This window comes from Enterobacter sp. TCD1-1, assembly GCF_020567405.1.
In the GTDB taxonomy this organism is placed as follows: domain Bacteria; phylum Pseudomonadota; class Gammaproteobacteria; order Enterobacterales; family Enterobacteriaceae; genus Enterobacter; species Enterobacter quasiroggenkampii.
Genome location: NZ_JAJCXF010000001.1, coordinates 2062890 through 2119465, shown reverse-complemented (window position 1 = coordinate 2119465; position 56576 = coordinate 2062890). Strand labels below are relative to the sequence as shown.

Annotated in this window: 57 protein-coding genes and 1 pseudogene (1 of these 58 only partly in view); 27 read left to right on the top strand and 31 right to left on the bottom strand. The window is 55.7% G+C overall.

Features of this window, described 5'->3' with window-relative positions; translation table 11 throughout:
* Positions 1–117: 117 nt before the first annotated feature.
* Positions 118–1329 (top strand): MFS transporter, encoded by a 1212-nt coding sequence (locus LJA86_RS10260; protein WP_229226095.1) that lies wholly within the window; start codon positions 118–120, stop codon positions 1327–1329.
* Here LJA86_RS10260 and mtfA read toward each other — a convergent pair.
* Positions 1326–2123, bottom strand: a complete 798-nt coding sequence (gene mtfA / locus LJA86_RS10255; RefSeq protein ID WP_223539213.1) for a DgsA anti-repressor MtfA — start codon at positions 2121–2123, stop codon at positions 1326–1328. The genes LJA86_RS10260 and mtfA overlap by 4 nt on opposite strands.
* Before the next feature lie 216 nt (positions 2124–2339).
* On the opposite strand from mtfA, the gene LJA86_RS10250 reads away from it, so the two are divergent.
* From LJA86_RS10250 to LJA86_RS10240, 3 genes are all read left to right on the top strand, one after another.
* A complete protein-coding gene (locus LJA86_RS10250) occupies positions 2340–2486 on the top strand; it encodes a DUF2256 domain-containing protein (protein ID WP_071530926.1) in 147 nt (48 codons plus the stop codon).
* Complete coding sequence (locus tag LJA86_RS10245) at positions 2483–4012, top strand: cryptochrome/photolyase family protein (RefSeq protein ID WP_229226094.1); 1530 nt, start codon at positions 2483–2485, stop codon at positions 4010–4012. The genes LJA86_RS10250 and LJA86_RS10245 overlap by 4 nt, the downstream gene beginning before the upstream one ends.
* A 94-nt stretch (positions 4013–4106) precedes the next feature.
* Positions 4107–5006 (top strand): LysR family transcriptional regulator, encoded by a 900-nt coding sequence (locus LJA86_RS10240; protein WP_045908141.1) that lies wholly within the window; start codon positions 4107–4109, stop codon positions 5004–5006.
* Here LJA86_RS10240 and LJA86_RS10235 read toward each other — a convergent pair.
* From LJA86_RS10235 to LJA86_RS10225, 3 genes are all read right to left on the bottom strand, one after another.
* Positions 4981–5769 (bottom strand): substrate-binding domain-containing protein, encoded by a 789-nt coding sequence (locus LJA86_RS10235; protein WP_229226093.1) that lies wholly within the window; start codon positions 5767–5769, stop codon positions 4981–4983. The two genes, LJA86_RS10240 and LJA86_RS10235, sit on opposite strands and share 26 nt — an antisense overlap.
* On the bottom strand, positions 5766–7079 hold the full coding sequence (locus LJA86_RS10230) for an MFS transporter (RefSeq protein WP_048223899.1): 1314 nt from the start codon (positions 7077–7079) through the stop codon (positions 5766–5768). Before LJA86_RS10230 ends, LJA86_RS10235 begins: the two co-directional genes overlap by 4 nt.
* Before the next feature lie 280 nt (positions 7080–7359).
* Complete coding sequence (locus tag LJA86_RS10225) at positions 7360–8658, bottom strand: serine hydrolase domain-containing protein (protein ID WP_229226092.1); 1299 nt, start codon at positions 8656–8658, stop codon at positions 7360–7362.
* A gap of 106 nt (positions 8659–8764) precedes the next feature.
* Here LJA86_RS10225 and LJA86_RS10220 point away from each other — a divergent pair, with 106 nt between their 5' ends.
* Positions 8765–9658, top strand: a complete 894-nt coding sequence (locus LJA86_RS10220; RefSeq protein ID WP_045908145.1) for a LysR family transcriptional regulator — start codon at positions 8765–8767, stop codon at positions 9656–9658.
* Here the strand turns inward: LJA86_RS10220 and fumA are convergent.
* Positions 9647–11296 (bottom strand): class I fumarate hydratase FumA, encoded by a 1650-nt coding sequence (gene fumA / locus LJA86_RS10215; RefSeq protein WP_229226091.1) that lies wholly within the window; start codon positions 11294–11296, stop codon positions 9647–9649. The genes LJA86_RS10220 and fumA overlap by 12 nt on opposite strands.
* Before the next feature lie 52 nt (positions 11297–11348).
* Positions 11349–12857 carry an anion permease gene (locus LJA86_RS10210; protein ID WP_008500292.1) on the bottom strand — a complete coding sequence of 503 codons (1509 nt, stop codon included), beginning with the start codon at positions 12855–12857 and terminating at the stop codon, positions 11349–11351.
* 608 nt (positions 12858–13465) lie between these two features.
* On the opposite strand from LJA86_RS10210, the gene LJA86_RS10205 reads away from it, so the two are divergent.
* Together LJA86_RS10205 and LJA86_RS10200 are read left to right on the top strand one after the other, a co-directional pair.
* A complete protein-coding gene (locus tag LJA86_RS10205; protein ID WP_069718953.1) occupies positions 13466–16246 on the top strand; it encodes a flavocytochrome c in 2781 nt (926 codons plus the stop codon).
* Between the two features lie 94 nt (positions 16247–16340).
* Complete coding sequence (locus LJA86_RS10200; RefSeq protein ID WP_229226090.1) at positions 16341–17303, top strand: FAD:protein FMN transferase; 963 nt, start codon at positions 16341–16343, stop codon at positions 17301–17303.
* Here the strand turns inward: LJA86_RS10200 and dcuR are convergent.
* Together dcuR and LJA86_RS10190 are read right to left on the bottom strand one after the other, a co-directional pair.
* A complete protein-coding gene (dcuR, locus tag LJA86_RS10195) occupies positions 17284–18003 on the bottom strand; it encodes a two-component system response regulator DcuR (protein WP_069718955.1) in 720 nt (239 codons plus the stop codon). The genes LJA86_RS10200 and dcuR overlap by 20 nt on opposite strands.
* On the bottom strand, positions 18000–19616 hold the full coding sequence (locus LJA86_RS10190) for a sensor histidine kinase (protein ID WP_048029384.1): 1617 nt from the start codon (positions 19614–19616) through the stop codon (positions 18000–18002). The genes dcuR and LJA86_RS10190 overlap by 4 nt, the downstream gene beginning before the upstream one ends.
* Positions 19617–19781: 165 nt before the next feature.
* On the opposite strand from LJA86_RS10190, the gene LJA86_RS10185 reads away from it, so the two are divergent.
* Entirely contained in the window at positions 19782–20645 is an 864-nt protein-coding gene (locus LJA86_RS10185) for an N-acetylmuramic acid 6-phosphate etherase (protein WP_229226089.1), read from the top strand.
* A gap of 57 nt (positions 20646–20702) precedes the next feature.
* Here LJA86_RS10185 and ompC read toward each other — a convergent pair whose 3' ends face one another.
* Complete coding sequence (gene ompC, locus LJA86_RS10180; RefSeq protein WP_167211366.1) at positions 20703–21866, bottom strand: porin OmpC; 1164 nt, start codon at positions 21864–21866, stop codon at positions 20703–20705.
* Between the two features lie 284 nt (positions 21867–22150).
* On the opposite strand from ompC, the gene LJA86_RS10175 reads away from it, so the two are divergent.
* From LJA86_RS10175 to LJA86_RS10165, 3 genes are all read left to right on the top strand, one after another.
* A complete protein-coding gene (locus LJA86_RS10175) occupies positions 22151–22852 on the top strand; it encodes a phosphohydrolase (protein ID WP_048029387.1) in 702 nt (233 codons plus the stop codon).
* Between the two features lie 61 nt (positions 22853–22913).
* Positions 22914–24329 (top strand): DNA cytosine methyltransferase, encoded by a 1416-nt coding sequence (locus tag LJA86_RS10170; protein WP_045908154.1) that lies wholly within the window; start codon positions 22914–22916, stop codon positions 24327–24329.
* Positions 24310–24801, top strand: coding sequence for a very short patch repair endonuclease (locus LJA86_RS10165; protein WP_048029388.1), 492 nt, complete (start codon positions 24310–24312; stop codon positions 24799–24801). The genes LJA86_RS10170 and LJA86_RS10165 overlap by 20 nt, the downstream gene beginning before the upstream one ends.
* Here the strand turns inward: LJA86_RS10165 and yedA are convergent.
* Positions 24773–25687 (bottom strand): drug/metabolite exporter YedA, encoded by a 915-nt coding sequence (yedA, locus tag LJA86_RS10160; RefSeq protein WP_229226088.1) that lies wholly within the window; start codon positions 25685–25687, stop codon positions 24773–24775. The two genes, LJA86_RS10165 and yedA, sit on opposite strands and share 29 nt — an antisense overlap.
* Positions 25688–25865: 178 nt before the next feature.
* Here yedA and LJA86_RS10155 point away from each other — a divergent pair, with 178 nt between their 5' ends.
* From LJA86_RS10155 to dgcQ, 3 genes are all read left to right on the top strand, one after another.
* Positions 25866–26777: a DUF808 domain-containing protein gene (locus LJA86_RS10155; protein ID WP_008500306.1), complete on the top strand. Its 912-nt coding sequence runs from the start codon at positions 25866–25868 to the stop codon at positions 26775–26777.
* A gap of 78 nt (positions 26778–26855) precedes the next feature.
* A complete protein-coding gene (locus LJA86_RS10150; protein WP_023618677.1) occupies positions 26856–27038 on the top strand; it encodes a YodC family protein in 183 nt (60 codons plus the stop codon).
* A gap of 73 nt (positions 27039–27111) precedes the next feature.
* Entirely contained in the window at positions 27112–28812 is a 1701-nt protein-coding gene (gene dgcQ / locus LJA86_RS10145) for a cellulose biosynthesis regulator diguanylate cyclase DgcQ (protein ID WP_167211355.1), read from the top strand.
* Here dgcQ and LJA86_RS10140 read toward each other — a convergent pair.
* Both LJA86_RS10140 and yodD read right to left on the bottom strand, forming a co-directional pair.
* Positions 28797–29597: a mannosyl-3-phosphoglycerate phosphatase-related protein gene (locus tag LJA86_RS10140; RefSeq protein ID WP_229226087.1), complete on the bottom strand. Its 801-nt coding sequence runs from the start codon at positions 29595–29597 to the stop codon at positions 28797–28799. The two genes, dgcQ and LJA86_RS10140, sit on opposite strands and share 16 nt — an antisense overlap.
* A 301-nt stretch (positions 29598–29898) precedes the next feature.
* The gene (gene yodD, locus LJA86_RS10135) at positions 29899–30126 is read right to left on the bottom strand and encodes a YodD family peroxide/acid resistance protein (RefSeq protein WP_013097742.1); all 228 of its coding nucleotides are present in this window, start codon (positions 30124–30126) and stop codon (positions 29899–29901) included.
* A 129-nt stretch (positions 30127–30255) separates the two neighbouring features.
* On the opposite strand from yodD, the gene dsrB reads away from it, so the two are divergent.
* Positions 30256–30444 carry a protein DsrB gene (dsrB, locus tag LJA86_RS10130; protein WP_008500312.1) on the top strand — a complete coding sequence of 63 codons (189 nt, stop codon included), beginning with the start codon at positions 30256–30258 and terminating at the stop codon, positions 30442–30444.
* A gap of 102 nt (positions 30445–30546) precedes the next feature.
* On the opposite strand, the gene rcsA is transcribed toward dsrB, so the two are convergent.
* The 14 genes and pseudogenes from rcsA to fliF all read right to left on the bottom strand — a co-directional run bounded on the left by rcsA (position 30547) and on the right by fliF (position 42078).
* Complete coding sequence (gene rcsA, locus LJA86_RS10125; RefSeq protein ID WP_008500313.1) at positions 30547–31170, bottom strand: transcriptional regulator RcsA; 624 nt, start codon at positions 31168–31170, stop codon at positions 30547–30549.
* Between the two features lie 287 nt (positions 31171–31457).
* A pseudogene (fliR, locus tag LJA86_RS10120) lies at positions 31458–32250 on the bottom strand (flagellar biosynthetic protein FliR); the annotation flags it as partial.
* Between the two features lie 7 nt (positions 32251–32257).
* A complete protein-coding gene (gene fliQ, locus LJA86_RS10115) occupies positions 32258–32527 on the bottom strand; it encodes a flagellar biosynthesis protein FliQ (protein WP_008500315.1) in 270 nt (89 codons plus the stop codon).
* Positions 32528–32536: 9 nt separating this feature from the next.
* Positions 32537–33274, bottom strand: coding sequence for a flagellar type III secretion system pore protein FliP (gene fliP, locus LJA86_RS10110; protein ID WP_008500316.1), 738 nt, complete (start codon positions 33272–33274; stop codon positions 32537–32539).
* Positions 33274–33648 (bottom strand): flagellar biosynthetic protein FliO, encoded by a 375-nt coding sequence (fliO, locus tag LJA86_RS10105; RefSeq protein ID WP_028016024.1) that lies wholly within the window; start codon positions 33646–33648, stop codon positions 33274–33276. The genes fliP and fliO overlap by 1 nt, the downstream gene beginning before the upstream one ends.
* 2 nt (positions 33649–33650) lie before the next feature.
* Positions 33651–34064, bottom strand: coding sequence for a flagellar motor switch protein FliN (gene fliN, locus LJA86_RS10100; protein ID WP_008500318.1), 414 nt, complete (start codon positions 34062–34064; stop codon positions 33651–33653).
* A complete protein-coding gene (gene fliM, locus LJA86_RS10095; protein WP_008500320.1) occupies positions 34061–35065 on the bottom strand; it encodes a flagellar motor switch protein FliM in 1005 nt (334 codons plus the stop codon). The genes fliN and fliM overlap by 4 nt, the downstream gene beginning before the upstream one ends.
* A 4-nt stretch (positions 35066–35069) precedes the next feature.
* Positions 35070–35540, bottom strand: a complete 471-nt coding sequence (gene fliL / locus LJA86_RS10090) for a flagellar basal body-associated protein FliL (RefSeq protein WP_021241388.1) — start codon at positions 35538–35540, stop codon at positions 35070–35072.
* A 106-nt stretch (positions 35541–35646) separates the two neighbouring features.
* On the bottom strand, positions 35647–36876 hold the full coding sequence (fliK, locus tag LJA86_RS10085) for a flagellar hook length control protein FliK (RefSeq protein ID WP_229226086.1): 1230 nt from the start codon (positions 36874–36876) through the stop codon (positions 35647–35649).
* Positions 36873–37316, bottom strand: coding sequence for a flagellar export protein FliJ (gene fliJ / locus LJA86_RS10080; RefSeq protein ID WP_021241386.1), 444 nt, complete (start codon positions 37314–37316; stop codon positions 36873–36875). The genes fliK and fliJ overlap by 4 nt, the downstream gene beginning before the upstream one ends.
* 21 nt (positions 37317–37337) lie before the next feature.
* Positions 37338–38708, bottom strand: coding sequence for a flagellar protein export ATPase FliI (fliI, locus tag LJA86_RS10075; protein ID WP_045908161.1), 1371 nt, complete (start codon positions 38706–38708; stop codon positions 37338–37340).
* Entirely contained in the window at positions 38708–39415 is a 708-nt protein-coding gene (fliH, locus tag LJA86_RS10070) for a flagellar assembly protein FliH (RefSeq protein ID WP_045908162.1), read from the bottom strand. Before fliH ends, fliI begins: the two co-directional genes overlap by 1 nt.
* Entirely contained in the window at positions 39408–40406 is a 999-nt protein-coding gene (fliG, locus tag LJA86_RS10065) for a flagellar motor switch protein FliG (RefSeq protein WP_008500327.1), read from the bottom strand. The genes fliH and fliG overlap by 8 nt, the downstream gene beginning before the upstream one ends.
* A complete protein-coding gene (gene fliF, locus LJA86_RS10060; RefSeq protein WP_048029395.1) occupies positions 40399–42078 on the bottom strand; it encodes a flagellar basal-body MS-ring/collar protein FliF in 1680 nt (559 codons plus the stop codon). The genes fliG and fliF overlap by 8 nt, the downstream gene beginning before the upstream one ends.
* Before the next feature lie 228 nt (positions 42079–42306).
* Between fliF and fliE the strand changes: the two genes are divergently transcribed.
* Both fliE and yedD read left to right on the top strand, forming a co-directional pair.
* The gene (gene fliE / locus LJA86_RS10055) at positions 42307–42621 is read left to right on the top strand and encodes a flagellar hook-basal body complex protein FliE (protein ID WP_008500329.1); all 315 of its coding nucleotides are present in this window, start codon (positions 42307–42309) and stop codon (positions 42619–42621) included.
* 74 nt (positions 42622–42695) lie between these two features.
* A complete protein-coding gene (yedD, locus tag LJA86_RS10050; protein ID WP_032652553.1) occupies positions 42696–43109 on the top strand; it encodes a lipoprotein YedD in 414 nt (137 codons plus the stop codon).
* 94 nt (positions 43110–43203) lie between these two features.
* Here the strand turns inward: yedD and amyA are convergent, their stop codons facing one another.
* From amyA to fliD, 4 genes are read right to left on the bottom strand one after another with little or no spacing between them, the layout of a single operon-like run.
* On the bottom strand, positions 43204–44691 hold the full coding sequence (amyA, locus tag LJA86_RS10045; protein WP_229226261.1) for an alpha-amylase: 1488 nt from the start codon (positions 44689–44691) through the stop codon (positions 43204–43206).
* 51 nt (positions 44692–44742) lie between these two features.
* Positions 44743–45117, bottom strand: a complete 375-nt coding sequence (gene fliT, locus LJA86_RS10040; RefSeq protein WP_045908165.1) for a flagella biosynthesis regulatory protein FliT — start codon at positions 45115–45117, stop codon at positions 44743–44745.
* Positions 45118–45122: 5 nt separating this feature from the next.
* Positions 45123–45527 (bottom strand): flagellar export chaperone FliS, encoded by a 405-nt coding sequence (gene fliS / locus LJA86_RS10035; protein WP_023312296.1) that lies wholly within the window; start codon positions 45525–45527, stop codon positions 45123–45125.
* A 21-nt stretch (positions 45528–45548) separates the two neighbouring features.
* A complete protein-coding gene (fliD, locus tag LJA86_RS10030) occupies positions 45549–46973 on the bottom strand; it encodes a flagellar filament capping protein FliD (protein WP_045908166.1) in 1425 nt (474 codons plus the stop codon).
* A 401-nt stretch (positions 46974–47374) separates the two neighbouring features.
* Between fliD and LJA86_RS10025 the strand changes: the two genes are divergently transcribed.
* From LJA86_RS10025 to sdiA, 9 genes are all read left to right on the top strand, one after another.
* Positions 47375–48199, top strand: a complete 825-nt coding sequence (locus tag LJA86_RS10025) for a flagellin (RefSeq protein ID WP_045908167.1) — start codon at positions 47375–47377, stop codon at positions 48197–48199.
* Positions 48200–48261: 62 nt separating this feature from the next.
* A complete protein-coding gene (gene fliB, locus LJA86_RS10020; RefSeq protein WP_229226085.1) occupies positions 48262–49467 on the top strand; it encodes a flagellin lysine-N-methylase in 1206 nt (401 codons plus the stop codon).
* 129 nt (positions 49468–49596) lie between these two features.
* The gene (locus tag LJA86_RS10015) at positions 49597–50316 is read left to right on the top strand and encodes an RNA polymerase sigma factor FliA (RefSeq protein ID WP_008500338.1); all 720 of its coding nucleotides are present in this window, start codon (positions 49597–49599) and stop codon (positions 50314–50316) included.
* A gap of 54 nt (positions 50317–50370) precedes the next feature.
* Positions 50371–50922: a flagella biosynthesis regulatory protein FliZ gene (gene fliZ / locus LJA86_RS10010; protein WP_008500339.1), complete on the top strand. Its 552-nt coding sequence runs from the start codon at positions 50371–50373 to the stop codon at positions 50920–50922.
* A gap of 86 nt (positions 50923–51008) precedes the next feature.
* Positions 51009–51809 carry a cystine ABC transporter substrate-binding protein gene (gene tcyJ, locus LJA86_RS10005; protein WP_045908169.1) on the top strand — a complete coding sequence of 267 codons (801 nt, stop codon included), beginning with the start codon at positions 51009–51011 and terminating at the stop codon, positions 51807–51809.
* A 106-nt stretch (positions 51810–51915) separates the two neighbouring features.
* Positions 51916–52902, top strand: a complete 987-nt coding sequence (gene dcyD, locus LJA86_RS10000; RefSeq protein WP_229226084.1) for a D-cysteine desulfhydrase — start codon at positions 51916–51918, stop codon at positions 52900–52902.
* Positions 52903–52923: 21 nt separating this feature from the next.
* Entirely contained in the window at positions 52924–53592 is a 669-nt protein-coding gene (gene tcyL / locus LJA86_RS09995; protein ID WP_014884380.1) for a cystine ABC transporter permease, read from the top strand.
* Complete coding sequence (gene tcyN, locus LJA86_RS09990) at positions 53589–54341, top strand: L-cystine ABC transporter ATP-binding protein TcyN (RefSeq protein WP_008500343.1); 753 nt, start codon at positions 53589–53591, stop codon at positions 54339–54341. Before tcyL ends, tcyN begins: the two co-directional genes overlap by 4 nt.
* Positions 54342–54562: 221 nt before the next feature.
* A complete protein-coding gene (sdiA, locus tag LJA86_RS09985) occupies positions 54563–55285 on the top strand; it encodes a transcriptional regulator SdiA (RefSeq protein ID WP_045908171.1) in 723 nt (240 codons plus the stop codon).
* A gap of 66 nt (positions 55286–55351) precedes the next feature.
* Here sdiA and LJA86_RS09980 read toward each other — a convergent pair whose 3' ends face one another.
* A complete protein-coding gene (locus LJA86_RS09980; RefSeq protein ID WP_008500345.1) occupies positions 55352–55576 on the bottom strand; it encodes a DUF2594 family protein in 225 nt (74 codons plus the stop codon).
* Positions 55577–56042: 466 nt separating this feature from the next.
* Here LJA86_RS09980 and uvrY point away from each other — a divergent pair, with 466 nt between their 5' ends.
* Positions 56043–56576, top strand: the 5' portion of a protein-coding gene (uvrY, locus tag LJA86_RS09975) for a UvrY/SirA/GacA family response regulator transcription factor (protein WP_008500346.1). The gene runs 123 nt beyond the window's last position; the window shows 534 of its 657 coding nt (coding positions 1–534); the start codon lies at positions 56043–56045; the stop codon falls past the right edge of the window.

Genomic DNA, 56576 nt, shown 5'->3' with positions numbered 1-56576 from the left:
TGATAATAATTCTCGTTATGATATTCATTCTGTTTACAGTCGCAACCATTTTTGCAATATTTGTTTTCATAAACTTCATAATTTCCACACATTTATTGACACTATGTTCACATTCTCATGCGCGCTGACTCTGAAACCTTGACGGAAAACGTCACCTCAAAAGCTAACTGGCCCCTGGCGCTATCTGCGGGTTTACTGGGCATCGGGCAAAACGGTTTGCTGGTGATGCTCCCGCAGCTGGTCACCCTGACCGGGCTGTCACTCTCGGTCTGGGCCGGGCTGTTGATGTTTGGATCCATGCTCTTTTTACCGGCATCACCCTGGTGGGGGCGTCAGAGCGAGCGGAAGGGGTGTAAGTCCGTCATGCTGGCCTCACTAAGCGGCTATCTGGCCAGTTTTGTTGTGATGGCGCTGGTGGTCTGGGCGATGGCGGCCGGAAGGCTGGATACGGTCTGGGGGCTGGCGGGGCTTATATTCTCGCGCCTGCTCTACGGACTGACGGTCTCGGGGCTGGTGCCTGCGGCCCAGACGTGGGCGATTCAGCGTGCGGGACTGGAGAAAAGAATGGCGGCGCTGGCGACGATCAGCTCCGGCCTCAGCTGCGGGCGTTTGCTCGGCCCACCGCTGGCGGCGCTGATGCTCAGCGTTAATCCGGTGGCGCCGCTCTGGCTGATGGCGGTTGCACCGCTTCTCGCTCTGCTGCTGGTGCTTCGCGAAGTCGCTGACCCGCCGCTGCCGCCGGTAGCCCTCCAGGCAACCCGCCTGCAGGCCTCCATGCTGCCGTTCCTGCTGCTGGCGCTGCTGCTGGCGGCGCTGGTGAGCCTGATGCAGATTGGCCTGTCACCGCATCTTAGCCCATTGCTGGGCGGTAACGCCCGGGAGATCAGCCATCATGTCGCGCTCCTGCTGAGCCTGGCCGCGCTGGCCACGCTCGCGGCACAGTTTCTGGTGGTCCGCCCGCAGCATTTCAGCCCGGTGACATTGCTCTGCATCGCGGCGGTGCTGATGGTGGCAGGGCTTGGGCTGATGTCTGTTGCCGGTTTGATGTTGTTCTACGTGGGGATTGTTATCACGTCACTCGGGGCGGCGATGGCCACGCCGGGCTACCAGCTTCTGCTGAACGATCGGCTGACCACGGGGAAAGGCGCGGGCGTCATCGCCACTAGCCACACGTTAGGCTACGGCGTCAGCGCACTGCTGGTGCCGGTCGTGACGCGCTTTTACGGGGAGCAGGCTTTAATGGTGGCCGCATGGGGAATGGCAGTGCTGTTTTTAGCCCTGAGCATAGGGGTATGGTCAACTGAGCGTACCCCTGCTGAAAAAGCTTAATGGACCTGGCGGGAGGAATGCCCGCCAGACCCCTCATTCTGCCGCAGGCGCTGGAGCGGATCCTGCTGATAAAACTGGCAGAAACGTTGCCACAGAGCCGGGAAACGGGGCGCGAAGAGCTCTGGCGCGCTGAAGAAATACTCGGAGAGCACCGCAAAGCACTCAGCGGGGTCGGTTGCCGCATAGGCGTCAATGCTGGCCGCGCTCTCGCCCACAAGGTCTATTTCATCCTGGATGTTATCCATCGCCGCGTGCAGGTCGTGCTCCCAGCCCGCGACCTCGCGAAGCGGGATCAGCGGAACGCCGCTGGCGCGATCGCCGTTGCGGGTATCCAGTTTGTGCGCCACCTCATGGATAATCAGATTAAAACCGGAGGCGTCGAACGAGTCCTGAATATCGAGCCAGTTGAGGATTATCGGCCCTTGCTGCCAGCTTTGTCCGGACTGCACCACGCGCTGGTTATGCACCAGCCCGATGTCGTCCTGCCATTCGTCATCCACCACGAACGGCGCGGGATAGATAAGCACTTCGTGGAAACCGTCCAGCCACTCAATGCCGAGTGCAAGCACCGGCAGACAGAACAGCAGGGCGATGCGGGCGTTTTTCAGGGGATCGAGTTCAAACCCCTGCAGTGGCACCAGGCGTTTTTGCTGCAAAAAACGATCCGCCAGTTGAACCAGTTTCGATTGTTCATCCGGGGTTAGATTAGCCAGAACAGGGATCGTAAGCGCGTCATCCCATGGCAGCGCCACATCCCGGCCAGCCTCATTCGTTTTCCAGGGCCACTTTATCATCGCTTTGCTCGCAAACTCGTCACTTGAACAAAAATGGGAAAGTCAGGTTCGGTTAAGATGCCAGAAAATCGCTCACTGCGACAAATCCAGCCTGAATAAACTATCATTTCGTACGTAGCGGTGGGTAGCGGTTTGCGGGCATCACCTTCATTTTGTGAAGTCTGTCGTGGCCTTTATCCGCAGGTGGGGTGAATTAATCAGTGCGGTATTGAAAAGATGAGCGATTTCAAAGGTAACAAGCAGGACCTGCCCAGTCGGCTGTGTGTGCACTGCCAGCGGCCCATGACGTGGCGCAAGAAATGGGCGAAATGCTGGAATGAGGTTAAATACTGTTCTGAGCGTTGCCGCAGGAGCCACCGTTGACCGAGCTGCGTCTGATCCTGGGCGATCAGCTTAATCCGCATCACAGCTGGTTTGATACCTGCAGTCCGAACGTCATTTACGTGATGCTGGAACTCCGGGCAGAAACCGCCTATGTGCTTCATCACGCCCAGAAAGTTATCGCTATCTTCGCCGCCATGCGGGCGTTTGCCTCTGCGTTAAAGGAGAAGGGGCATCGGGTGAGGTATGTCCGACTCTCCGATGGCTCAAACCGCGGCGCGCTGGAAGACAATCTCAACGCGCTTGTCGCGCATTACGGCGCGGACAGGGTGATATGGCAGGAGCCCGACGAATGGCGTCTTGATACGCAGCTGCAGGCGTGGGCGAAGACGGTCTCCGTTGAAACGGCCTGCGTCAGCAGCGAGCATTTTTTCACCACTCGGGAACAGGTCAGCGCGTTCTTTGCGCCACGCAAAAGCTGGCGAATGGAGTACTTTTATCGGGAAATGCGTCGTCAGCACGGCGTCCTGTTAACCTCTGAAGGCGAGCCGGAAGGGGGGAAATGGAATTTCGATGCTGAAAACCGCAAGCGCTGGTCCGGCGAGCCTCCCGCGCCGGTGGACGCGCGTCCCTGCCACGATCGTTCCGCCTTATGGGCGGAGATCCAACGCTGTGGCGTAAAGACCTTCGGCGAACCGCAGGCCGACAATTTTCGCTGGCCGCTCAACCGTGCGGAAGCCAAAGCCAGGCTGGATGATTTTATCGCGCACGTGCTCCCGCAGTTTGGAAACTGGCAGGACGCGATGCACGCGGAGGAACCTTTTCTTTTCCACTCGTTAATTTCATTCGCGCTGAACGCTAAAATGCTTAATCCGCGGGAAGTGGTCGCGGCCGCCCAGCAGGCGTGGCGTTCGGGCCACGCGCCGCTGCCTGCCGTAGAAGGGTTTATCCGACAAATTCTCGGCTGGCGGGAGTATGTGCGCGGGATCTACTGGTCGCAGATGCCGGGCTATCGGGAGCTGAATGCCTTAGACCAGCACGCCCCGCTGCCGGACTGGTTCTGGACGGGCAAGACGCAGATGCGCTGCCTGGCGCATGCCGTTGGGCAGTCGCTCACCGAGGCTTACGCCCACCATATCCAGCGCCTGATGGTCATTGGAAACTTTAGCCTGCTCAGCGGCCTGTCGCCGCAGGCGGTCCATGAATGGTATCTGGGCGTCTATATTGATGCCTTTGAGTGGGTGGAGCTGCCCAACACCCTCGGCATGAGCCAGTTTGGCGATGGCGGGTTACTGGCCAGTAAACCCTACGTCTCGAGCGCGTCATATATTCATAAGATGAGTAATTACTGTCAGGGGTGCCGGTATCAACACAACCAGCGTACCGGCGAGCAGGCGTGCCCCTTCAATGCCCTTTACTGGGACTTCTTTGTGCGCAATAAGGCGCGTCTCGGTAACAATCCCCGCCTGGGCATTGTCTTTAAACAGCTAACGGACATGACGGAAGAGGATCGGCAGGCCATTGCGGGCCGCGCGGGGTACGTCCGCCTGCATCTCAACGACCTCTGATCGGTATTTCAACGCCTGGGCGGTTGCGGCAGGTCAATAAGACGCTATTATTTTTGACTTTGTTGCGTATTCCCTGACAGGACATCCAGACGCTATGCCCGTGAATTTTGACCTTAACGATCTTTATGCTTTCAGAGCGTTAGTGGAATACGGTAACTTCCGTGTCGCCGCTGAATCTATCTGTTTATCCCAGTCGGCGCTGAGCCGCAGGATTGAAAAGCTGGAAGCCGCGCTGGGAAACAGGCTGTTCGATCGCACCACCCGCCGCGTGGCGCTGACGCTCTACGGACAAAACTTTGCCGAGCGCTCCGCACAGTTGCTCGACAGCGTTGAGTCAATGCTCGCGGATGTCGATAAGGCCAGCGAAGAGCGGACGGGGCTGATCACGGTTGCCACGGTACCTTCCGCGGCCTGTTACTTTATGCCTGACGTGATCCGGCGTTTTCAGTCTCGCTATCCGCGTGTTCGCATTAAGCTCATCGACAGCAGCGCGGGCAATGTGATTGACGCCGTGGCCCGCAGCCAGGCGGATTTTGGTATCTGCTTTGCAGGAAACCTGCCGTCTGAAATCGAATTTTTCCCGCTGGTGGAGGATGTCTACGTTGCGGCGTGCAGAAAGGATCATCCCCTGGCGCAGAAGAGTCACCTGACGTGGAAGACGTTTTACCAGCAGGATTATATCTCCCTCGATAAAACGTCAGGCAACCGCAATCTGCTCGACCGGATGCTGGGGGATATCGTTCCCGAGCGGCCCAGCGTCTGCGAAACACGTCACGTTACCACGATGCTCGGTATGGTTGAGGCGGGGATCGGCATCGCTGCCGTTCCCGCCATGTCAATGCCGACCTCAGAGCACACGCTGTTGACGCATCTGCCGCTGATGGCGCCGGAAGTGAAACGCACCGTGGGGCTTATCCGGCGCCGGGGGCGCATCCAGTCTTATATTGCGGCTGAACTGGAAAAGCAGATCACCGAGCAGTATCGCCGGACGTAACGGGGATCATCCCCGTCTCCGTAATGACGGCCCTTGAGGGCGGTGAGGCGAGATAGGTCAACAGCGCTTTCCCCTCCCCGGGATGTTCTGCATGGCGGGTAACCGCGCCTGCGAAGCGCGTGATGTATTGCACATTGTCAGGGATTTTCCCGACAAAGGTGACGCCCTGAACCGGCAACAGCTCGCTAACCTGCTGGAAACCGAGGGTGTATTTTCCATTTGCCACTTCTGAGGCGACCGGAATACGCTCGACTTTTGTCGCTTTACCGGCCACCTCTTTTTCTATTCCCAGCTTTTTGAATAACGCCTGGCTGACGTACCTGCCGCTGGCGCTGTCAGAGTAGGCGATGGAGCTGGCCTGCAGCAGCGTTTCACGCAGTTTCGCGTCGCTGCTGATATCCGGTACTTTCGCTCCTTTTTTTACCACCATGCCAACGGGAGAATCCGCGAGTTCCGTTCGCGAACCCGGCTGGGTCTGGCTGGCCTTTTCGAGCTTCTCCAGCGCATCGCCCACCATAATCACCACGTCGGCCTTCTCGCCGCGTGCCAGTCGGTTTGGGATCGCCTGCGGCGTATTGCCCATTGAGGGGCCGGGGATAATCACAATTTTATCCCCGGTCCGGTGTTCATATTCCGGGGCCAGCTTTTCCAGGGCGGCTTTAAAACCGCCTGAGATCATCACCTTCACGTCCTGGGCAAAGGCATTGACGCTCAGGAACGTCAGCACCAGCGCGCTGGTGGTATAGCGATAAGTGCGTTTCATACTGCCCCCTCTGACTTGACGGTGTTTTGCAGCGATACCGCGCGGCGGCGGTAGAGGTAGAGCGTCGCCAGCAGGGCACATACCGCGGCGAAGCTCATCCAGTAGCCCGGCGAGGCTTTGTCGCCGGTGTATTCAATAAGCGCGGTGGACATGACCGGGGTAAAGCCGCCAAAGACCGCCGTTGCCAGGCTGTAAGCCAGCGAGAAGCCCGCCACGCGCACTTCAGCCGGCATAATTTCCGTCAGAGCCGGGATCATTGCGCCGTTATAGAGGCCGTAGAGGAAGGAGAGCCACAGCAGCACGCTCAGCATCATCGAGAAGCTGGGCGCGCTCGCCAGCAGCGTCAGGGCCGGGTAGCTGGTCGCCAGCGCCAGCAGGGTCATGGCAATCAGCACCGGCTTGCGCCCGAAGCGATCCGACAGGGCACCGCCCACCGGCAGCCAGATGAAGTTAGAGATCGCCACCAGCAGCGTGACCAGCAGGCTGTCCGACGCGCTCAGCATTAGCACCTTTTTGCCAAAGGTGGGCGCATAAACGGTGATCAGATAAAAGGCCGTGGTGGTCATCGCCACCATCAGCATGCCCGCGACCACCACCTGCCAGTTGCCAAGCAGCGTTTTAAAGACCTGACGCATCTCCAGATGATGGCGACGCGCGCTGAACTCTTCCGTCTCTTCCAGCTTGCGGCGCAGGAAGAAGATAAACGGCACGATTAAACAGCCGAACAGGAACGGGATGCGCCAGCCCCATTCGCGGATGGCGCTCTCTTCCAGCATCGCGTTCAGCGCAAAGCCCATTGCGGCGGCGACCATAATGGCGACCTGCTGGCTACCGGACTGCCAGCTGGTGTAAAAACCCTTGCGGCCCGGCGTGGCGATTTCAGCCAGATAGACCGACACGCCCCCAAGCTCCGCGCCGGCGGAAAAACCCTGCAGCAGACGGCCCGTCAGCACCAGCAGCGGTGCCCACAGACCGATGCTTTGATAAGACGGAATAAGCACGATCAGGAAGGTCCCCGCCGCCATGATGGACAGCGTGACAATCAGCCCCTTTCTGCGCCCCACCTTGTCGATATACGCGCCAAGCACAATTGCCCCGATTGGACGCATCAAAAAGCCCGCGCCGAAGACGGCGAAGGTCATCATCAGCGACGCAAATTCACTGCTCGCCGGGAAGAACGTGTGGGCGATGTAGGTGGCATAGAAGCCGAACAGAAAGAAATCGAATTGCTCAAGAAAGTTGCCGGACGTGACGCGAAGTATCGCGCCCGCTTTCGACCGTACGGTTGCAGGTGAGGTTGAGGAAAACATGGTTATCTCCAGTTTATTGTTGACGTTTTACGCGTCTGTTTCTGAAAACTGGATCAGGATGAGGAATTAGATAAGCGCAAATGCCGCATCGACTGATGCATTTCTTGCATGAATATAATTCGGCAGATAAATACAATTAATGGCAACAATAACTTAACAAACCGTTGGCTTTTTATTCACCAGTAATCTGTAAGTCTCTGATATTGCGATTTTGTGATGTGGCGCAGAGGCGCATTTCAGAATGCGCCGGGTAACCGCTTCATTACCCGGCGGATGCATTTTAGCGCAGCGCCCTGGCAATCGCGCTAAACATCAGAGAAGCTTCCAGCGGCTGGGCGCTGAAGGACGGCTCCGCCTGCGGCCAGGTAGACCACTGGACGATGACCAGATTTTCCTTCGGGTTCACCACGATCATCTGCCCGAAAATGCCCAGCGCCCACAGCGAACCTTTTAGCGAATCCTGTGCCGTTGGCTCTACGCCCGTGGCGTTCGCGGGCACTTCATTGTTCCACCACTGAAAGCCGTACAGCCCCTCGGGATGGGCGTCTGATACCGAGCCTTTGGCCTTCGTCCAGTCTGACGACTGCCGGATCCAGTTTTCCGGCAGGATGGTCTTACCGTTCGGCAGCCTACCGTTGTTCAGGATAAATTGCCCGAAGCGTCCCCAGTCCTCCAGCGTGGCGTTAAAGCCGTGCGCGCCGACGTCGTGCTGGCCTTTGCTGTAGGCATGCCACACGCCGTCGCTCGCCATGCCGTAAGGCTGCCAGATGCTTTTCTCCAGATAGGCTGCGAGCGTCATGCCGGTGGCCCGCTCCAGCACGTCACCCAGCAGCCAGGCGCCACCCGAAGAGTAAGACCAGTTCTCTCCGGCCGGGTGTGCCCTGCGCAGCCCCTTCACCAGCTTGCGCACGCAGTCATAGGTACCCGGCTTCGCCTCGCACTCGGTGAGCTGCGCAAAGTCGGAGTGGGGGTTGGTGTAATCCTCGTTCCAGGCCACGCCGGAGGTATGGGTGATCAGCTGTCTGAGCGTCACGCCATCCCACGCGGTACCTTTCAGGTCGGGTTCATACCGCGTGATCCGATCGTCAAGCGAGTGGATCTTTCCCTCTTTGAAGGCCACGCCCACCAGCGCCGATACCACCGATTTCCCAACCGAGCGTGAGGTCCAGAGCGTCGAGTCGGTATTGCCCTCTCCAAGATACTTCCAGGCGATTTTGCCGTCCTTCAGTACCAGCATGCCGCTGACGTTCTGGCGCTGGAGGTACTCCTGAAGGCCGTAGCGCCTGCCGTTGACCTGATAGTGTGCGTCCGTGAGCGGCTTGTCCGACATTTGCAGCGGCACGGCGTTACCGTGGCGGAAACGATCCCCGGCGTAGTTGCGGTAGTCATTGCGAAAGCCCACCACGCGATCGGCCTGGCTCCAGGTGAGCATCTTATGGGGGTCAGGCAGTGTGGTGTCGAAGGGGGCTGGGCAGGCGCTGAGGTCGGTGCCTTTACAGGCCGCCACTGCCGCAGGGGAGATCAGGGTGCTGAAGACAAGGCCCGCCAGCAGGGCATGGTTTACTTTTCTGTTTTTCATATCCGTCTCTTACAGGTTAGGAACGGCTTCAGTTTAAAAACCCCGGGGCTATAATAAAAAACGCGTAGCGGGGGAAAATCCCCCCAAAAAACAGAAGGAGCGTAGCGTGGCGGGACTGATTTACTCTTTTGCACAGCTCGAGGCATTTACCGCCGTGGCCGAGAACGGGAGCCTGAGTAAAGCCGCGGTGGCGCTGAAGAAGGACCGAACGACGCTTCGCGATCTGGTTGATTTTCTTGAGGATGGGTTAGGCTACGCGCTGTTTATTCGCGACGGCCGCACCCTGCGGCTCACGCCCGAAGGGGAACAGCTTCAGCGCCAGGCGCACCTGCTGATGCGGCAGGTAAAAGCCTTTGAGGCGTTTGCCAGAGAGGTGCCGCACGGTGCCACGCAGGACCTGACGCTGGTCTACGATCCTTTTACGCCCAGAGCCTTTCTGCACGGGGTGATTGCTGAAATGGCAGTGCGAAAAATCCGCCTGAGCCTTATTTGCGCCTCGCGGGATGAATCGGAACGGCTGCTGGCGAACAACGACGCGGATCTCGCCATATGCCAGGCACGCAACCGCAGCGTGGGCAATGATATGGAGTGGCGCGCCCTGGGTGCCATCGATATGGATTTTTATGCCGCCAGCGGGCTGTTTGCTGACCGTTCTTCGCCTCTGTCGCTGCTCGATCTCTCCCTGGTGCCCCAGGTCATCATGCACCCCGCCTCGGACGAGCCGGTGGCACGCCGCCTGCAGATTTCCGGGCATACCCTCTTTACCAATGAACCGGAGATGCTGCGCGGTTTGCTGGAGCGCGGCTGCGGCTGGGGATTCTTACCGACGCATTTTCACGCCGGGCAGTGGCAAAACGTAAAAAGGCTGCACACCGAAGTGGGCAGCCAGGGGATTGGTCAGACGATGGTCACCATCTGGAAGCCGGGAAGCGACAAGCGCAGCACGATCGCTGAAACGCTGTCGCTCTTGCCGGACGTATGGAAGCACTCAGCGCTGTGAACAGCCTTTACACTGCTGGTTCTGGATCTGCTGGAAGAAATCGTTGCCTTTGTCATCCACCAGGATAAACGCCGGGAAGTTCTCGACTTCAATTTTCCAGATGGCTTCCATGCCCAGCTCAGGATACGCGACGCACTCCAGGCTCTTAATGCTGTTTTGCGCCAGCACCGCCGCCGGGCCGCCGATGCTGCCCAGGTAGAAGCCGCCGTGCTTATGGCAGGCGTCCGTCACCTGCTGGCTGCGGTTGCCTTTTGCCAGCATGATCATGCTCGCGCCGTGGGACTGCTGTAAGTCCACATACGAATCCATGCGCCCTGCGGTGGTTGGACCGAGTGAGCCAGACGCGTAGCCTTCCGGCGTTTTGGCTGGGCCCGCGTAGTAAATCGGATGATCTTTGACGTACTGCGGCAGTTCTTCACCGTTGTCGATCAGCTCTTTCAGCTTCGCGTGGGCGATGTCGCGCGCCACGATGATGGTTCCGTTCAGCGACAGGCGGGTAGAGACCGGGTGCGCGGAAAGCTGCGCCAGGATCTCATTCATCGGCTTGTTCAGGTTGATGCTGACCACGTCGCCTTCGCCCTGCTGGCGCAGCGATTCAGGAATGTACTGGCCCGGGTTGTGCTCCAGCTTCTCAATCCAGATCCCGTCGCGGTTGATTTTCGCTTTGATATTGCGGTCCGCGGAGCAGGAAACTCCCATGCCAATAGGGCAGGACGCGCCGTGGCGCGGCAGGCGGATCACGCGGATGTCGTGGGCGAAGTATTTACCGCCAAACTGCGCGCCGAGGCCGAGGTTCTGTGCTTCCTGGAGCAGTTCCTGTTCCAGTTGAACATCGCGGAACGCCTGGCCGTGTTCGTTGCCTTCCGTTGGCAGCGCGTCGTAGTAGCGCGTGGAAGCCAGCTTCACGGTTTTCAGCGTGGCTTCCGCCGAGGTTCCGCCGATAACAAACGCGATATGGTACGGCGGGCACGCCGCGGTGCCGAGGGTGCGCATCTTCTCAACCAGGTAATTTTTCAGCTTAGCCGGGGTGATCAGCGCTTTGGTTTCCTGGTAGAGATAGGTTTTGTTGGCAGAGCCGCCGCCTTTCGCCATGCACAGGAATTTGTATTCATCGCCGTCAACGCTGTAGAGATCGATCTGCGCGGGCAGGTTGGTACCGGTATTCACCTCTTTATACATATCCAGCGCCGCATTCTGGGAGTAGCGCAGGTTGTCTTCAATGTAGGTGTTATACACGCCCTGGCTCAGGGCCGCTTCGTCACCGCCGCCGGTCCAGACGCGCTGGCCTTTTTTACCCATGATGATCGCGGTACCTGTATCCTGGCAGGTCGGCAGCACGCCTTTGGCCGCGATTTCGGAGTTGCGCAGGAACTGCAGGGCAACGTACTTATCGTTCTGGCTGGCTTCCGGGTCGTTGAGGATGGCGGCAACCTGCTGCTGGTGGGAAGAACGCAGCATAAATGCGGCGTCGTGGAAGGCCTGCTGCGCCAGCAGGGTCAGCGCTTCCGGCTCCACTTTCAGGATTTCCTGGCCTTCGAACTCGGCAACGGAGACGTGCTCTTTGGTCAGCAGGTAGTATTCGGTGTCGTCATGCGAAAGAGGGAAGGGGTTCTGGTAGATAAACGGTTTGTTTGACATAGCTTGCTCCACAAAAATAAAACCGCCGGAGGAAGGCCCCGGCGGTCAGAAATCAGAACATCATGGACATCCACGGATAGCCAATCAGCAGCAGGGCCGCCAGGAAGATGGCACCGAAGATGGTGCCGAGGCGCCAGTAGTCTTTGGTTGGCAGGTAGCCGCTACCGTAGTAGATCGGGCTTGGGCCAGTACCGTACGGGGTGATGATCCCCATCACGCCCAGCGAGGTCACCATCAGCAGAACGAACACTTCCATATTCATGCCCGGAATGGTGGAGGCGATGGTCAGCATCGCTGGCAGCAGCGCCGTGGTGTGCGCGGTGGTGCTGGCAAACAGGTAGTGCAGCAGGTAGAACGCCAGCAGCAGGACGATGGTCGCCACGCCCGGAGAGATACCGCTCATTAACAGACCACCTTCTTTACCCAGCCAGCTGATGAAGCCGGTAGAGGAGAGGCCGTCCGCCAGCGCAACCAGGGTGGCGAACCAGACGAAGGTGTTCCACGCCGCTTTGTTACCGGTGATATCGTTCCACTCCAGCACGCCGGTCCACAGCATCAGGCCGACGATGAGCAGGGCAGCCATAGCGGGTTCAATCCACGCGGCGGCGAAGATCCACATCAGCAGCGCACAGCACACGAACACCAGCAGCAGGATTTCGTTGCGGGACAGTTTGCCCAGTTTTTCCAGCTCACGGGTCGCCCACAGCGGCACTTCGTTGTTCACCTTCACTTCTGGTGGGTAGAACCAGTAGGCCAGCAGCGGCATGGCCAGAATCAACAGGATACCCAGCGGCAGGAAGGCGAGGAACCAGGTGCCCCAGGAGATATCGATCCCAACCGTACTTTTCACCAGCGCCAGCGCCAGCAGGTTCGGCGCGAGGGCGGAGAGGAACATTGAACTGGTGATACAGGCCGCGGTGATCGCCACCCACATCAGGTACGAACCAATTTTACGCGCGCTTGGGTCGTTCGGTTTAGAACCGTACAGCGGCGGCAGGTTAGCGATGATCGGGTAGATGGTCCCGCCGCTGCGCGCGGTGTTGGACGGGGTGAACGGTGCCAGCAGCAGGTCAGCAAACGTAATCGCGTAACCGAGCGTCAGGCTGCGACGGCCGAGGTATTTCACCAGAATCAGCGCCAGACGGCGGCCGAAGCGGGTTTTGTCATAGCCTGCGGCGAACATGAAAGCACCGAAAATCAGCCAGACGGTCGAGTTACCAAACCCGCTCACCGCCCACTTAAAGGAGGCGCCTGCCAGCTTGAATTTCGGGTCAGCCAGCTGTTCAGGGCTGAACAGCACCCACTGGCTGCACAGGGCAATGGCGACCACGCCGGTCAGACCGATCACCGCGCCCGGCAGTGGTTCGAAGATCAAACCCACGATTACGCCAACGAAAATGGCGAAGTAGTGCCATGCGTAAGGAGGCAGACCTTCCGGTACCGGAACAAACAGCAGCAGTACGGCGACAATGACGGGCAGTGCCATCATCAGCAGACGTTTTGCGTTTCCATTTGATGCCTGGTTCGCCACAGGGGGCGTTACAGCAGTTTTTGTATTCATAGTTTCACGTCTTAAGTTGTCAAAGATTCGGTCGTACTGAAAAAACAAAATCACTTTCTTAAGTTTCTTTGTTTTTTTTAGTTATTAAAGGTGCGGCTTTGTATTTTCAGTAATAGCAATTTAACGCTTTTATGGTGGCGCTAAATTAAAAAATGATGATGTTTTTATATTGCGCTTTTGGATGCCATAACTATTGATCGCGATCAAAAAAACAGAATTGCAGCGTTATTTTTATGCTTTTATTAATAACCACTCAGGCGTATGTGGGTATTACCTGTTTTATTGGTTTGTTTTATCATTTTCGTAACATCTATTTTTTCTTTGTTTTATATCTTGTTGTTTTTAATGGTTTTGCATGCGTGATGGAAATTGGTTTTACCAATTTTTATTTAACGAATTTTAAATTATTGTGAATGACTGAATTACATTCGCTAACACCAATGTGTTATTTGTGTTATTGCAGGGATTAAATAGTTTTTTAACTAACGTAATAACTTTAGAAACTAAAAAAATCATTATATTAATATCATGACATCGGCAAATAACGACGAACTAAAAACTAATCCGATAACGAATTCTTAATTTTTTAAAAGTTTGGAGTTTCTAATATGAGCACTAACGAACGTATTCTTAGCCCCTTCACATTACCGAATGGCACTGAACTGAAAAACCGTTTGTTAATGGCCCCTATGACCACCTGCACCGGCTATTACGACGGCACCGTTACCAGTGAGCTGGTGGAGTACTATCGTGCCCGTTCCGGCAGTATCGGCACCATCATTGTGGAGTGCTGCTTCGTCGACGATCTCGGTCTGGCCTTCCCGGGCGCAATCGGGATTGATAATGATGAGAAAATTGCCGGGCTGGCGAAAATCGCGGAGGCGATTAAATCCAAAGGCTCTAAAGCTCTGCTGCAGATCTACCACGGCGGCCGCATGGTTGACCCGAAACTGATCGGTGGCCGTACGCCGGTTGGCCCAAGTGCCGTTGCCGCGCCGCGTGAGGGCGCAGCAACGCCAGTGGCACTGACTGGCGAAGAAGTCGAAGGCATGATCGGCAAGTTTGGTGAAGCGGTGCGCCGCGCCATCCAGGCCGGCTTCGACGGCGTGGAAATCCACGGAGCAAACACCTATCTGATTCAGCAATTCTATTCGCCAAACTCTAACCAGCGTGACGACGAGTGGGGCGGCAGCCGCGATAATCGCGCGAAGTTCCCGCTGGCGGTTCTGGATATCACCCACAAAATGGTGCGCCAGTACGCGGACGACGCCTTTATTATTGGCTACCGCTTCTCCCCCGAAGAGCTGGAAGTGCCGGGCATCCGCTTTGAAGACACCATGTACCTGCTGGAAAAACTGGCGGCGCGCGGCGTGGATTACCTGCATTTCTCCGTCGGCGCAACCCTGCGTCCTTCCATTGTCGACACCCAGGACCCAACGCCGCTTATCGAAAAATACTGCGCGATGCGTTCTGAAACGCTGGCGCAGGTTCCGGTCATGGGCGTGGGTGGCGTGGTGAATGCCGCCGATGCCAATGAAGCGCTGGAACACGGTTACGACCTGATTGCCGTGGGCCGTGCCACCATTGCCTATCCGGACTGGACCGACCGCATCGCGGCCGGAGAAACGCTGGAGCTGTTTATGGACAGCACCCAGCGCGAGGCGCTGAATATTCCTGAACCGCTGTGGCGCTTCTCGCTGGTGGAAGCGATGATCCGCGACATGAGCATGGGCGAATCAAAATTCAAACCGGGCATGTTCACCGAGAAGGTGCAGGACGACGCGAACGAGCTGGTGATTAACGTCAGCCTGGAGACTGACCGCATTGCGGACATCGAGCTGGCGTCTGGCCCGAGCGAAGACGTTGAGTTCGTCACCAGCTTTGAAGAGATTCGCACCCGCATTCTGGATGCCAATACCCCGCATGTGGATGCCATCACCGGCGCAACCAGCCAGAGTGAAGCGGTGAAGAAAGCGGTCTCTAAAGCGATGCTGAAATCCAGCAAAGCGCGGGCAGCGGAAGAGGGCGTTGACCCGAACGAAACCCGCAGCGTGGACGTGGTGGTTGTCGGCAGCGGCGGCGCCGGTCTGGCGGCGGCGATTCAGGCTCACGACGAAGGCGCGAGCGTGCTGATTGTTGAGAAAATGCCAACCATCGGCGGGAACACCATTAAAGCTTCTGCCGGGATGAACGCCGCCGAAACCCGCTTCCAGCGCGTGAAGGGCATTCAGGACAGCAAAGAGCTGTTCTACCAGGAAAGCCTGAAAGGTGGCGGCAACAAGAACAACCCTGAACTGCTGCGCCGCTTCGTCGAGAACGCGCCGCAGGCAATTGAGTGGCTGGCAACCCGCGGCATCATGCTGAACGACATCACCACCACCGGCGGGATGAGCATCGACCGTACTCACCGTCCAAAAGACGGTTCTGCGGTGGGCGGTTACCTGATTAGCGGCCTGGTGCGTAACGTCAACAAACGCAACATCGAGGTGATGCTGGATACTTCCGTCAGCGACATTCTCTTCGAAAACGGTGAAGTCACCGGCGTGCGCCTGACCACCGAAGAGAATGAAACCATCACCGTGGCAGCGAAAAGCGTGATTGTGGCAACCGGCGGCTTCAGCGCTAACAGCCAGATGGTCGTGAAATACCGTCCGGATCTGGAAGGTTTCGTCACCACCAACCATAAAGGGGCGACCGGTGGCGGTATCGCGCTGTTGGAGCGTATCGGGGCTGGCACTGTCGATATGGGCGAGATTCAAATTCACCCAACCGTAGAGCAGAAAACCTCGTACCTGATTTCCGAATCCATCCGCGGGGGCGGGGCGATTCTGGTCAATCAGAAAGGGGAACGCTTCTACAACGAAATGTCGACCCGCGATAAAGTCTCGGCATCAATCATCGCCCTGCCGGAGAAATACGCTTACATCGTCTTTGACGAGCACGTACGCGCCAAAAACAAAGCCGCGGATGAGTACATTGCCAAAGGCTTCGTGACCAGCGCTAGCTCGCCGAAAGCCCTGGCGGAAGCGCTCGGTATGGATTACCACGCTTTCCTGGCGACCCTGGAACGTTACAATGGTTTCGTTGAAAAACAGCATGATGACGACTTTGGTCGTACCACTGCGCTGCGTGCGCCCATCAATGAAGGGCCATTCTACGCCATTCAGATTGCGCCGGGCGTGCACCACACCATGGGCGGCGTGACCATCAACACCGAAACCTGCGTGCTGGATAGCAACCACAACGTGCTGCCAGGCGCGTTTGCAGCCGGTGAAGTGGTCGGCGGGATCCACGGTGCTAACCGTATCGGCGGTAACGCGGTGGCAGATATCATTATTTTTGGTACCCTTGCAGGACATCAGGCGGCTCTGCGTTCGAAAAAGAGGTAAGGCTCCTGCTTCCCAGGCCGGATACGCGCAGCGTTATCCGGCATTTTCCCCGGCGGCGCGGTGCCAGCCGGGGCTACAGCTGAGGACCCCTGCCATGCCTGATAGCCATCGCGTTTACAGTTACTCCGCCGTCCTGATGGGGTCACCCATCCTCCTGAAGCTCTTCTCCCATGACGAAGCCCTCGCGTCCCGTGTGTTTCGCCTGATCAAACAGTACGAAGACCTGCTCACCGTCAACCGCGCGCACTCGCAGGTGATGGACATCAACCATGCGGCCGGCCAGCATCAGGTCACCGTCAGTCGGCCAGTGTTTGATCTGATCCGCTGTGCAAAAGCGGCAAGCCTGTTCAAGGACAGCGCCTTTAATCTGGCAATCGGTCCGCTGGTGAAGCGCTGGAAGATTGGTTTTCAGGGGGACAGCGTTCCGCCTGCCGATGAAATCACGTCGCTGCTGGCAATTACCCGCCCAGAGGATGTTCTCCTTGATGAGGCCAGCAGCAGCGTGTTTCTGACCCGGGCGGGGATGGAGATCGATCTGGGGGCGATTGCCAAAGGCTATATCGCCGACAGGGTGCGGGATTACCTGCGTAAAGAGGGCGCTGAGCTGGGGCTGATTAATCTTGGCGGAAACATTCAGACCTTAGGCTCCCCGGAAGGGGGCTGGAGCGTCGGGCTGAAAAAACCGTTCGCCGGGGATGCGCTGATCGGCACGATGGTCGTCGAGAACCTCTCCGTCGTGACGTCGGGAACGTACGAGCGCTACTTTGAGCACAACGGCAAACGCTATCACCACATTCTCGATCCGCGCACCGGGTATCCGCTGGACAACGAACTGGACAGCGTGACCATCATTTCAAAAGATTCCATCGATGGCGATATCTGGACCACGCTGATGTACGGCATGGGCGTGGAGAAGGGCTGCGCCGCGCTGCGTGCGCGTCCAGACATAGAAGCGATCTTTGTGACCAAAACAAAAGAAGTGGTGTTCTCTTCAGCACACCACTTCCGCTTTACCCTGCTGGACGATACCTACCGCGTTACTGGCAGTATTGCTTGAGCAGGCCCGTCTGCTCCGGCTGGAGACGGTAGCGATACACCGGACGCCCGGTAGCGCCGTAGTGAATGCTGGTGAACAGAATATTGATTTGCGCCAGCCAAATCAGATATTTGCGGCAGGACACGCGGGAAATATTGACCGCGTTTGCCAGGTCATCAGTAGAAAACTCCGTCTCCGGGTGTGCGTCAATCCACTGGCAAATCGTGCGCAGCGTTTGCGGCGTTAACCCTTTCGGCAGCTTTTTGCTGTCTGCCAGTTCCGGTGCCCCGCCGTGGATCAGACGGTCGACGTCCGCCTGCTCGTAATACTGATGCGACCCCATCAGGCTGTGCTTTGCCTTCCAGCCGTTCAGCGCCTCTTCAAAGCGCGGGAACTGGAACGGCTTTATCAGATAATCCACCACGCCATAATGGATGGAGGTCTGGATCGTGGCGGCGTCGGCGGCCGAGGTGATCATGATCACATCGATTTGGCGGCCGGATGCGCGAATGACGGGCAGCAGATCCAGCCCGTTATCCTGCTGCATATAGACATCCAGCAGCACCAGATCGACAGGATGGCTGGGGTCATTAATGATGGCCTCGGCCTGGTTTAGCGTGGAGGCGACGCCACAGCAGGTAAAGCCTTCAACACGGTTGACGTACAGACGGTTGAGGTCGGCCACCATGGCGTCATCATCGACAATTAATACATTTATCACGCGATATTCCTCTCGCTATCCCAGGGGATGTGAACAAAAAATTGGGTAAATACGCCGGGCTCAGACTCGACGCTGATATCGCCGCCAAGGTTCTGAATCTGCTGGCGAGCAAGGAACAGCCCAACGCCGCGGTTGTCGCCTTTTGTTGAGAAGCCCTTTGTAAAAATAGACTCCAGCTGAGTGGGATCAATGCCGGGGCCATCGTCGCTGACTTCACAGCTGAGCCAGCCATTCTGATAATGCAGCAGCAGGCCAATCTCACCTTCCTGCTGTCCTTCCATCGCGTCGAGCGCGTTTTCAATGAGGTTGCCCAGCGCGGTGATCAGCACGGCGACCTGCTCTTCACTTGCGGTATCCGGTATCTGGCTTTCATCCGCCAGCGTCAGGGTGACGCCCGCTTCTTTCGCCCGGTTGATTTTACCCAGCAGGAACCCGGCTACCACCGGGGATTTTACCTTGCTCTGTATCGTACCGATATCCGTCTGGTAATGATGTGCCGTCTGCAGGATGTACTCTTCCAGCTTGTCGTAGCGCTTCATGTGCAGCAGGCCCAGGATCACATGCAGTTTATTCATAAACTCGTGTGTATGGGCGCGCAGGGCATCGACGTAATTCACCATGCCATCAATACGCTGCATCAGCTGGCTGATTTCCGTTTTATCACGGAAGGTGGTGATGGCACCGATCACCCGATCCTGGCTTTTCACCGGGACCATGTTGCACAGCAATAGCCGGCCGTTGCAGCTGATCTCCTGATCCTGGCGCGCGACGCCCGTCTTCGAGACGTCACGCAGGCTGGCCAGCAGGGGTGCGCTGGTGTTTTCGGTCTGCTTGCCGGACGGGAGAAGCAATATTTCTCTGGCGGTCTGATTGATCATCGTCACGCGCCCGTGAATATCAACGGCCAGCACCCCCTCACGAAGCGACTGCAGCATCGCCTGGCGTTGTTCGAACAGGGCGGAAATTTCGTAGGGTTCGAGTCCGAACAGGATGCGTTTCAGGACCCGCACCAGACCCCAAATCGCCATCGAACTCATAAAAATGCTGAACAAAATGGTCCAGACGGCGTTTAGCCGCCCGCGGGTAATCTGCTCTTCCACCTTATTGAGGGAGATACCGACCACTACCACGCCAATCTGCTCGTGCTGGCCGTCGTAGACGGGGGTAAATACACGCAGCGCTTCGGCGAGCGCGCCCCGGTTAACCGATACGTTCTCTTTGCCTTCCAGCGCGGGCGTTAAATCGTCGCCGATAAAATGCAGCCCCAGCAGCGCCTCGTTCGGGTGAGAATAGCGGATCCCGCGCATATCGGTGACCACGGTGAACAGCAGATCGTTTCGTTTCGTCACCGCCTGGGCGATGGGCTGAATAATATTCTCCTGCGGCGCCTGCATCAGGCCGCGCTGTATCTCGGGGCTGTCGGCGAGGGTGCGGGCAATGCCGAGCGCGGTGTCTTTGACATCATCGCGTGTGGCGCGGGTGATTTGCACCGAATAGAGCGCAAAGACCACCAGCAGCACTGAACCGATAATCGCGCATACCATCAGCGTGACCAGCGTATTGAGTTTCATGGGGCGCTTGCGCGTCGGAAGGAAAGGCTGCAAATCGCTCATCAATACTCCGCGATGATTAAGTAAGGGGGTAATTATCGCCGATGACGCGCTTTTCTTAAAGCCATGTAAAGGCGTGGATTTGGTCCTCTTTTCGTGACCCTCCTCGCAGGTCATCTATATAAAACACTTTATAGTGTGTGGGTACTCATAATAAGGAGGCTGTTTATGAGCATTCTGCTTACCGGTTCGGTCAAGGAAAGACGGCACGCCAGCACGATGAATATCGATCGATTGTCCACGCTGGACATGCTGAAAGTCATTCACCAGGATGATGCACTCATTTCTGCTGCACTCACCCCTTGTTTACCTGTGATTGCCCGCGCGGTGGATAACGCTGCCGCGATCCTCAATCATGGTGGCCGTCTGGTGATTGTCGGGGCGGGACCGTCTGGTCGGGTCGCGCAACAGGTTGCCGATGACTATGCGCCGGGCAAAACCCCTGTGGTGGCCGTCACGGCAGAAGAGGGGGAAGGGTGCTACGAGCGCGGCGTTGCCGATCTGCAGGCCATTAAGTTTGGTAAACACGATATGATGCTGGCCGTGACCGTCAGCGGAAAAACACCGTGGGTGTGGGGGGCAATGCGCCATGCATGGTCGCTGGGTTCGCCGGTCGCCGTTATTACCGGTGATGCGCAAAGTGAAGCCGCGCAGCTGGCGAGTATGGTTATTGCTCCCGAACTGGGTGCCGATGTGGTGGCCGGCTATCTCAACACCAAAGCGGGGATTGCGCAGAAAATGATCCTCTCGATGATCGCTACCGGGCTGGCCGTTCGAACCGGACGCGTTTACAGCAACCTGCGGGTGGATCTCGAGGCAAGCAGTACCAAATGGGCTGAACGCCAAATCGCCATTGTGATGGAAGCGGGGGGATGCTCCCGGGCGGAGGCAAAAGCGGCGCTGGAGAGCTGTAACCATCACTGTAAAACGGCGGTATTGATGGTGCTGACAGGGCTGGATGCGTGGAAAGCCCATGAACTGCTGGCGCAGAATAACGGGTTCATCCGCGTGGCGCTGCAGGAAGCGCCATAACACAGACCGCGAAGAAATAAAAAAGGCCGCAGATGCGGCCTTTGGTATTTTTAAAGATTAGAACTGGTAGGTCATGCCGACGCCAACGATGTCGTCGGTGGAAATACCGTTGGCTTCGTAGAAGCTTTCATCGTTATCCAGCATGTTGATTTTGTAGTCAACATAGGTGGAGAAGTTCTTGTTGAAGCTGTAGGTCATACCCAGGTCGATGTAGTTAACCAGGTCCATGTCTCCATGCTGACCCTGAGGGTTGCTGGCGTTGCCTGGATAGGTCATGTCCTTGCCCTTGGAGTAAACCCATGCCAGGGATGGACGCAGGCCGAAGTCGAACTGGTACTGTGCTACCGCTTCGAAGTTCTGAGTCTGATCCGCGATACCATAATCACCGTATGGCGTCATGTTGCGGGTTTCAGCGTACATCATCGCCAGATAGACGTTGTTGGCGTCGTATTTCGCGCCAAGGGTCCACGCTTCAGCTGTTTTACCGCTCGCGTAACGCGCGCTGTATTTGCCTGCCGCTTCCTGTTCATTAGTACGATCAGAAGAAGAGTACGCCGCACCCAGGCTCAGGCCGGAGAGATCGCCAGAGAAGTCATAGGAGGTAGACATACCGAAGCCGTCGCCGTTCTGGAAGCGTACGTCTTTATGACCGTTTTTCGTGCCTTCCTGGTCTTCTTGAGCAAACTGATATTCATTCGCACCCTGATACTGCAGCGCGAAATTCAGACCTTCAACCAGACCGAAGAAATCGCTATTACGGTAGGTTGCCAGACCGTTGGCACGGCCATTCATAAAGTTATCGGTCCAGGTGTAAGAATCACCGCCAAATACCGGCAGCATATCGGTCCAGGCTTCAACGTCGTACACGACGCCGTAATTACGGCCATAATCAAATGAACCGTATTCGCCATATTTCAGGCCAGCGTAGGCCAGACGGTTAAAGGATTTGTCACCCGCGCCTTCGGTATCGTTAGCGAACGTTTTATATTCCCACTGACCGTAACCGACCAGATCGCGAGTAATCTGGGTTTCGCCTTTGAAACCAACCTGTACATAGGTTTCATCGCCATCATCACCAGGGTTGTCAGAGAAGGTATGACGCGCGTCAACCTTACCGTACAGGTCAACTTTGTTGCCATTTTTGTTATACATTTCAGCCGCATTCGCTGCGCCTGCCATTAATAACGCGGGTACCAGAAATGCCAGAACTTTTCTTTTCATTATATATTCCCTTTAAAGATAATTTATATGAATATATGTAATCACCCTCCGTAATTACAGGCTCGATACTATTCTATGGCTTGTGATTTAGTTTCAAAAATAAATGTAATTAAATTCGATGAAATATTTCAAATTATTTCTATTAATCTCATTATTTTTCTTGTGAATTATTGGGGTGTATTCATAAGGAGTAATTATTATTAAATATTTCTCAGCGCTATTTTTAAATTTATTTAATTTGGCTATGTTATAATTCACCTTCTTTTAAACAACAGGACATGATGATGGAACTGGCCCGGTGGCAGCATGGCTTTGAGCGCTGGCTCAAGGAAAATCACCAGAACGACGATACTGCACATGATATTTCGCATTTTCGTCGGGTGTGGATGACGGCGCAAAAAATCATGGTTCACCACACGGCCGAGCCGCGGGTGATTCTGACCGCCTGCTATTTTCACGATATTGTCAGCCTGCCGAAGAACCATCCTGAACGCAGCCAGTCGTCACGGCTCGCTGCTCGCAAGACGAGCGAGATACTGCGCCGCGACTTCCCGGACTTTCCGCCCGAGCATATTGCCGCCGTCGCGCACGCGATTGAGGCGCACAGCTTCAGCGCCGGCATTGCGCCGCAAAGTATAGAAGCCAAAATTGTGCAGGACGCTGACCGGCTGGAAGCATTAGGCGCTATCGGCCTGGCGCGCGTTTTTGCCGTCTCGGGCGCACTGGGCGTGCCGCTATTTGACGCGGACGATCCCTTTGCCGATGCGCGTCCCCTCGACGACCGCGCGTTTGCCCTCGACCATTTTCAGACCAAGCTGCTGCGTTTGCCTGATACAATGCAAACGGACATGGGCCGCGAACTGGCACGTCACAATGCCGATTTCCTGATCCAGTTTATGGCGAAACTCAGCGCCGAATTACACGGCGACTGCCTCGGGCTGGATAGCCAGGTGCTGAGCCGCTTCCGTCGCAGTTTGCGCAACTGAACTGTGGTAATCTGTTCCCAGTCTTTACTCTCCGGTTAAAAGAATGCAGGAAAATCGATCAGTGACAGAGCCCGCGCCCGCGCAGGCTGAGAAATCAACGGCAACGGTGCAGGCCTTACTGCGCCAGCTGTTGGATATCTATGATGCTAAAACGCTGGCCAGCCTGCTGGTGGCGCACGGCGAGAGCCACTGGAGCCCGGCGATCCTTAAACGTCTGCTGACCAGCGAGCGAGCAGGGCGTCGCCTGAGTGAAGGCGAGTTTCGTTATCTGCAAAACCTGCTTCCGCGTCCTTCTGCCGCGCACCCGAACTATGCCTTCCGGTTTATCGATCTGTTTGCCGGTATCGGCGGCATTCGTCACGGTTTTGAAGCCATCGGTGGACAGTGCGTGTTTACCAGCGAGTGGAACAAGCACGCCGTGCGCACCTACAAGGCAAACTGGTACTGCGATCCGCACGAGCATCATTTCAACGCGGATATCCGCGATGTGACCCTGAGCCATAAAAGCGGCGTGAGCGATGAACAGGCCGCCGAGCACATTCGTCAGACGATCCCGGCGCATGACGTGCTGCTGGCAGGCTTCCCGTGTCAGCCGTTCTCGCTGGCCGGCGTCTCCAAAAAGAATGCCCTTGGACGCGCCCACGGTTTCGCCTGCGATACACAGGGAACGCTGTTTTTTGACGTGGCGCGCATTATTGACGCCCGTCGTCCGGCCATTTTCGTACTGGAAAACGTCAAAAACTTAAAAAGCCACGACGGCGGGAAAACCTTCCGCATTATCATGCAAACGCTGGATGAGCTGGGTTATGACGTGGCCGATTCAGAGGACATGGGCGCGGACGATCCTAAAATTATTGATGGGAAACATTTCCTGCCCCAGCATCGCGAACGTATCGTGCTGGTGGGCTTCCGCCGCGATCTCAATCTGAAAGGCGATTTTACTCTGCGGGATATTCCTTCTCTGTATCCCGAGCGCCGCCCCACCGTGGCCGATCTGCTGGAACCCGTCGTCGACGCGAAATTTATCCTGACCCCTGTGCTGTGGAAATACCTCTACCGCTATGCCAAGAAGCACCAGGCGAAAGGCAACGGCTTCGGCTTTGGGATGGTCAACCCGAACGATCCGCACAGCGTCACCCGCACGCTGTCTGCTCGCTACTATAAAGACGGCGCGGAAATCCTGATCGACAGAGGCTGGGACAAGGCGCTGGGTGAAAAAGATTTCGACGATCCGCACAACCAGCGCCATCGCCCACGGCGCTTAACGCCGCGGGAATGCGCCCGGCTGATGGGCTTTGAGACGCCGCAGGGTTATCGCTTCCGCATTCCGGTGTCGGACACCCAGGCGTACCGCCAGTTTGGTAACTCGGTGGTGGTTCCCGCGTTCGCGGCTGTCGCAAAGCTGTTGGCCTCGCGCATCCGACAGGCGGTGGCACTTCGTCAGGGTGAGGCCGTCAATGACGGATGTTCACGATAAGGCCACGCGCAGTAAAAACATGCGTGCCATCGGCACGCGTGATACCGCCATTGAAAAGCGCCTGGCCGCGCTGCTGACGCAGGCGGGGTTTGACTTCCGCGTACAGGATCCCACCCTGGCGGGACGCCCGGATTTCGTCATCGACGCCTGGCAGTGCATCATCTTTACCCACGGCTGTTTCTGGCACCATCACGACTGCTACCTCTTTAAAGTCCCGGCGACGCGCACCGATTTCTGGCTGGATAAGATTGGCAAGAACGTCGAGCGCGACAGGCGGGATCTGGCCACGCTGATGGCGCAGGGCTGGCGGGTGCTGATCGTCTGGGAGTGTGCGCTGAGAGGCAGATTAAAGCTGAACGATGCCGATCTGAGCGAACGGCTGGAAGAGTGGATCTGCGGCGGCGGCCAGACCGCGCAGATCGACACGCAGGGCATTCACCTGCTTACGGTTTCTCCACCTCGCAAGGCGTGACCACCGGTTTTGCCGGCAGCAGATATTTGCCCAGCGTGACCAGCACGACGGCAAACACGATGATTCCAAGAGCAATCCATTCCACAGGTGAGAGCGTTTCTCCCCCCAGTCCCGTTCCGAGCAGCACGGCCACGACCGGGTTGACGTAGGCGTAGCTGGTGGCGACAGCCGGAGAGACGTTGCGGATCAGGAACATATAGGCGTTAATGGCGATGATAGAGCCAAACAGCGCCAGGTAGCCTACCGCGAGAAAGCCCGACAGGTCCGGCAGCGCGGTCAGCTTTTCTCCCGTCAGCGCCGAGGCCAGCAGCAGGACAATCCCCGCGGCAAGCATCTCAATCGCACCGGCCATCATGCCGGTCGGCAGTTCGATACGCGACCCGTAGACGGAACCCAACGCCCAGCTCATCGAGCCAATCAGGATAATCACCGCGCCCCACGGATTCCCGCTCAGGTTGCCGCCGCTGTTGAGCAGAACAATGCCGGCCAGGCCAATCCCAATCCCCAGCCATTCCAGCTTGCGGGTGCGGATGCCGAAAAGGCGGCTGAAGCAGAGGGTAAACAGCGGTACGGTGGCAACGACCACGGCGGCGATCCCGGACGGGACGTTCTGGTGCTCGGCAATCGTCACAAACCCGTTACCCACCGCCAGCAGCAGCAGGCCGATCAGGGCGGCATTCAGCAGCGGGCGTAGCGGGGGAAGCTTATGCCCGCGCAGGAGCAGGAAGGCCAGCAGCAGGATGCCCGCCGAGAGGAAGCGAATGCCCGCCATCATCAGCGGCGGCCAGCTCTCCACGCCGATGCGAATGACAAAGTAGGTTGACCCCCAGATGATGTACAGCGAAAAGAGTGCCCCGATGAGCGGTAGCAATTGCCGGAAACGCATAATCCCTCACGACGAAATAAAAAGTTCGCTGATAGTAAACGCGAAAACTATCTCGCTGGCGAGCCCTTTAATTGTGTGGCAGATGTGAATTTTTTGTTGACGTAAGGTGCCTGTTTCCGGGTTGGCGCTTTTGCTCCATACTATTCACTTAATTACCAAAAAATGAAGGATTAAGATTTTGGCAGGAAGTAGCTTATTAACATTGCTGGATGATATTGCCACCTTACTGGACGACATTTCAGTGATGGGGAAACTGGCGGCGAAGAAAACCGCAGGCGTGCTGGGCGATGATTTATCGCTTAACGCCCAACAGGTGAGTGGGGTGAGGGCAAACCGTGAACTGCCGGTGGTGTGGGGCGTGGCGAAAGGCTCCTTCCTGAACAAGGTGATTCTGGTGCCGCTGGCGCTGCTGATCAGCGCCTTTATTCCCTGGGCCATCACGCCGTTACTGATGATTGGCGGGGCATTTCTCTGCTTCGAGGGCGTGGAGAAGGTGCTGCACTCCTTTAGCGCGCGCAAGCAGAGCGATACGCCGGAGGTGCGCCAGCAGCGTCTTGAAGCGCTGGCCGCGCAGGATCCGAAAACCTTCGAGCGCGATAAGGTCAAAGGCGCTATTCGGACCGACTTTATCCTGTCTGCGGAAATCGTCGCGATTACGCTGGGCATTGTCTCTGACGCGCCGCTCCTGAATCAGGTGCTGATCCTCTCCGGCATCGCGATTCTGGTCACCGTGGGCGTGTACGGTCTGGTGGGGCTGATCGTCAAGCTGGATGATATTGGCTACTGGCTGGAGGAAAAATCGAGCGCGGTAGCAAGAGGCATCGGCAAAAGCCTGCTGGTGCTGGCCCCGTGGCTGATGAAGAGTTTGTCGGTGGTGGGCACGCTGGCGATGTTCCTCGTGGGCGGCGGAATTGTGGTTCACGGCATTGCGCCGCTGCACCATGCCATCGAACATTTCTCCTCCACGCAGGGGGCCGTTATCGCGGCGATTCTGCCTACGCTGCTGAATCTGGTGCTGGGCTTTATCATTGGCGCTATCGTCGTCGCGGCGGTGAAGCTGGTTGAGAAAATTCGCGGCACGTCGCACTAATTGTTACCCGCGGCTGGATGCAAAAAGACCATTCCTCGTCTAAATTGAAACAGTTTCACCCTGATACAGGAGGCAGGTATGGTCTTTTTGGTCAGTGATGAAGTTAAGCCTAAGAAGGGCGGCCCACGTATGATCGTCACCGGGTATTCCAGCGGAATGGTGGAATGTCGGTGGCACGATGGCTATAGCATTAAGCGGGAAGCATTCCGTGAAGATGAGCTTCAGCCGGGTGACGGGCAGCACCAGCGGGACAAGGCTTAATCACATAACGCCCGGCTTTGCCGGGCGTTTTTATCTCAGGTTTCGGGTAAAGAGCAGTAATCAGGGAGTGTGTGTGCAGCGCGATACCTTTGTTGTAAGACAAACTTTTTTGCAATGGCTGCATAAGCGTAGCAATCCGGGGCGGATTGTTAATCTCTGTTTTCTGATCGTTCTGGTGTTTTCCACGCTCCTGACCTGGCGCGAGGTGGTGGTGCTGGAAGAGGCGTACATCTCCAGCCAGCGCAACCATCTGGATACGGTGGCCAGTTCGCTGGACAGGCAGTTACAGAACAGCGTCGACAGGATGCTGTTGTTCCGCCAGGGCATGCATGATGCAATCGAGACGCCGCTGGCCTTTGATGTCTTACAGGATGCGGTGTCACGCTTTAATACCGTCCGCATGCTCCCCACCTGGCAGCTTGCCGTTGATAAAAAGCGCACGCTTCCCCTTAACGGGGTCTCGGATGCATTCGTGGATAAAACCACCCTTCTTAACCGGGACGCTGAGCGCATCAGTCATGAAATTTCTGCCGCACTCGAAGTGGGGTATCTGCTCAGGCTGGCATCATCGAGAGCGCAAACAGAAGCGCGGGTGATCTACGTCTCTCGCGCCGGTTTTTTCCTTTCCACGGATACGCCGGATCGGGCGGGCGATATTACCGCCCGCTATTATCATCTGGTCACGCAGTCCTGGTTTACCCAGCAGTCAGAGCGTAACAATCGCGCGCGCGCCGTGCGCTGGTTTATCTCTACCCCTTCATCCTGGACCGGGGATGAACGAACGATCACCGCCAGCGTCCCCATCTATTTCGATCACTACTGGTACGGCGTCGTGGCGATGGACTTTACCTTAGACACGATGCAGCGTCTGCTGACCGACGCGACGGAAGACCGGACGGAAGGGGAGTATCAGCTGTACGATACCCGGCTCAATATGATAGCCACCTCTGCCCACGCCGGAAGCCTGGTTAACCATTTTGACGAACGCGAAACGGCGCAGATTGCCCAGGCGATTGAGCATGATACCGGCGGCGGGATCCGCCTCGGGAGCCGGTTTATCACCTGGGAGCGGCTCGATCACTTCGATGGCGTCGTCCTGCGGATCCACACCCTGCATGAAGGGGTGCAGGATGATTTCGGCAGTATCAGTATCGTGCTGGCGCTACTGTGGGCGCTCTTTACCGCCATGCTGTTGATCTCGTGGCTGGTGATCCGTCGGATGGTGAGTAACATGTATACGCTTCAGCACTCCCTCCAGTGGCAGGCCTGGCACGATCCGCTGACACGGCTCAATAATCGCGGCGCGCTGTTCGACCGCGCAAAATTGCTGGCGGAAACCTGTCGTCAGCAGGCGCTGCCGTTCTCGGTGATTCAGATCGATCTCGACCATTTTAAAAGCATTAACGACCGTTTCGGCCATCAGGCCGGTGATAAGGTGCTTTCCCATACGGCAGGCGTGATTGCCAGCGCGTTACGCAAGAATGATGTGGCCGGGCGCGTCGGCGGAGAAGAGTTTTGTGTGGTCCTTCCCGGCATTGGTCTGGAGGAGGCGAGAGGCGTCGCTGACCGCATTCGTTGCCGAATCACCAGTAAGGAGATCCTGGTGAAGAAGAGCACCACCCTGCGCATCAGCGCGTCACTGGGCGTCAGCAGCGCGGATGAAACGGGCAACTACGATTTTGAACAGCTGCAGTCCGTGGCGGACGTCAGGCTCTATCAGGCTAAGCAGAGCGGGCGTAACCGGGTCGTGTGGCGGGATCAGGACAGGAAGTGATCCAGCCCCTCCTGCCAGCCTGACGGGCCGGTCTGTTGGGTGTGATAGACCCGCTCGGGGTTATCGTCCCGTAGCGTGATACCCTGGCGGTTAATCCCCTTGATGATCACCGCGAAGTCCATGCTGTCGAGCAGCGGCGCATCGTTAGGGCCATCGCCGAGCCCCAGCGTGGTGGGCTCGATCTCTTCCTGTTCGCGATACTGTTCAATCAGCCAGTTAACCGCCACATCTTTACCGCAGCGGGCGTCGAGAATATGCCAGAAGCGCGCCCCCTGCACACACTTCAGGCCGATGTATGCCAGCTGCTCTTCAAACTGGACCAATTTCTCGTCGGTATCGCGCCAGATGAGCGTGACGGAGGCTTCATGCTTGCGGGCAAGCGTCGAACGGTAGCGCGTCAGTCCGGTCCACTCGCTGATAACGTGCTCATCCACATCGTCAAAGGTGGTGAATTTAAAGCCCGTCTGCAGACGAATCTGCTCGATTCGCGGGCGAATATCCCGGTGCGTCATCCCCCGGATCTGACGCTGGACCTTGTCCCAGCGCACGTCAGGCTGTATTACCGCGCCGTTCTCGGCAATAAACGGCAGGCCTTCCAGCCCCAGATCCTGCTGAATATCCAGCATCTCTGCCGCGGTTTTGCTGCTGCAGAGAATAATCGGAATCTGGTTATCCTGTAGCCTGTCCAGCCAGGGCATTGCGGGTTGCCAGTCGTAGGTATGAATATCCAGCAACGCGCCATCCAGGTCAGAAAAAATCAGCAAGGTATCCCGCAGTGAAGGCATAGTGACTCCCGATGACGGTTGCGTTTCGTTCTAAGAAAATTCCTAAAAAATAACCGAATTGTTAACAGATGAAATGGGAACAATCCCTGGCAAACCCGCATTCGGCGTAAGTTATTGCTCATAACGAAAAGCATTATGTTAAAAATATTATATTCATCATAAGAATATATGCTTGTCAGACAAATTCGTTGGGGATAGTGTGGCTTGTACATCAGATTTCCTGGTGTAACGAATTTTCAAGTGCTTCTTGCATAAGCAAGTTTTGATCCCGGTCATCCCCATGACCGGGATTTTTTTCGCGCTAACGATTGGCTTCCGACACGCTAAAGTCGTGAATATCGAGCTCGAAGGCCTCCGCCAGCTCACGATAGGTGTGATAATCCCTTCCGTTAACAATGACGCGGTCCGAATTGTCGTCCGTCCTGCGGACTTCTGACTCGCTAATCTCATTGATGGCGGCCAGCAGGGCATCGACATCCACCTCGACTTCGCGCTTGATGGTGTCGCTGTACTCTTTATCGGTCTTCATTGCGGGGTTCCTCATTCAGCCGGGTCCATCGCTAAGTATAGACTGTAGATAAAAACGCCATTCACACCGGGCGGCGATGTGCGATTTTGCGTTTTGTTCTACACTGGCTCAAAACCAGAGGAGGAATGTATGAAGGTCAACGATCGGGTAACCGTTAAAACGGACGGTGGGCCGCGCCGCCCGGGTGTGGTGCTGGCAATTGAAGAGTTTAGCGAAGGTACAATGTACCTGGTATCACTGGAAGACTACCCGCTCGGCATTTGGTTTTTTAACGAACTGGGGCATCCGGACGGTATTTTTGTTGAGAAAGCAGACTAACACGGCGTCGGGTAGCATATCGCGTGCCCGACACCCTCTGCAGAAGCAAAAATCTCTGGCCAGGCCAGAGATCAAAGGTAGGGTGCACAGGGTCTTAAGCGACTAACGCATGTTGACGAAAATCCCGTTCGTCACATTATCGGTCAGGCGTACCACGTGGTAGATCACTTGCTTATTATGCGTTTTAATTTTCCGTTTAATATTTCCTTTGTGTGATGAAACGGTTTTCGCTTTAATATTCATCTGGTCGGAGATCTGAATAGTTCCTTGTCCCGCCATCCACATTCGCAGCATACTTGATTCAGTCCTGCTTAATGATAGGGTGGGTAAGTTAACCGCTCCTACATTTTTAACTTCTTTATTCAAATAATCACCCAAAATGTCATCCAGCGACTCGGGTTTAATCGATTTAGAACTGATCAATAAATTTTTACGGACCAACAAATACTCATCGAAATGGATATTCGCGATCGCCATAAAAACAATAAACAGGGTTTTTGGATGCTGATTAATGATTTGCTTAATGTGCTGACTGTTGGCTGGATCGTGAATGAAACAGTCCTCATTAATAAACACCACGCCTGGTTTTAGTTCGTCACAAGCGGCTGCGAGTTCGTCAACGGTGTGTGCATCGTTGATGTCTCTCTTTCTTACCCCTCTGCTTGCCAGGTACCCGGTTAACCCTAGCCGGGTGTAGCTGCATAAATCCATAATGATCGTTGACATGGCATACCCTCACTCAATGCGTAACGATAATTCACCATCTGCCTGAGAGCTCAAAACAGCCATACGGGATGGAAAAAAATAATAAACCTGTGAGCATGACAAAGACTTTCAGGCGGACTCACTATCCCGTAAAGTTACGTATAATTTGCCAGGAATCTTCTTAAAGTAAAGTAAATATTAAGTATTGTGAGGTGGTTAGAAACAATTAAACCGCGTCAGATATATCCTGGAAGATGTTTTTCGCGTTTTATTTTAGGAATATCCTCAGAAAGACAGTAGCAACAGTGCGGTCTATTATTTACGAGGCAGTTCGCTGACAATATCCGCTAACAGGTTGAATATCTCGCCGAATAAATGTTCACAGAAGGGAGCGATAAGTGGCATCAGTAATGACATTAATAAAATTCCGACCGTCAGCGTCAACGGAAAACCAATGACAAACACCGAAAGCTGCGGCGCCATTCGGTTCAGTAAACCTAATGCCAGGTTGACGGTCAGCAGCAGGGTGATGATCGGCAGCGCCAGCATCAGCCCGTTCAGGAAGATCAGCCCCGCGGCGCGGGTGAGCGCCAGGAAAGCGTTGCTGTTTACCGGGTTTTCGCCAATCGGCAGCGTATGGAACGTGTCCACCAGCATGGAGATAAGCCACAGATGGCCGTTGAACGACAGGAACAGCAGCATGGCGAGCAGATCGATAATGCGTGCCAGCACGGGCATGTTGAGATGACTGCCGGGATCGACAAACGTGGCGAACGATAACCCCATCTGCAGGCCAATCAGTTCCCCCGCGGTACGCACGGCGGCAAAAGCGAGCTGCATGGTAAAGCCGACGGCAACGCCAATCATCACCTGCTGCAGGGCGACCCACACCGCATTTGCCGAGAAGATCGGAATATCCACGGGAGGGAGAGACGGTGCGACGATAATGGAGATGATAATCCCCAGCCCCACTTTGACACGCTTGGGTATCGATTTCTCGCTGAGAATGGGGGCGGTGGAGATCAGCGCCATGATGCGCAGCATCGGCCAGAAGTAGACGCCGAGCCACTGAACCCACTGGTCGCTGGTGAAGTGCAGCATCGTCAGGTCAGCCGATGATGTACGGCAGATTGGTAAACAGGTTGCGCATATAGTCCAGCAGCAGGTTCAGCATCCACGGTCCGGCCACGATAATCGCCACGAACACGGCGATGATTTTCGGGATGAACGACAGCGTCATTTCGTTAATCTGCGTGGCGGCCTGCAGAATACTGATAATCAGACCGGTAACCAGCGCGACAAGCAGCAGCGGAGCGGCAACGGCAATCGCGATTTTCATCGCCTCCGTGCCCATCATCATGACCGATTCGGGTGTCATTGCCGTTCCTTAACTGTAGAAACTCTGCGCCAGCGAGCTGACCAAAAGCTGCCAGCCGTCGACCAGTACAAAAAGCATGATCTTAAAGGGCAGGGCGATGGTCGCGGGCGGCACCATCATCATCCCGAGCGCCATCAGGACGCTAGCGATCACCAGGTCGATAATCAGGAACGGAATAAAGATGGTAAAGCCGATCTGGAACGCGGTTTTCAGCTCGCTGGTCACATAGGCGGGCAGCAGAATACGCATGGGTACCGCTTCTGGTCCCTGCAGCTCGCCGGTGTTGGACAGGCGGGCAAAGAGGGCCAAATCCGCTTCGCGCGTCTGGCGCAGCATAAATTCCCGCAGCGGCTGCGCGCCTTTATCCAGCGCTTCCTGCATGGAGATTTTATCTTCGCTGAACGGCTGATAGGCGTCGGTGTAAATCTTATCGATCACCGGCGACATAATGAAAAAGGTCAAAAACAGCGCCAGTCCGAGCAGAACCTGGTTTGGCGGAGCGGAAGGGGTGCCGAGCGCGTTTCGCAGCAGACCAAAAACGATGATGATGCGGGTGAAGCTGGTCATCATCAGCAGGATAGCCGGAATAAACGTCAGCGAGGTGATGAACACCAACGTCTGCACCGGAAGCGACCAGCTTTGGCCGCCGCCTGCGAGAGGGGTTGACACCAGACCGGGCAGTTGCGCATAGACCGCGGGAGCAAACAGGCCAACGCCCGCAAGCGTCAGGGATAACAAACGGCGCATCAGGATCTCCCGGAACGCTTAAGCAAACTCTTCATCACGGACTGGAAATCCGCAGGGGCCTCTGCACGCTCGTCCACCACAGCAGGGGCGGGCGGCAGCTTATGTAATACGCTGATGTTTGACGCCGTGACGCCCAGAACCAGACGCGCATCGTCCACCTCGACGATGACCACGCGTTCACGTGGTCCCAGGGTGGTGCTGGCGCTGACCTTCAGCCCGCGGGCGCCGGCGGTTTTCCCCGCCAGGCCAAAGCGCTTCGCCAGCCAGGCGGCGATAAGAATAAAGGCAATAATACCGAACAACGCCCCGCTCACCTGGAGCAGAGGTGAGCCGGGAACGGCAGAAGGTTGCGATAGTGTTGCCTGGGTTTTCATGCTTAACGGCTCAGACGACGCATACGTTCAGACGGGGTAATGATGTCGGTGATACGTACGCCGTATTTATCGGCTACCACCACCACTTCACCCTGAGCAATCAGATAGCCGTTGATCAGAATATCCAGCGGCTCACCGGCCAGGCCGTCAAGGGCCACCACGGAACCCTGCGTCAGGCGCAGCAGCTCTTTAATGGTCATACGGGTGCGTCCCAGTTCAACGGTCAGCTTAACCGGGATATCCATAATCAGGTCGATGTCCTGCAGCGTGCCGCTGACGTCACCGCCGCCGAGCTGCTGGAATACGGCATCCGCTGCGCTTTTGGCCGGGGTCGCTTTTTGCTCGTTTAACGCGTCAGCCCACAGATCGTCCAGTGCTCCGCTGTTTTCATCGGACGGATTGTTCATGTCACTCATTTGGGCTGTTCCTCATTCAGCGAATTCAAAATCGGGTTGATCAAGTGCTCAACGCGTAACGCATACTGACCGTTAATCGTGCCGTACTGGCTTGTCAGCACGGGGACACCATCCACATGGGCAATAATGCGGTCGGGTTTTTCTATCGGCAAAACATCACCGGGTTGTAATTTCAGGATCTGAGATAACCGCAGCGGGATATCGGCGAAGCTCGCCACCAGCTCAAGCTGCGAATGCTGGACCTGGCGGACCAGGTTTTCACGCCAGTTCTGGTCTTCGTTGCGGGAGTTCTCCAGCGGCGGGTTAACCAGCAGCTCGCGCAGCGGTTCGATCATGCTGAACGGCAGGCAGATGTTGAACTCGCCGGTCAGGTTACCGATCTCCACGTGGAACGGGGTGTTAACGACGATATCGTTCGGGGAGGTGGTGATATTGGTAAATTTCACCTGCATCTCAGAACGGACGTACTCCACTTCCAGAGGGTTAATCGCTTTCCACGCGTCGCTGTAAGACTCCAGCGCCAGCTTCAGCATGCGGTTAATGACGCGCTGTTCGGTGTGGGTGAATTCGCGACCTTCTACTTTGGTCGGGAAACGCCCGTCGCCGCCGAACAGGTTATCCACCGCAATGAACACCAGGCTTGGGGAAAACACCACCAGACCGGTGCCGCGCAGCGGCTTCAGATGAATCAGGTTAAGGTTGGTTGGCACCGGCAGGTTGCGGGCAAACTCATGATACGGCTGAATGCGGATCGCACCGACCGTGATATCCGGGCTACGACGCAGCAGGTTAAACAGCCCCATACGGAACTGACGTGCAAAACGTTCGTTAATGATCTCCAGCGCCTGCAGACGTTCACGTACCACGCGACGCTGGGTATTCGGGTCATAGGGACGAATATCGCTATCGCCGCCGATACCCGGTTGCGGATCATCACTTTTATCGCTGTCGCCGTTGAGCAGCGCATCGATTTCTGCCTGAGAAAGAATACTGTCGCCCATGTCGTTACCGCAGAATGAAGGCTGTATACAGAACGTCAGTGACTTCCTGCTTAGGTTGGCCGTTTACCAGCGGGGTCGCCAGCGTTTGTTTAATGGCGTCGACCAGCTTTTGCTTACCCACATCGGTGGCCAGCGCCGAAGCGTCCTGACGAGAGAACAGCAGCAGAAGGCGGCTACGCACCTCCGGAAGATAATCATTCAGACGCGCGCGCGTGGCTTCATCCTTCAGGCGCAGCGTAATACCGACGTACAGCACACGATCCGCGTCACCGAGATTCACGGTGAAGGTGTCCAGAGGGAAAAATACCGGCGCCGGTGGCGGTGCAGGTTCGGCTTTGGCCGCAGCGGTCGAAGGTTCCTGCTGCATACGCCAGTAACTATAGCCCGCGGTAGCGCAGGCGGCGAGCGTGATCAACACCAGCAGCGGGATCCAGATGGAACGCTTACTTTTTTTGGTGATAGCGGAGTCAGTCATCTGATACGAGCTTCCTGTTTCGGTACAGCTTAATAAGGTGATTATCCCGTGTCCTGCTGTCGTCAAAGCGTGGAAAAGACGGGGATAATCACGCTACCTCTGGCGTTTAGGCGAAGATGTCTACGGCACTGTTACCGCGCGCGGCGGATTGCAGGGCGGCAGGAACGGGCAGTAGTTCATCGCTCTCTTCATTAAAACCGCCGGTGTTGCCGGAACGCGAAGCCTGGTGCTGCTGGGATGAGGACTGCTGCTGCCCGGCAAAGCTCTCGCTGCTGACGCTGCTCTGCGCAAGCTGAATGCCGTTTTCTGCCAGCGAGGTTCGCAGTACCGGCAGCGCGGCTTCCAGCGCCGCACGGACATGGCTGTGCGCAGAGACCATCTGCAACTGCGCCTGGTTATCATCCAGCTTAAGCGAAATTTGTACCTGACCCAGATCTTCCGGGTGCAGACGCAGCTCGGCCGTCTGCTGGCCCTGTTTGGTGAACAGGGTGATGTGCTGGCTCAGGGACTGCTGCCATTCATGCGTGCCCAGAGGCTGGCTTAACACCGGCGCGGGAGCAACGGTGGCGGCCGTCTGACTGGTTGCATGGCTGGACATAATCGGTGCCAGGGTAGCCGTCGGCGATGATGAAGAGGAGGCGCTGGCGAGCTCCTGCTTCTCTGCGGTTGCGGCCACGACCGGCGTCGCCTGCGCGTTGCCCGACAGGGCCGGGTCGCTGTTTTTCGTCTGGCTCTGATAAGGCGCAGCACTCTGCGCTTTATCATGGCTTCCCGGAAGCGCGTTCAGGGACGGTTGGCCCGCGCCGTTTTGCGCAAGCGCCGCTGTACTCAGCGTTGCGGTGGCGGAAACGCCGTCACTGCCAGCTACGCGAGAGGCGGTAGTTTGCTGGTGCGGCAGCATCGCCATCAGGGCGCTCAATCCGGCCAGCTCCTCTTCGCTCAGCTCGCTTTTACCGTCATCTTTGCTGTTCGCGGCATTGATCGTCTTCAGTGCGTCACCTTTAGACAGCGGCACCAGTCCGGAAACCAGCGTATCAAGCGAGGTGACGGGCGCCGTTTCATCGCCATTCAGCGCGGTTTGGCGCGAGAGCAGGTCGGCAATTTTGGCCTGCAGGGTGGTATCCCCTTTGGCGTCCTGAGCAACGTGGGACAGCTTGCTGCCGGCGGCTTTCAGGTCAGCCAGGGTCAGTGGCGCATCTTTGCCCTTGCCCGTCGCGTCCGACAGGGCGCCCGCGAGCAGCGCGAGAAAGTCCTGTGCACCATCGGTGCCTTTCCCCGTCTGCGTACCGCCTGACAGGTCGCTGTCGCTCATCAGCAGTTGTTGCAGTGTGATCATTCCGGTTTCCTCATTGATGCGCGCTGGGCAAACTCATCCATTTTTTTCTGATCCAGACGGTTTTCCGCCAGGGTCGTTGCCGCAATCTGTCGGTCCTGTAAGGTCTGCCAGGCCTGCAGTCGCTGCTTCTTCTCGCGCCAGAAATTCAGCGCGGTATCGACTTTCTGGGTCCACTGGTGAAGCTGCTGGCGATGCTGATCTATCGCCTTCTCCAGCGTCTGGATAAACTGCTGATAGTTAATCCAGCGCTGGCTTCCAATGCCCTGTGTCATATCGGTATTGAGGTTGGTGCGATATTCATGCTGATAGTCGATTAACATCTTCAACTGTTCTTCAGCCTGCTGGCACCCGCGTCGCATTGCGCCAAGCTGCAATGCGGCATCATCAACTTCTTTTTCAGCCAGATCTTTCAGCGTTGATAACGCGCTGTTTTGCGCCATGACCTTCGCCCTCCACCTGTGTTACACCTGCGGGAAAATCAGCTCCAGTGCCTGAATTGAATCTTCCCAGTTGGCACGTTCAAAAATGCCTTGTTGTAAAAATGCCTCCAGCTGCGGCCACAGGGTAATCGCTTTGTCGAGCATCGGGTCGCTGCCTTTGGCATACGCCCCCACGCTGACCAGATCGCGGTTGCGCTGGAAGCTGGAGAGGAGTTGTTTAAAGTTACGCACGCGGGCGTAGTGCTTCTCGGTTATCAGCGCCGTCATTGCGCGGCTGATAGAGGCTTCAATATCAATTGCCGGATAGTGTCCGGCTTCGGCGAGACGACGCGACAGCACAATATGGCCGTCAAGGATCGCGCGCGCAGAGTCGGCAATCGGATCCTGCTGGTCATCGCCTTCGGTCAGCACCGTATAGAACGCGGTGATGGAGCCGCCGCCGCTGATGCCGTTCCCCGCACGTTCCACCAGGGCAGGGAGTTTGGCGAAGACCGAAGGTGGGTAGCCTTTGGTCGCCGGTGGCTCACCGATAGCCAGCGCAATTTCACGCTGCGCCATCGCGTAGCGGGTCAGCGAATCCATGATCAGCAGCACGTGCTTGCCGCGGTCACGAAAATCTTCGGCGATGCGGGTGGCATACGCTGCCCCCTGCATACGCAGTAACGGTGACACGTCCGCCGGTGCGGCAATGACCACCGAGCGGGCACGGCCTTCCGCACCCAGAATGTTTTCAATGAAATCTTTAACTTCGCGACCACGTTCGCCGATCAGGCCCACAACGATAACGTCGGCCTGGGTATAGCGCGCCATCATGCCGAGCAGAACGGATTTACCCACGCCTGACCCGGCGAACAGGCCCATACGTTGCCCACGTCCCACGGTCAGCAGGGCGTTAATCGGGCGTACGCCGGTATCGAGCACATGCTCGATAGGGGTTCGCTGCAGGGGGTTAAACGGCTGGGTGATTAATGCGCCGGTTTCGGTGGTGTCCGGCGAGGGCAGCCCGTCGAGCGGCTTCCCGCTGCCGTCCAGCACGCGACCCAGCAGGGCAGGACCAAGCGGCAACTGCTTCCCGCTTTGCAGCCCATCGCCAGAGGTGTTTTTGGCATACACGCGCGCGCCGGGCAGAATGCCTTCCACCTCTTCAAGCGGCATCAGGAACAGGCGCTGGCCGTTGAACCCGACCACTTCGCTTTCCACTTCACGCGTTTCCAGACCGTCCTGACGCTCAATCACGCAGGTCGCGCCCAGCGGCAGCTGCAGGCCGGTGGCCTCCAGTACCAGACCGGTGGCGCGCGTCAGTCGCCCATAACGACGAACAGAGGGCAGTTGCGCCATCTTCGTCTCAAAATTGTCGAGCGTGGTGAGCCAGCGGGTGAGGCGTGCGGTCATCAGACGACTCCCGGTGCCGCCAGGCGGCACAGTTCCTGCCAGCGGGTGGCGACGCTGGCATCCAGATCGCCTTCATCGGCTGAGACTTTGCAGCCGCCGTGATGTAACGACGGATCGCCGCGCAGACGCCAGCCGTGCAGGTTTAGCGTCGCGCCCAGGCTCTCTTCCACACGCTGCAGGTCGTCCGGATGGACGCGCAGCTGCGGCTTACCGCTGAACAGCGGCTCCTGCTGCAGCAGGCCCTGAATTTGTTTGATCAGCGCCGTGTTATCCACCACGGGCGTCTGGCCGATCACCTGACGCGCGGCTTCCAGCGCCATCTGCATCAGTCGCGAGGCAATCACGCTGTCCAGCGCGTCCAGCGTGTGCTGAAACTCGCTGACCAACTGCTGCATGCGGGCATGGATCGGCGCCTGCTGCTGGCGCGCCTGATCGATACCGTGCTCTAACCCTTTTGACAGGCCTTCCTGATACCCCAGCTCGTGGCCTTTCTGCCGGCCTTCGTTCAGACCGGCATTGTAGCCCTGCTCGTGCGCCTGCATTTGCAGCTGAGCCAGCATCTGTGCTTGCTGCTCTTCTTCGCTTAGCTCAGGCTGTTCGACGTCCGGGTCAAGCTCCTCGGTCGGGATCACGGCTGGCGTGAACTCGGAGAGGGGAGGGGCCAGATCGTCCGGCGTCCAGCGCTTCCACGGCAGCTCATTAGACATAGGTGTCGTCTCCGCTGCCAATCACCATCTCGCCGGTTTCCGCCAGACGACGAACAATAAGCAGAATGGCTTTCTGTTCGTTTTCCACCTGAGACAGACGAACCGGGCCGCGGTTGGCAAGGTCGTCGCGCAGGATATCGGCCGCACGCTGAGACATGTTGCGCAGGAACTTCTCGCGCAGCGGCTGCTCGGCGCCTTTGAGGGCGATAAGCAGCGACTCGGAATCCACTTCCTGGAGCAGGCGCTGGATGCTGCGGTCGTCCACTTCGACGAGGTTTTCGAACAGGAACATCTCGTCGATGATTTTCTGTGCCAGCTCGCCGTCGAATTCGCGAACCGCCGTAATGACGGCCTCTTCCTGCTGCGTTTTCATCAGGTTGATGATTTCCGCCGCCGTTCTCACGCCGCCCATTTTGCTGCGCTTGAGGTTCTGGCCGTCGAGCAGGTTGTTCAGCACCTCGGTCAGCTCCGCCAGCGCGGCAGGCTGGACGCCGCCGAAGGTGGCGATACGCAGCATCACATCGTGACGCAGGCGCTCTTCGAACAGCGCCAGAATATCGGCCGCCTGACCACGTTTGAGGTGGACAAGAATGGTGGCGATAATCTGCGGGTGCTCGTCGCGAATAAGGTCGGCGGCACTCTGCGGTTCCATAAAGTTGAGCGTTTCGATACCGCTGGCGGTATCGCGCGTTTCCAGAATATCCTCCAGCAGGCTGGCGGCGCGCTCTTCGCCCAGCGCCTTGACCAGCACGGAACGCAGGTAGTCGTTGGCGTTGACGTTCAGCGCGGCAAACTGTTCGGCTTCCTGCTCAAACTCCGACAGCACTTCGGTCAGCTGTTTGTTGGAGATTTGGCGCACGTTGGCCATGGCCGCACTGAGAATCTGTACTTCTCGCTGGGAGAGGTGTTTAAACACCTCTGCCGCGCGATCTTCGCCAATGGTCATCAGCAGGATGACGCTTTTATCGGTGCCCGTAAGCGTATTACTCATGTTCGTTACCCATCCACTGGCGGATGACCAGCGCCACGACGCGCGGATCGTTATCTGACATTTCGCGAATGCGCTGGCTCATCACCTCGGCACCCATGCGCTGGTTAGCACGGCGCTGCTGCATCTGTTCATCTTTACTGAGGCGAACTTCAACCGCTTCTTCCGTTTCCTGACGCGCATTCATCTGCTCGCGAGCCGCTTTTTCAGCTTCAGCACGGCGCTGGAGCTGTGGACGAACGCCCTTACGCCACAGCAGCCACGCGACAATCAGTACCAGCAGCCAGCGTCCTGCGGACATCAGCTGGTCGATAAACGCCTGCTGTTGCCAGAACGGCAGTTCACCGCCGGTCTCTTCAACCGAGTTGAACGGTGAGTTCACCACGTTGAGGGTATCGCCGCGCTTCTCGGAGTAACCCATCGCTTCGCGGGTCAGGTTTTCAATCTGCTTCATCTGCTCGGCGGTCAACGGCAACGGTTTGCCATCCGCCAGCGTTTTGTAGTTCACCACTACCGCAACAGAGAGACGCTGAATATCGCCCACGTTCAGTTTAGTGTGGCGAATCGTTCTATCCACTTCGTAGTTCGTGGTTTCGTTACGGCTGGTGTTTCGTGGGCCGCTGTTATTCGCCGTAGAGGTGGTCTGCTGATTATTTTGCTGACCGTTCTGCTGATTGGCCGGCGGCGTAGAGATCGGCGCCGCGTTTGCCGGGGCAGGCTGGTTAGACAGCGCGCCCGGCACGCCGCCCGGGTAGGCACCGCCAACCTGCTCGCTGGAGTTGATTTGACGCGAACGCATGACCGCCTGAGCCGCATCGCCGTTCGGGCTGTACTGCTCTTCGGTTTGTTCTTTATTCGAGAAGTCGATCTGCGCGGTGACCTGCGCGTGCACGTTGCTGTTGCCCACAACCGGGCCGAGGATCGCTTCGATACGACGCTGGAGACGGCTTTCGACATCGGCGGCATATTTCAGCTGCGCGTCATTCAGATCGCGACCAGCAGTGTTGGATTGCGTCAGCAGGTGACCGCTCTGGTCAACCAGCGTCACGTTACCCGGCGGCAGACCGGCGACGGCGCTGGAGACGAGATGCGTCACCGCGCTGATTTGCCCTTCGTCCAGCGCGCGGCCAGGCTCAAGGTTCACGGTCACGGAAGCCGAAGGTGATTTCTGTTCGCGGACAAATAAGGAAGGTTTAGGCATCGCCAGGTGCACGCGGGCGCTCTTCACCGGGCCTAATGTTTCAATGGTGCGGGCCAGTTCACCTTCCAGCGCACGCTGGTAGTTCACCTGCTCGCTGAATTGGCTGATACCGAATTTTTCCTGATCCAGCAGCTCAAAGCCTACCGCGCCGCCTTTCGGCAGCCCCTGCTGGGCCAGGCGCAGACGCAGTTCGTGCACCTTATCTGCCGGGACCTCCAGCGCACCGCCATTATCGGCAAAGCGATAAGGGATGTTCATCTGGGTCAGCTGGGTGACGATGGCGCCGCCATCCTGATCGGAAAGGTTACTGTAGAGCGTCCGGTAATCAGGGCTTTTCGCCCACAGGACCATCGCTACAAGGATCGCAATTGCGGCAGCGCCTGCCACGATCAACGGGATTTTAGGATTCGCGCGAAGGCGGTTCATCCACTCGAGTGATTTATTCTGCGGCGCTGTCGATGCTGTTGCACTCATTGCGCACCTCTTAAATCCTGGTGGTTTACGTTATTCGTGTAGAGAAACAAAACTGACTCCCGGGTCGGCAAACACGACAAAAGTTCCATATTGATGGCCCTGCCATTATTTGATGATTCGTGATTTTCTATGCGTCAAATAACCTGGTTTTTTCATGCTATTTACCGCCATTATCTTATTGACAAGCTGTTAGTCTTGACCGCGTAAAAAACCATCCAGGGGAGAGTCATGGCTATACAGGGCATTGAAGGGGTAATCAGTCAGTTGCAGGCAACGGCGATGACGGCCCGTAACCAGAATGTGGCAGATCAGCAGCCGAGCATCAGCTTTGCAGGGCAACTGCATGCCGCTCTTGACCGTATCAGTGATACCCAGACCGCAGCGCGCACTCAGGCTGAGAAGTTCACCCTCGGCGAGCCGGGCGTGGCGCTGAATGATGTGATGACCGATTTGCAAAAAGCCTCGGTTTCTCTGCAGATGGGGATCCAGGTGCGTAACAAGCTGGTGTCGGCCTATCAAGAGGTCATGGGGATGCAGGTCTAAGACCTGTCGATCTTCACTGGCAGCCGCAGCGCTTTAATGCCACAATATTTTTTTCTTCGAATGCAGGAAAGATGATGAAAAAAATAGCAATTGCTGGCGCGCTGCTGGCACTGACCGGGTGCGTTCAGGTCGATAATTATAACGACGTGATCAAGCATCCTGTCCCGGCGCATCTGGCAGGATACTGGCAGTCGAAAGGGCCGCAGAGCAACATGGTCAGCCCGAATGCGATTGCCACGCTGGTGGTGACGGAAGAGGGCGATACGCTGGACTGCCGTCAGTGGCAGCGCGTGATTGCCGTGCCGGGTAAAATCATGCTGCGTTCAGACAGTTATTACAACGTGACGCGTAAGCTGGATATCTATCCGCTGGAGCGCGATGGCTCGACGCTTGAGTACGACGGGCTGGAGCTGCAGAAGGTCGATCGCCCAACGGTTGAGTGTGCCGATTACCTGAGCAAGAATCCGCTGGCGAGTAAACTACCGTAGCCGTTTTTTTGCCGGGTGGCGGCTTCACCTGACCCGGCCTACAAAAGTACCGTCCCGTAGGCCGGGTAAGCGTCAGCGCCACCCGGCATTGTTTCTACAACGCATCCTCAATCACCCACACGCTGACGCTTCCGCCTTTGCAGGTAAACGTTCCTTCGCCATCTGCCGCCGTGGTGACCGTTTCTTCGCGATTGCCGAGAAAATCACGCCACGTTTTGTTGCCGTAGTTTTCCCCCAGGCAAATTATCTTCTCGCCGTCGTCGCCGTTCGACATCACCACCACGCAGCCGGGATCGTCTTCCGTGCCGCTGCGGCTGAAGGCGATGCAGTTAGGATGGTCAAAATACAGCGTCTGCACGCCGTGGGCAAAACGCTGGCGCGCGAGGATCAGCTCGTGGAGCTGCTCAATCACAGGCATATCAATATGGTACGTTTCTCCGTCTCCACCCGTATCGTCATAGCTGGCACCAAAGAGGTCCGGATAAAAGACGCTCGGCACGCCATTTTCCCGCAGCAGGATCAGCGCATACGCCAGCGGTTTAAACCAGGCTTCGACCGGGGCTTCCAGCGCCTGCAAAGGCTGGGTGTCATGGTTCGCGACGAGAGTCACCGCATGAAACGGATCGGCTTCCACCAGCGTGCCGGTGAAGATTTGGCTCATGTCGTAATCCCGACCCTGACGTGACGCCTCGTGGAATTTCATCTGCAGGGGGGCATCAAACAGCATGGTTTTGCCTTCGACCTGGTTAATATAGGCCTGAAGCTTATCCACCTCGTGGGACCAGTATTCCGCCACGATAAACAGCGGCTGGTCGGCGACTTCCTGGACGTGCTCAATCCACTCTTTGTAGAACCAGGCGGGAATATGCTTGACGGCGTCCAGACGAAAACCGTCGCAGCCCGTTTGTTCCATGACCCAGCGGGCCCAGTATTTGATCTCCTCGGTGACGGCGTGATTGCGAAAGTCGATATTTTCGCCCATCAGATAGTCGAAATTACCCATCTCATCATCAACCTGATCGTTCCAGCCTTCGCCGGTGTAGTCGTTGACGATTTTAAAGATGCCGTCTTCATCGGGGTTTTCAATGTGGTCGACGCCGCTGAAGCATTTGTAGTCCCAGATGAACTGGGAATATTGCCCGGCGCGGGCAGGGAAGGTATAGCGGGTCCAGGCTTCACACTCGATGACCTCACCATCGATTTGCGTGCGATCCTGCTCGTTCACGCGCTGAACGCGCACAGGCTCTTTTTCATCGGCGCCCATTTTGTGGTTGACCACCACGTCCAGCAGCACGGCAATGTCGTTGCGCTTGAGGGCGTCGATGGCCTCCAGCAGCTGCGCTTTGTCACCGTATTTGGTGGCGATACTGCCTTTCTGGTCAAACTCGCCCAGATCGAACAGGTCATAGGAGTCATAGCCGACAGAATACCCGCCTGACGCGCCTTTATAGGCGGGCGGTAGCCAGATCATGTTGATGCCGATTTCGTTAAGATTGGGTGCTAACGCCGTGACCTCTCGCCACAATTCACCGCCAGCAGGGTAGTACCAGTGAAAACATTGTAACAGGGTGGGGTTTTTCATCATCCTTGCTCCAGAAGCCATTGGCAGACTTCTGGAGTATGGATGAAGAAATCATAGTTGTGTGTCGCGGGTAAAACTTTCTGGATAAAGAATATTCCCTGACAGCTTTCCATAGGTAGACGTGATGGATTGCTGTTTGCCGGTTTGATCGATCAGACTGCGCAGTTCGTCCATGCGGACTTTCAGCAGCGCCTTAAGCGCATTTTCATTTTCAAGGATCATTTCCAGCAGCGCACGCGCTTGCTCAACCTGAGCCGGAGGGCATGACATGATGGGCGTTTGAGAAATCCTTTCCACCAGTTGTACGTAATGCATTTCCTGCTCGATAAGCGCATCCCATTGACCAGAATGTGCGAGATTTAGCATAGCAATGCTCTGAGCATGTAACGCCTGCCAGTGGCTAAGCGCTGCGCTGGGATTATTCATCAAAATTATCCTGAAATAGAGGACGCATTGGGGCCGATTTGCTTCCACGCATCCGCAATGTTGTTTAATAAACCCTCGACTTCAACAATTGCGTCTACGTCATTACTGACATTCGCCAGTAACAAACGTCGAACCATATATTCGTACAAGGAGGCAAGGTTACCGGACAACTCGCTCTCAACCTCCATGTTCAGTCCTGCTTTTAAACCGTTGTCGATGATGTTGATGGCTTTCGATAACGCTTCGCCTTTCTCACGAATTTGTCCGGCTTCCATGAACAAACGCGCGCGAACAAGGGCGCTATGCGCCCCGTCGAACAACATGACAATCAGCTGGTGTGGACTGGCATTCATCACTGCGCTTTCGACTCCTATCTGCTGATAGGATTGAACACCAGAGGTCTTATACATTTCCACTCCTCAATGCGACGACTATTTTTGTGAGAACTGTTGGGTCAGGTAGTTGGCTGTACTGGTCATTTTGGTGACTAATACGTCCAGGCTGGTGAACTGGGTTTTGTAACGCGCCATGGTGGCTTCAATTTGGGCATCCATGGCATCGTAGCGTTCGCCCAGGGTTTTCAGCGTTTTGTTGATCCCGTCTTTCGCGTTCTGGATCACCCCGGCGCTACCGGTACTGGTGCTGAGCATGGCGGTCAGCGTGTTGTTCATCTGCGTGGCCATACCGGTTTTCTTTCCGTCACCGACAAAGTACTGCTGTACGGCGTTCGGGTTGTCGGTCAGCGCTTTTTTCAGCTTGTCGGTATCGACCTTCAGGTTACCGACGGTGCCGTCTGAGCCTTTAACCGGGTCCTGGGTAATCCCCAACTGGGCCATAATCTGAACCGAGCCGGCCTGCACTTCGGTCAGCAGACCGCGCAGCTGAGACTGAACTCCGCGCACGTTCGCATCACCGACCAGCGCGCCGTTGCTGGTAGACTGGCTGCCGGAGCCTGCATCGACTGGCACATATTTCGTCAGGCTGTTAATGGTGGACTGCAGCGAGTTGTACGCCGTGACCCAGTCCGTAATCGCCTTCTGGTTTGCATCCGTTGCGCGCGAAACCTCAAGGGTTTCATCGGCTTTGCTTTCGGCCTTCACCGAGAAGGTGACGCCAGGCAGCGCATCGGTAATGGTATTCGACTGGCGCTCGATAGAGATGTTGTTCACCACCACAATCGCGTTCTGCGCGTCGGTGTTCACCGTCAGCGCGCCCGTTTTAGTGGTTGAGTCGTAGCCAATGGCGCTTTGCAGCTTGGCGTCGCCAGTGACGCTGACGGTCATCGCACCATCGGTACCGGTGGTTTTTGATGACAGCATCAGGCGGTAATCACCGTCTTTCGCTTTAATGACGCTGGCGGTAACGTTGCCGTTCGCTTTATTAATGGCGCTCGCGATCCCGGCCAGAGACGTATCGCCATCGGCCAGCGTGACCTCTAAAGGCGTTTTCGTGCCCGGCTGGGTGATGGTGATTTTACGCGTTGTACCTGTCGTATCGCCGAGCAGATCCGTGTTGTTTGCATAGGAGCCGGTAGTGAGCGCCTGTGCTTTTGCAACCTGGTTGACGTTAACCACAAAGGAACCCACGGACGCATCAGCCGTCGTCGTGGCGGTAAAGGCCGTGTTGGTGCTGCTCACGGACGTTGAGTTCCAGGTGGTGGCTTTACCCAGTGCAGCGGTGGCAGTCTGCAGCGATGTCATGGCGCTCTGCAGCTTGCCGTAAGCGCTTAACTGTGCGTTATACGTTGATTGCTGGGAAGTAATCGTCGTCAGCTTGGTTTTCTCTGCCGCTTCCAACTGATTATATAAATCCCCGAGTCCTGCAGAACCTATCCCGAGGTTACTGATAGTAGCCATGCATATTTTCCTTAAAATACGAAAGTAGTTCAGGACTCTTATCGGCCTCTTAACGTAAAAGTTTACGATGGTGAGAAAAAAATAATCCAAAGAATAGGCACGTCCTGGCGGGGTAAATGAAAGGATTGCACTTTAGGATCATTATCCACGCATTGAAAACACGAATAAGTGTGTGCCTTTTTTGTCATCTCTTTGCGCGTTAAAAAAGCGTAAATAATAACGCGTTGACGGACCTTAATTGATTTTTTAAAAATAAATCTGTTAATAATCAGTTGGTTGTAATTTTTTCAAAATTGATTCTAAAGTCTTTTGGGGACCCGTCGATAACCTTGTTGACGGTGAGAGACGCTGTGAGTGTTAGGCACCGGACCTAAAACCCAATTTTTGAAGGAAAGAAAATTATGGCAGTTATCAATACTAACCTGTTGTCCCTGACCACTCAGAACAACCTGAACAAATCTCAGTCTTCTCTGGGCACTGCTATCGAGCGTCTGTCTTCCGGTCTGCGTATTAACAGCGCGAAAGACGATGCTGCTGGCCAGGCGATTGCAAACCGCATGACCGCTCAGATCAAAGGGATGACCCAGGCAGCACGTAACGCCAACGACGGTATCTCCATGGCGCAGACTGCTGAAGGTTCTCTGAACGAAATCAACAACAACCTGCAGCGTGTACGTGAACTGGCTGTTCAGGCAAGCAACGGCACCAACAGCGCATCTGACCTGGCTTCTCTGCAGGATGAAGTTACCGCTCGTCTGGCTGAAATCAACCGTGTTGCGGGCAAAACTGACTTCAACGGCATCAAACTGCTGGACGGCACTGCAGGTACTGCGGGCGTTGTTAAAATTCAGGTTGGCGTGAACGACGGCGACACCATCGATCTGGACCTGAGCGGCGCTAAAGCTGACACCACGACTCTGGGCGTGAACGCAATCGACCTGAAAGCTATGGGTGCTACCGATCTGGACACCATCGACAAAGCTATCGCTACCGTTGATAAAGCACGTTCAGGCCTGGGTGCTGTGCAGAACCGCTTCACTTCTGCAATCAACAACCTGAACAACACCTCTAACAACCTGTCTGCTGCTCAGTCCCGTATCCAGGACGCTGACTACGCAACTGAAGTTTCCAACATGTCTCGCGCGCAGATCCTGCAGCAGGCTGGTACTTCTGTTCTGTCTCAGGCAAACCAGGTTCCACAGACCGTTCTGTCTCTGCTGCGTTAATTTTACGCACGAAACCCCGCTTCGGCGGGGTTTTTTTATCTCTGCTATTTGAGAATCCGCCCGTGAAACAAATCAGTGTCACTCAACCAAAGCTGGTCGCAGATTTTTCATGTGTCGGTGGGGAATGCCGCGAACATTGTTGTCAGGGCTGGACCATCGCATTTGATAAATCCTCCGTTAATCGCTATCTGAACAGTAAAAATGCCGCCATTCGTCACACGGCGAAAACGGCGATAAAAGTTACCAAAAAACAGTATGGCAACTGGGGCGAAGTGATTTTCCATACGGAAAGTAAAAACTGTCCGTTCATGGATACGGAAAAACTCTGTTCTATTCACAGCGCCATGGGCGCGCAGGCCTTAAGCCCAACCTGTTCGTCGTTTCCACGGACAAACCGGGTCTATAAAAATGAAATCGAAAAATCATTGAATCTCTCGTGTCCGGAAGTCACCCGACTTCTGTTGAACGATCGGGAGTCTATGTCGATGATGGAATCGGTCATTGTCCAGCAGGACGTCAATACTGCGCCGATGATTGATTTAAAGGCAAAAGTCATCAATCTCTTCTGCCAGAATATATTCAGCGTTGAGGACGTTAGCGTTGAAGAACAGGTTTACGCCGTGGTGAAGTTCCTCATGGTGGCTGAAAAACTCGAAAACCTGGAAGAAAATATCGGCACGCTCGAAACGGTTTATTTCTCGCTGGTTAACGAACTGGTGAGCGGTAAAATCAAGACGGAGCTGGGCGCATTTAATCAGAACTACAGCCTGAAATTCGCGTTAATTTCGCTCATCCAGAGTTACTTTACGAAGAAAGCGACGGCCCGCGGTGGTGCGGTGTTAAACCACTATTTTGCCCAGCTTTATCAACAATTCGAATCTGTCGGTGATGCCGTACCGGCAGAGAAGGTCATGGAGAACATCGAGTCCGTCTGGCGCGATGTGGCGGGCAGTTACCTGGCGACCAATGACCACTTATTTAAGAACTTTTTTAAATACAAACTCTGGGAGCAGGGCTTCCCGCAGAGCAACGGTCGCAGCATGTTGAATAATCTTTATTTAATCGTTGCCGAGTACTATTTCCTGAAAACGTTACTTGCCGGTCAGGCTATCGTGGCGGGGAAAATTGAACAAGATAATATCATTGATGTTATTTACAGCTTCCACTCCCTTAGCCAGCATAATCAGGAAGCGGGAAAGCTCTTTCATCAACATATAGATAGCGTCAAACTGGGCGACGATCTTTCATTGTTGCAACTGTTAATTTAGGCAGAAAAGTTGCCCCGGTTGAGGGCAACCTCAGAATAACCTCACTTTATCCCCCTTTTTCATCCAATTGAACGCCCTGCAGAATCGGATAATCATGCCGATAACTCAACTAACGCAGGGCTGTTTATCGTGAATTCACTCTATACCGCTGAAGGTGTAATGGATAAACACTCGCTGTGGCAGCGTTATGTCCCGCTGGTGCGTCACGAAGCATTGCGCCTCCAGGTGCGCTTGCCGGCGAGCGTGGAACTCGACGATCTGCTACAGGCGGGCGGTATCGGGTTATTGAATGCAGTTGACCGATACGACGCTCTGCAAGGAACGGCATTTACGACTTACGCAGTTCAGCGTATTCGTGGTGCGATGCTGGACGAGCTGCGCAGCCGTGACTGGGTGCCGCGCAGTGTTCGCCGCAACGCACGCGAAGTGGCGCATGCGATGGGGCAGCTGGAACAGGAACTGGGACGCAACGCAACGGAAACTGAAGTGGCGGATCGTCTTGGCATTGCTGTTGAAGAGTATCGTCAGATGTTGCTCGATACCAATAATAGCCAACTCTTCTCTTATGACGAGTGGCGAGAAGAGCATGGCGATAGCATCGAGCTGGTGACGGATGAGCATCAGCAAGAAAACCCGTTACACCATTTAATGGAAGGGAATTTACGCCAGCGCGTCATGGAAGCTATTGAAGCTCTGCCTGAACGCGAACAGCTGGTATTGACCCTTTATTACCAGGAAGAGCTTAACCTCAAAGAGATTGGCGCTGTTCTGGAGGTGGGAGAGTCTCGGGTGAGCCAGCTGCACAGCCAGGCCATTAAACGCTTACGAACCAAGCTGGGTAAGTTATAGGTGATTGATTCACCTTAAAAATGCCGCACAACGTATTGACAACCAGGAGTTATCATGACGGTGCAGCAATCTAAAAGACGGCCTTTAAGCCGCTACCTGAAAGACTTTAAACACAGCCAGACGCATTGCGCCCACTGTAACAAGTTACTCGATCGTATCACGCTGGTTCGCCGTGGCGAAATCGTCAATAAGATCGCGATTTCGCGCCTCGACACGTTGATGGACGAAGCAGCATGGCTCGAAGAGCAAAAAGAGTGGGTGGCGCTTTGCCGTTTCTGTGGCGATCTCCACTGCAAAGAGCAAAGCGACTTCTTCGACATTATCGGCTTCAAGCAATTCCTGTTTGAACAAACGGAGATGAGCCACGGCACCGTTCGCGAATATGTGGTTCGCCTGCGTCGCCTCGGACAACATCTGACCGTGAACAACATTTCCCGCGATCTGCTGAAAACCGGTTATCTGGACGAGAACCTGGAGCCGTGGCTGCCTGCGACCAGCACCAACAACTACCGAATTGCGCTGCGCAAGTATGCACAATATAAGGTACAAATGCCGGGTGCCATAAAGCAGAAAGCCCACGCCGGAACAACTTCTGATATATATTAAAAAAGAATAAGATGTAGCGCAGTCGCCTTTGACGTTGCAGGCGATTTCTCTACACTACGTAAAAATTCCACTATATCGGGGTATTTATGAAATTTGCACTTCTGGGTCGTCAGGCGCTGATGGGTGTTATGGCCGTTGCGCTGGTTGCAGGCATGAGCGTGAAAACGTTCGCCGCAGAAAACCTGCTGAATAAAGTGAAAGAGCGCGGTACGCTGCTGGTCGGGCTGGAAGGAACCTATCCTCCGTTCAGCTTCCAGGGCGATGACGGTAAGCTGACCGGTTTTGAAGTGGAGTTTGCTGAAGAGCTGGCGAAACACCTCGGCGTGAAAGCGTCCCTGAAACCGACCAAATGGGACGGTATGCTGGCGTCGCTGGATTCGAAACGTATTGATGTGGTCATCAACCAGGTCACCATTTCTGACGAGCGTAAGAAGAAGTATGACTTCTCCACCCCGTATACCGTATCCGGTATTCAGGCGCTGGTGAAGAAAGGCAACGAAGGTGGGATTAAAACTGCCGCGGACCTGAAAGGGAAGAAAGTCGGTGTCGGTCTGGGAACCAACTACGAAGAGTGGCTGCGCCAGAACGTGCAGGGCGTAGATATCCGTACCTATGATGATGACCCGACGAAATACCAGGATCTGCGCGTGGGCCGTATCGACGCCATTCTGGTTGACCGCCTGGCGGCGCTGGATCTGGTGAAGAAAACCAACAACACCCTGGCGGTCGCGGGTGATGCGTTCTCTCGTCAGGAATCCGGTGTGGCTGTTCGTAAAGGTAACGAAGACCTGGTGAAAGCGATTGATGCGGCGATTGCGGATATGCAAAAAGACGGCAGCCTGAAAGCGCTTTCCGAGAAGTGGTTCGGGGCAGACGTCACGAAATAAGTTTCGGACGTAAAAAAAGGCGCTTTTAAAAGCGCCTTTTTTATTTCTTACGCGTCTGCGTGCATAATGAAAAATATCACATTTTGTCAGAGTTACCGGAGCATCCATGTCACTACAGAATTTAACGCGCTTTCCTCGCCTGGAGTTTATCGGCGCGCCGACGCCGCTGGAGTATCTGCCGCGATTTTCTGATTATTTAGGGCGCGATATTTTTATTAAGCGTGATGACGTGACGCCCATGGCGATGGGGGGCAACAAGCTGCGCAAGCTGGAGTTTCTGGCGGCGGACGCCCTGCGTGAAGGCGCGGATACGCTCATTACTGCCGGGGCCATCCAGTCCAACCACGTTCGCCAGACGGCGGCCGTAGCGGCGAAACTTGGGCTCCACTGCGTGGCGTTGCTGGAAAACCCGATTGGCACGCGGGCTGAAAACTATCTCACCAACGGTAACCGCCTGCTGCTGGATCTGTTTAACGTGCAGGTTGAGATGGTTGACGCGCTGACCGATCCGACCGCCCAGCTCGATGAGCTGGCGACGCGTCTGGAAGCGCAGGGGTTCCGCCCCTACGTTATCCCCGTCGGCGGGTCGAATGCGCTGGGCGCGCTGGGATATGTGGAAAGCGCGCTGGAGATCGCGCAGCAGTGCGAGGGCGCGGTAAGTCTCTCCTCCGTGGTGGTCGCGTCCGGCAGTGCGGGCACCCATGCCGGGCTGGCGGTGGGGCTGGAGCAACTGCTGCCGGACGTCGAACTGATTGGCGTGACGGTGTCCCGCAGCGTCGTGGATCAGAAGCCAAAAGTGGTTACGTTACAGCAGGCGGTCGCAGAGCAGCTGGAGCTGAAGGCAAAGGCCGATATTCTGCTCTGGGATGACTATTTTGCGCCGGGTTACGGCACGCCGAACGAAGAGGGAATGGAAGCGGTGAAACTGCTGGCGCGCCTCGAGGGCATACTGCTCGATCCGGTCTATACCGGCAAAGCGATGGCCGGACTGATCGACGGCATTGCGCAAAAACGCTTTAAGGATGAAGGGCCGATTTTATTTGTCCATACCGGCGGAGCGCCTGCGCTGTTTGCCTACCATCCTCATGTCTAAAAATCAGGTCGAAAAATAATAATGCAAGAAAGTATTCAACTGGTTATTGATTCTCTGCCGTATCTGCTGAAAGGTGCGGTATTTACGTTACAGCTTAGTATCGGCGGGATGTTCTTTGGGCTGGTTCTGGGTTTTGTGCTGGCCTTGATGCGCATGTCGCCCATCCTGCCGGTGCGCTGGCTGGCGCGCTTTTATATCTCCGTGTTTCGCGGTACGCCGCTTATTGCGCAGCTCTTTATGATTTACTACGGCTTACCGCAGTTTGGTATCGAGCTGGATCCGATCCCGGCGGCGATGATTGGCCTGTCGCTCAATACCGCGGCGTACACCTCCGAAACCCTGCGTGCGGCCATCTCCTCCATTGACAAAGGGCAGTGGGAAGCGGCGGCCAGTATCGGGATGACGCCCTGGCAGACGCTGCGCCGCGCCATTCTGCCGCAGGCGGCGCGCGTGGCGCTTCCGCCGCTCAGCAATAGCTTTATCAGCCTGGTGAAAGATACCTCCCTGGCGGCAACGATTCAGGTTCCGGAGCTTTTCCGTCAGGCACAGCTCATCACCTCCCGTACGCTCGAGGTCTTTACCATGTATCTGGCCGCCTCGCTGATTTACTGGGTGATGGCGACAGTGCTCTCTGCTCTGCAAAACTATTTCGAAAACCAGCTTAACCGCCAGGAGCGTGATCCAAAATGAGTGCAATTGACGTCAAAAACCTGGTGAAAAAATTCCACGGTCAAACGGTGCTCCACGGGATCGATCTGGAGGTCGAGCAGGGCGAAGTGGTGGCGATTATCGGACCGAGCGGTTCGGGAAAGACGACGCTGCTGCGCAGCATTAACCTGCTTGAACAGCCGGAAGGCGGCACCATCCGGGTCGGGGAGATAACGATTGATACCGGGAAATCCATCAGCCAGCAGAAAGGGTTGATTCGCCGCTTGCGCCAGCATGTCGGCTTTGTTTTCCAGAACTTCAATCTTTTCCCACATCGTACGGTGCTGGAGAACATCATTGAGGGGCCGGTTATCGTTAAAGGTGAGCCCAAAGAGGAAGCGACGGCGCGGGCTCGCGAACTGCTCGCCAAAGTTGGGCTGGCGGGAAAAGAGACCAGCTATCCGCGTCGCCTGTCTGGCGGCCAACAGCAGCGCGTGGCGATAGCGCGTGCGCTGGCGATGCGCCCTGACGTGATCCTGTTTGATGAACCGACCTCTGCGCTCGATCCGGAACTGGTGGGTGAGGTGCTGAACACCATTCGCCAGCTGGCACAGGAGAAACGTACGATGGTGATCGTGACCCATGAAATGAGCTTTGCGCGCGATGTCGCTGACAGAGCCATCTTCATGGATCAGGGGCGGATTGTGGAGCAGGGGCCAGCGAAAAGCCTGTTCGCTAACCCTCAACAGCCGCGAACCCGTCAATTCCTTGAAAAATTCCTTATGCAGTAGCATTTTTGCACGCATTTGCTCCAGAAATTTACTCTGGAGCAAATTATTCTCCCTCTGCACGAGGTCCCCTGTTTTTTTATTCCATCCGGCTCGGATAAACCTTATCGATAGTAAAGTTAATTGTGCTATTGCCGATATTTTGTGGTTAGAAAAAAGTTTTCTGTGTTAGCTTATATTCACCATAATAATGATTATCTGTTCAGAGGCTTCATTTAGTAAGTATGAAGGATTTAGACTTTTTCACCTGGCGACGGGAATGCTCCCTCCGGTTTCAGGAATTGACCTGTGCCGCCGAGGTATATCAGGAGCTGGAGCGACAAACTCAGGCGCTGGAATTCGATTATTACGCGCTCTGTGTGCGCCATCCGGTGCCATTTACGCGCCCTAAGATCTCCCTGCATACCACTTATCCAAAGCTGTGGATGGCGCAATATCAATCCGCGAACTATTTCGCGATCGATCCGGTTTTAAAACCGGAGAATTTCATTCAGGGGCATCTCCCCTGGACAGACGCATTATTCGCTGAGGCGCAGGAATTATGGCATAGCGCCCAGGACCACGGTTTACGCGCCGGAATAACGCAGTGCCTGATGCTGCCGAATCATGCGCTCGGCTTCCTGTCTGTTTCTCGTAGTCGCGTACAGGAAGGGCCATTAGCCCATGAGGAAATAGAACTGCGGTTGCAAATGCTGGTGCAAATGGCTTTAACCTCCCTGATGCGTTTTGACCATGAGATGGTCATGCCGCCCGAAATGAAATTCAGCAAGCGCGAGCGTGAAATTCTGAAATGGACTGCGGAAGGGAAGACGTCAGCGGAAATAGCGATCATTCTCTCGATCTCAGAGAATACCGTTAACTTCCATCAGAAGAATATGCAGAAGAAATTTAACGCGCCCAATAAGACTCAGATCGCGTGCTACGCGGCGGCAACGGGACTGATCTGACTCCCTAAAACGTTCTGCGTGACAGACGAGCGAACGGCTGAATGCACTGCATCCAGCCGTTTTTTGTTACTGGCGGTAGGCTTGCTTGATTTGCTTAACGGTGTTAGCAAATACCGCTGATTCAGCCTGGTCTTCCATCTCCGCGATTTGTTTTTCCATTTTTATGATCACACGGCCGGCATCAGCCTGGCCCATCGCCTGCAGCATCAGCGTCAGCAGTGCCTTCAGGCAGTTTACTTCCTGTGCCAGTTCCTGGTTATTCTCCGCAGTGGCAAATTCAGGTGTGCTCATTTATTTTCCTCATTATTAAACGGCGCTAGAGCGCGACGACGAAAGTCAAGGCGGCGGAGTATACCACAAGCTAACGCAAAAAATGCAGCGGTTGTTTTTCGTACTTTTACGCGGGTGTTTAATTGCGTAAACAGAACGTACCGGTAAACTCAACGAGGTTAATGACTATTAATTGTTTAGGTCGGGTCCGCTTGCCGTTAATTATTGTTACAAAAAGTTGTTCCCTGTTTTTGTGCAGGTTAAGGCAGCACGTTTTTTTGTAACTTTTTGAATACAGATGATTAAAAAAAGCCGCAAGAGCCCTAAAAACACGGGCTCTCTTTCCACCGCCTGTACAGGCTAATTTCCAAAAACGAGAGCAAAATCGAATAGCCGGTTTTTTAACGTTTTAATCTTGTCATGAAAACCGTTAATATAAACCAAATTATCACTCAGTAGCGTTATCCCTATTCTGGAGACATTTCCTTTGATCAACGTCCTTCTTGTTGATGACCACGAACTGGTGCGCGCAGGGATACGACGCATTCTTGAAGATATTAAAGGTATTAAAGTTGCCGGTGAGGCATGCTGTGGTGAAGATGCGGTAAAATGGTGCCGTACTCACTCCGCCGATGTGGTGCTGATGGATATGAACATGCCCGGTATCGGTGGTCTTGAGGCAACACGCAAAATCGCGCGTACCTTTGTAGACACCAAAGTCATCATGCTGACCGTGCATACCGAAAATCCACTGCCCGCGAAAGTGATGCAGGCGGGGGCCGCGGGTTACCTGAGTAAAGGTGCTGCACCGCAGGAAGTCGTCAATGCTATCCGTTCCGTGTTTGCCGGACAGCGTTATATTGCTTCCGACATTGCTCAGCAGATGGCGCTGAGTCAGATTGAGCCCGAGAAAACCGAATCACCGTTTGCCAGTTTGTCCGAGCGGGAATTGCAGATTATGCTGATGATCACCAAAGGTCAGAAGGTGAATGAGATCTCGGAACAACTGAATCTCAGCCCG

Bases quoted from the DNA above. Each gene is read 5' to 3' on its own strand.
- LJA86_RS10260 (WP_229226095.1), top strand. From the start codon at position 118: ATGCGCGCTGACTCTGAAACCTTGACGGAAAACGTCACCTCAAAAGCT.
- mtfA (WP_223539213.1), bottom strand. From the start codon at position 2,123: ATGATAAAGTGGCCCTGGAAAACGAATGAGGCTGGCCGGGATGTGGCG.
- LJA86_RS10250 (WP_071530926.1), top strand. From the start codon at position 2,340: ATGAGCGATTTCAAAGGTAACAAGCAGGACCTGCCCAGTCGGCTGTGT.
- LJA86_RS10240 (WP_045908141.1), top strand. From the start codon at position 4,107: ATGCCCGTGAATTTTGACCTTAACGATCTTTATGCTTTCAGAGCGTTA.
- LJA86_RS10235 (WP_229226093.1), bottom strand. From the start codon at position 5,769: ATGAAACGCACTTATCGCTATACCACCAGCGCGCTGGTGCTGACGTTC.
- LJA86_RS10230 (WP_048223899.1), bottom strand. From the start codon at position 7,079: ATGTTTTCCTCAACCTCACCTGCAACCGTACGGTCGAAAGCGGGCGCG.
- LJA86_RS10225 (WP_229226092.1), bottom strand. From the start codon at position 8,658: ATGAAAAACAGAAAAGTAAACCATGCCCTGCTGGCGGGCCTTGTCTTC.
- fumA (WP_229226091.1), bottom strand. From the start codon at position 11,296: ATGTCAAACAAACCGTTTATCTACCAGAACCCCTTCCCTCTTTCGCAT.
- LJA86_RS10210 (WP_008500292.1), bottom strand. From the start codon at position 12,857: ATGAATACAAAAACTGCTGTAACGCCCCCTGTGGCGAACCAGGCATCA.
- LJA86_RS10205 (WP_069718953.1), top strand. From the start codon at position 13,466: ATGAGCACTAACGAACGTATTCTTAGCCCCTTCACATTACCGAATGGC.
- LJA86_RS10200 (WP_229226090.1), top strand. From the start codon at position 16,341: ATGCCTGATAGCCATCGCGTTTACAGTTACTCCGCCGTCCTGATGGGG.
- LJA86_RS10190 (WP_048029384.1), bottom strand. From the start codon at position 19,616: ATGAGCGATTTGCAGCCTTTCCTTCCGACGCGCAAGCGCCCCATGAAA.
- LJA86_RS10185 (WP_229226089.1), top strand. From the start codon at position 19,782: ATGAGCATTCTGCTTACCGGTTCGGTCAAGGAAAGACGGCACGCCAGC.
- ompC (WP_167211366.1), bottom strand. From the start codon at position 21,866: ATGAAAAGAAAAGTTCTGGCATTTCTGGTACCCGCGTTATTAATGGCA.
- LJA86_RS10175 (WP_048029387.1), top strand. From the start codon at position 22,151: ATGGAACTGGCCCGGTGGCAGCATGGCTTTGAGCGCTGGCTCAAGGAA.
- LJA86_RS10165 (WP_048029388.1), top strand. From the start codon at position 24,310: ATGACGGATGTTCACGATAAGGCCACGCGCAGTAAAAACATGCGTGCC.
- yedA (WP_229226088.1), bottom strand. From the start codon at position 25,687: ATGCGTTTCCGGCAATTGCTACCGCTCATCGGGGCACTCTTTTCGCTG.
- LJA86_RS10150 (WP_023618677.1), top strand. From the start codon at position 26,856: ATGGTCTTTTTGGTCAGTGATGAAGTTAAGCCTAAGAAGGGCGGCCCA.
- LJA86_RS10140 (WP_229226087.1), bottom strand. From the start codon at position 29,597: ATGCCTTCACTGCGGGATACCTTGCTGATTTTTTCTGACCTGGATGGC.
- yodD (WP_013097742.1), bottom strand. From the start codon at position 30,126: ATGAAGACCGATAAAGAGTACAGCGACACCATCAAGCGCGAAGTCGAG.
- dsrB (WP_008500312.1), top strand. From the start codon at position 30,256: ATGAAGGTCAACGATCGGGTAACCGTTAAAACGGACGGTGGGCCGCGC.
- rcsA (WP_008500313.1), bottom strand. From the start codon at position 31,170: ATGTCAACGATCATTATGGATTTATGCAGCTACACCCGGCTAGGGTTA.
- fliQ (WP_008500315.1), bottom strand. From the start codon at position 32,527: ATGACACCCGAATCGGTCATGATGATGGGCACGGAGGCGATGAAAATC.
- fliP (WP_008500316.1), bottom strand. From the start codon at position 33,274: ATGCGCCGTTTGTTATCCCTGACGCTTGCGGGCGTTGGCCTGTTTGCT.
- fliO (WP_028016024.1), bottom strand. From the start codon at position 33,648: ATGAAAACCCAGGCAACACTATCGCAACCTTCTGCCGTTCCCGGCTCA.
- fliN (WP_008500318.1), bottom strand. From the start codon at position 34,064: ATGAGTGACATGAACAATCCGTCCGATGAAAACAGCGGAGCACTGGAC.
- fliM (WP_008500320.1), bottom strand. From the start codon at position 35,065: ATGGGCGACAGTATTCTTTCTCAGGCAGAAATCGATGCGCTGCTCAAC.
- fliL (WP_021241388.1), bottom strand. From the start codon at position 35,540: ATGACTGACTCCGCTATCACCAAAAAAAGTAAGCGTTCCATCTGGATC.
- fliK (WP_229226086.1), bottom strand. From the start codon at position 36,876: ATGATCACACTGCAACAACTGCTGATGAGCGACAGCGACCTGTCAGGC.
- fliJ (WP_021241386.1), bottom strand. From the start codon at position 37,316: ATGGCGCAAAACAGCGCGTTATCAACGCTGAAAGATCTGGCTGAAAAA.
- fliI (WP_045908161.1), bottom strand. From the start codon at position 38,708: ATGACCGCACGCCTCACCCGCTGGCTCACCACGCTCGACAATTTTGAG.
- fliH (WP_045908162.1), bottom strand. From the start codon at position 39,415: ATGTCTAATGAGCTGCCGTGGAAGCGCTGGACGCCGGACGATCTGGCC.
- fliG (WP_008500327.1), bottom strand. From the start codon at position 40,406: ATGAGTAATACGCTTACGGGCACCGATAAAAGCGTCATCCTGCTGATG.
- fliF (WP_048029395.1), bottom strand. From the start codon at position 42,078: ATGAGTGCAACAGCATCGACAGCGCCGCAGAATAAATCACTCGAGTGG.
- fliE (WP_008500329.1), top strand. From the start codon at position 42,307: ATGGCTATACAGGGCATTGAAGGGGTAATCAGTCAGTTGCAGGCAACG.
- yedD (WP_032652553.1), top strand. From the start codon at position 42,696: ATGAAAAAAATAGCAATTGCTGGCGCGCTGCTGGCACTGACCGGGTGC.
- amyA (WP_229226261.1), bottom strand. From the start codon at position 44,691: ATGAAAAACCCCACCCTGTTACAATGTTTTCACTGGTACTACCCTGCT.
- fliT (WP_045908165.1), bottom strand. From the start codon at position 45,117: ATGAATAATCCCAGCGCAGCGCTTAGCCACTGGCAGGCGTTACATGCT.
- fliS (WP_023312296.1), bottom strand. From the start codon at position 45,527: ATGTATAAGACCTCTGGTGTTCAATCCTATCAGCAGATAGGAGTCGAA.
- fliD (WP_045908166.1), bottom strand. From the start codon at position 46,973: ATGGCTACTATCAGTAACCTCGGGATAGGTTCTGCAGGACTCGGGGAT.
- LJA86_RS10025 (WP_045908167.1), top strand. From the start codon at position 47,375: ATGGCAGTTATCAATACTAACCTGTTGTCCCTGACCACTCAGAACAAC.
- fliZ (WP_008500339.1), top strand. From the start codon at position 50,371: ATGACGGTGCAGCAATCTAAAAGACGGCCTTTAAGCCGCTACCTGAAA.
- tcyJ (WP_045908169.1), top strand. From the start codon at position 51,009: ATGAAATTTGCACTTCTGGGTCGTCAGGCGCTGATGGGTGTTATGGCC.
- dcyD (WP_229226084.1), top strand. From the start codon at position 51,916: ATGTCACTACAGAATTTAACGCGCTTTCCTCGCCTGGAGTTTATCGGC.
- tcyL (WP_014884380.1), top strand. From the start codon at position 52,924: ATGCAAGAAAGTATTCAACTGGTTATTGATTCTCTGCCGTATCTGCTG.
- tcyN (WP_008500343.1), top strand. From the start codon at position 53,589: ATGAGTGCAATTGACGTCAAAAACCTGGTGAAAAAATTCCACGGTCAA.
- sdiA (WP_045908171.1), top strand. From the start codon at position 54,563: ATGAAGGATTTAGACTTTTTCACCTGGCGACGGGAATGCTCCCTCCGG.
- LJA86_RS09980 (WP_008500345.1), bottom strand. From the start codon at position 55,576: ATGAGCACACCTGAATTTGCCACTGCGGAGAATAACCAGGAACTGGCA.